The organism is Ochrobactrum sp. RH2CCR150, assembly GCA_014138095.1.
GTDB lineage: Bacteria > Pseudomonadota > Alphaproteobacteria > Rhizobiales > Rhizobiaceae > Brucella > Brucella gambitense.
The window spans coordinates 1-54,120 of record JACGXE010000022.1; the positions used below are offsets into that span (position 1 = coordinate 1).

Genomic DNA, 54,120 nt, shown 5'->3' on the forward strand with positions numbered 1-54,120 from the left:
GCGATCCAGCATCTGGCAGGCATGAAAGACTCACGCGTCATCGTCGCCATCAATAAGGACGAAGAAGCACCGATCTTCCAGGTTGCCGATTATGGCCTCGTCGGTGATCTCTTCACCGTGCTGCCGGAGCTGCAGAAGGCTCTCTGACACACTCAAAAAACATCCCTATTGCCTGAGTTATCCAGGCGATGGGGATGTTTCATTACGGCCAACCTCAGGAACAAAGCCACGACGGCGATTCCTGACTGGCAATCATAGACTGACCTGTCGTCGTCTTTCGTTTCTCGCGAAATCTGTCAATCACCTTTTCAGTAAGCCTTCCACAACATCGGAACCGAGTGCCCCTCTTAACGCTTCCACTCCGTTTTTGGGTAGTCTGGATAAGCCACTGACGATGCTCTCTTTCCACGCATCACCGCGCTCCCATGCTTCCTCCCAAGCATCGCTTAATTCATTGCCGTGGCGCGTTTTCACGAGAGCTTCGAAGAGCAAAGCGGCTTGCGTTAGATCTTTGTCAGCCTTCAAACGCCCCAACGTATCAGTGAGTCTTCGCGACGATACAATCAGCTTGTGTACGGCATACCTCTCGGGAGCAGGAACGAGAACGTTTATGCCTTCGCGGAAAAGAAGCACTGTGCGGATAGGCTCGTAGATCAGGTAATCAAGGAACCGCAGATTCTCCGCCGACGCGCCGCCGAGGGCGGGCATGGGCGACGGCTTGCCAGTGTATTCTTCTGATCCCCGATTTCCGGTCAAGAACTCCACCCGATAGCCTTTGGCGTTCACGAAGGCGACCACCTTAGCCTTATCGGCCTGGTGCGGAATCGCTCGGAATTCAGGGTCGACTGACTGGAGGATTTCGAGGATTGGCGGGAGACTATCTTGGACACTAGCCGAGATTGCGAAGTCCTGAGCGAAGTCTGCGTCGCCTGTCTGCAGTGCGGCAGAGGGCAGCCGGACACCGAGCATTCCAGCATAGGTGCTGAATGCCACCGACCCAATCAAGATGGCGCGCAGCCGGAACAACCCAGCATCGGCTAAGGCTTTCGTGACGTCCCCAGCGAAGGGATCAGGACCGGGAAGGCCGGCGCGTCGCAGCGTGCTAACCATGCGTCTACGCTCTCGGATGTTGTCCTTGATCTCCTTGTGGGCTCTTACCCGCTTAGTGATGGCTTCGTCACTCGCGGGGCCGACGTAGCTTCGTTTGTCTTTGCCCTCGGGGGTGGGGAGATCGAAATACCAATAATCGCGATCTTTGACGGTTACGGTCACAAACCATCCTTCTAAAGGGAAGTCTGCTACGAATTGTGCATCCATTGTCCGCTGCGCCAACTCCGCGAACATCGTTCTATAGCTGATGTCGATCTCTTTCATCCTTGGCCTTTTCGAATGAGTTGGTCGTACCGGCGGCGAGTTGAACTATGTCGTTATAAGTTCCTGCCAAAAACCTTATAGCCAATCTTACCGTTAGCAGTGTTATAAGTTTCTGCCAAAACCTTATAACAAGTTGACCGCGAATAAAAGCCTAGGAATGGGCGCAAGATATGGTGCTTGCCTGTACCAGGGCGGTCATAGGCAAAACAGGCTAGAGGGCGCGAGCCGACCATTACCCCTCCAGTCGCAAATCACGGGCCCGCCTGAAAACCCAGGCGAGATTTTATGCATTCGGGGAAGGCGGCGTTATATCCTGACGGCAGTTGTTCCAATTCACAGCAAAAAAGCCGAATGGCCGCCTCGGACCTTATTCCGGACGTCAGAATTGAAAGAGTGTGGGTTCTTGACTGGCAATCTGCACATCTCCCAATTGCAGGGGTCAGCGGATCATATCCGTTCAAGGCGACCGATTGAGCAAGTTCTCTATACTTAGTTTACGGTTATAGACCATAAAGGGTATTATAATAATAATAATTCGACAATATCCAGGATTGTGATGTCCAATTCTGATGAATTGTTCATATATAAATTATCAATTGACGACATATATATTAAAATAGATTTCGATTAAATCTATCGAATTCTTATGAATCTGTATATGATTTGAGATACTTAACCAAATTACTTTACAGTATTCCCTTCGGCTTGGAGTAGGATTTCAATAGGGCGTCTTTTAACGCCTCTCGCGTTGCTGAAACAGTTATTTCTATATGTTTGTGCAGAATATTGATGCCCTTATCAATATCGCGCGCCATTGCGGCTGCAACAATATTCGAGTGAGCCGAGATCAACTTCATGTCATGTGTGGTGTGTTCGATTTGAATTCGTCGAATGAAACGGATTCTAGCATTGATTGATTCTAACGTATTCACGATTTCGTGGTTGCCTGACAATTCAGCGATGAGTAGATGAAAACCTTCGTCAATTGATAAAATTGCATCTGGCGGTAAGTCTTGATATCCGTCGACCTGTGAATCCCAGTAGGTTTTTAATCGCAAAAGCTGTGTATCGTCGGCGCGTTGACACATAAGCTTGAAGGCTGCGCACTCAACAATGGAACGCAATTCGTAGAGGCCTAGCAAACCTTCAATATTCAAACTGCGGACAAAAAAACCACGATTTGGGACTGTGGATACGAAGCCTTCGGATGCGAGGCGATTTAGGGCCTCACGAATGGGAGTTCGCGAAACGCCAAGATGTCGCGACAATTGCACCTCGTTCAGGCGTTCTTCCGGTTTGAGGATGAACTCTACGAGCATCTGGCGAATGGCTTGATAGGCCTTCTCACTGCTATCGGCCGACCTGCGAGTTTCGGTACTTGCTGAAAGTTCCAGTGTATCGGCCATATTCGGTATTTCTTTCATAAAATTTCAAGCCTATAGCTCTTATATCAGTGTCGACAGTTCATAATACACTGTGGACGTTTACTGCAAGACACGGCAAAAGTCACGGTGTTCATTAAGGCGATCAAATGATTTTCGGTATATTAGGTGTCGGACATCTCGCAACCGGTATTGTGGCCGGGCTGTTGCGAAGTGGGTTCAAAGCAGAAAATATACTTCTATCTCCGCGTGGAAAAGCGCAAGAGCTATCGGCGTTGTACAGTATAGAACTTGCCTGCGACAATAAGGATGTCGTTGATCGGGCAGATGTCGTACTCGTTGCTGTTCGTCCAGCCGATGCGCCGGAATCGGTAAATGGCCTTCCGTGGCGCGAAGGCCAGGTGATCATCAGTGTATGCGCCGGGGTTACGATAGATCGCTTGCAGGTGGCGCCTGCGCGTGTCGTCCGCGCGATGCCATTGACCGCAGCAGAAATCAACGCAAGTCCGACGGTGTGTTTTCCTGCTCTGCCGGAAGCGACTGCAATTCTGAAGCATCTGGGACCGGTAATCCCGCTGGAAAGCGAAGCGGATTTCGAGATCGCGACAGTCAACGCGGCGGTTTATGGCTGGGTTCAGGACCTCGTTCGTCAGACCGCGGAATGGTGTTCGGAAAAAGGCCTGGATGATCGCAGTGCACGGCAACTGATTGCCAATACATTTGTTGCTGCCGGTCGTTTAATTGCGGAAAAACCTGAGCCGATGTCACAGTTGCTTTCCGATCTTGTAACTCCGGGCGGTATCACGGAGCTGGGTATGAAAATCCTGTCCGAAGGCGGGCATCAGGCGATCTGGCGTGAGGCATCAGAGGCTGTCCTGACGAGACTGGTCGGCAAATGAACCTGTACTGAATTGCATTGGTACGGTTAGAACATTTCCAGCAAAATCGCTTCGCACTTTTGCTGGAAATGCTTGAGGTACCCATGCACTCGCTATCAGGAGTGAGGGGCAGGGGGGTAAATGGAGCCGCCTGCCGCCTGTTCGGTTGGCGTGACCAGCATCTTTCCGATATCGACATGTGCCGGAAGCCGAAGTGCATCGACAAGCACGGTGGCAATGTCTTCGGGGCGGAGTGGTCTTTGACAGGTGTACATCTGATCGCGCACTCTTTCCTTGTCACCGCCGAAAGCCTGGACGTAAAACTCCGTTTCAACCCGGCCCGGCGCAATTTCCGTCAACCTGACACCTGTGCCCGCAAGGTCGTAGCGCAGAATATCGCCGGCCTGTGAGAGCCCCGCTTTTGCTGCGCCGTAGGCGGTGGTGCCGGTGAACACAGCACTGGCGGCTGTACTCGTGAGATTGAAGATATGGCCGCATTTGCGCTGGATCATCTGCGGCAACAAGTGACGAATTAGCAGCAATGGCGCAATCAGGTTCAGCTCGATTGTTTCGACGGTTTCTTCAGCGCTTTGCTCATACAGTGGTCGTACGGTTGCCAGTCCGCCTGCGTTGTTTACCAGTATATCGATCTGCGTTTCCCCGAGCGCTGCGGCAATGGTTGCGTGGTCGCGCACATCAGCGACGACGGGCTTGAAACATTCGCCAAATTCGCTGGCCTGCTTGTCGAGGGCTGATAGATTGCGCGCCAATCCGTAGACAGTCAGCCCCTCCCCAATCAGCTTAGCAGTGATTGCAGCGCCAATACCTTTTGAGGCGCCAGTAACGAGAGCAGTTCTATAATGCATGGTGAACCTCCGGCTGGATTATAGGGCACCGCTATTGGCGACTGTCTTCAGTATATCGATCAGACCGGCATCACGCTGTTCCTTGAGTTGGGCCGGTGTGCGTGCCTTCACCGCGTCATCGGTGGATGAAGCAACGATCCTGATCGTCTCGTCATCCAGTCTGGCGTCAAGCAACGTATCCCATATGGCTTGATAGGTTGGGCCGTATTTGACCAGAAAATCCTCGATATTGTTGGCGTTGAGGCCGTTCGAAATGAACGATCCCTGCAAGGTCCATTTTGGTCCGGGACCATAAATAAAGGCGCGGTCGACATCTTCCACGGAAGCCACTCCCTCACGCACCAGTGCGATCGCTTCGCGCCACATAGCGCCCATCAGGCGCAATGCAAGATGACCCGTCACTTCCTGATTGAGAATGACGACTTTTTTGCCTATGTCCTCATAGATCGTCTTGGCCTTGTTCAGACTTTCCGCGACGGTCTCCTTGCCGCCGACGACCTCCACCAAAGGCATCAGGTGCACGGGGTTGAACGGGTGTCCCAAGACCACTCGATCCGGCCTGCGGCAATCGCGCTGCATTTCGGTGACCAGCAACGCCGACGAAGAAGATGCAATAATGATATCGTCTGCGACATGACGTTCAATTTCGGCGAGAAGCTCCCGTTTGAGATCGATCTTTTCCGGACCGTTCTCCTGAACGAAATGCACACCTGACAGTGCATCTGCCAAGGTCGGGAAGAGTTTGATCGTGCCGGGTTCGGGTTGTTGTCCCTTGAGCCTGTCCAGATCGTCCAACAGAGGTGGCAGGATATCGTTGTGGTAAAGATTGCCGCTATCGATAGGATCGTAAACGCGCACGTCGTGCCCTGCATGGGCGAAAGCCGCAGCCCAGCGCTGGCCGATAACGCCGAAGCCGATAACGCCGATAGTCAGTTTAGACATGATTGATTGACCTTTCGGGGCTTGCCGAGCGGAATGCTTCGTTGACGTTGTTCCAGGGAATGAGTAGATCCAGCCACGCGCCAACGCGACCGGCAATCAGGATTGCTTCATCAATCAACGCATTGAAGGGCAGATCTTCCGCCATTGCCTGTTCCACCCGGAACAGTGTCGCCGAGGTTTCATTCAGGTGGCAGAAATCCCGCAAACGCGTGGCTGTTTTGTTGATGACCAGTGCTGCGGTTTTGCGCAGGGTCGTTTGGTCCGTCCGCCCGATCTCGGAACGAACCCACCATAGAAGCTCGTGTAGGACACGGGCTTCGGATTCAGCGGCAAAAACGGGGCCAGCCGGATGCATGATTGCGCGTGACTCTGCCAATTGGGTTATTTCGGCAGGACAGGACAACCACAATGCTTTGCGCGCACTGACAAGATCGTCGGGCAGTGAGGGCCGGGCCTCCGGAGAGGCGACTTCCTCGCCGGCGTGCCGGAGCGAGCCGTCAAAGATTTTCTTGCCCTGTTCCAGTTTGAGGGACTGTGCCAGAGCGGCAATGCCTTCAATCGAGGCATCGAGATGGCCGAGAACGGTAATGTGGGCTGTTTCTGCCTGTAGTGGTGCAAAGGTAATCTCGAGGAACTGCCGCACCGGCCAATAGATAAAGGCGCCCGGTTTGGCATCGAGCACATGCATCGCGCCTTCAACATCTTCGACAAAGGGCGCATGCCAGTAAATATGGCTCCCGGCGATCTTTGGCGTATGCAATTGCAGAGGCATGGGAAGCGCCTCCAGAAGAGCTTTTTGTGTGCGCTCGGCTTTATTATTCAGTCGCACAGGCCAGCTCTGGCCCTGTGCGGAAAAAATGAGGTTCATTTTATTTCTCTGTATTGAAGAATGAAACCGGCTTGAGAATTTGGTTCCGCATATCCATGAGGTAATCGGTTTCAATCACCTTGCGGCGATATACCTGCCATTCGGGGTCTGCTTCCATCTGGTCGCGACGTGCCTCGCGATCAGCCAGGCTATCATATTTCCAGAGATGAACTGTTCTCGAAAGGTCACCAATATGGGTCTGAAAGAAGCCGAACGGCTCCCCGAGATAATGGCGCTGCATTGGCAAGCCGATATCTTCGTAAAGCTTGAGAAATTTAGGCAGCATATTGGGACGCGCGGTATAGTTGCGATGATCGAAAATCATATGTCTTGCTCCAAGATGACGGATGTACTGGTTGAAATGATGGTTGGAAGCAGGCTAACGCGCGCTGTTCACTGTTTGCACTATTAAGCGCGCCGTCAGCTCCGACGCTTCAAGCTGCGGTACATGGCCGATGTTCTCCAGAAGATGCGTCGCTATATGTCCAGGCACACGGTGGACATGGGATGGAGGAATTACCCGGTCGGCGCGTCCCCAGATGATACGCGCCGGAACCTGCAGGTCCCGCAAGTTCTGCAGCTGATCAAAAGCCTGCGTCTCGTTCGGGAATAGATGTTGTGCCAGCCTGTCAAGCCCGGCCTGCATGCCGGAGGCCTGGATCTGCCGCAATGCAGCACGCGCATATCCTTTTGGCAGGCTTGCAGCATCGCCCACCATAACGTTCAGCCAACGTTCGAGCGCCTGTTCGGTCGTGGAGCGGGCCAGACCGTTGATGAAACCAATATTGATCTCCGGTCCCAGCCCGCCCGGTGCAAGCAAGGTCGCGGAGCGAACTGAAACTTTGCCAAGCGAGACCAGCCCCAGTGCAACCGCACCCCCAAGGGAATGACCAACGATGTGGGCGCGATCGATTCCCATTGTTTCAAGCCGGTCAGAAACGTCGAAGACCATATCGTCCAGGCAGGACACAATCCGGTTTGTTTCTGCGCCGTGTGCAGGCAGATCCAGCGCAACGACATCAAATTCAGAAGGCAGCAGCGCCGTGACCTGCCGCCAGGATGTCCGGTCGGCACCGAAACCGTGCAGGAAGACAATGGGGTCGGAATTGCCTTTGGGAACGGCTGCTGCCACTGCGGACTGTCGCACCTGTGCTGGAACGGCAGGAGCCGGTATTGTCGCATTGGACCGGGCATTTAAAGCAGCCAGAACATCGCGTTGCTTGACCCGCCCGCGGGGCCCCGATCCTTCGATGCCGGAGAGATCAAGTCCAGCGTTGCGCGCCACACGTCGAGCAAGTGGGCTGGCGATAATACGGCGACCGGCCTGTGCCGGAGCTGGTGCCAGCTCTCCGGATGATTGAGCCTGTTTTGTCTCCGTCGCAGCAGGTGCGACGGCCTGTTCCACTGCGGCTTTCACAGACGGCTCTGTGTCCGCGATGGTGCCAAGGACGACACCGAGGGGAGCTTCTTGTCCTTCAGCGAAGAAAATCTCGGCAAGCCAACCATCGCGGTCGGCTTCGATCTCGGTCGCTGCCTTGGCTGTTTCGACGGTGACAATGAGCTGGCCGGACTTGACCGCGTCACCGGGCTGGACAGACCAGCTCAGGATCACGACGGTTTCCATATATTCGCCGCCGGCGCTTTCAATACTGATTGGGTGGTTCGCCATCAAAGCCCCCGATTATTTCAGCGTTGCGAGAGCAGCGGAGCGGATTTTTTCCGCATTGGGCAACATCGCAATTTCCAGCGGTTCTGAATAAGGAATGGGCATATCCGGCAGGGTGACGCGAGCGACGGGCGCATCGAGATCGTCAAATGCGTGATCCATGATCGTCGCGGACAACTCTGCCGCATAGCCACAGAAACGCCAGCCCTCGTTCACCACCACGGCATGATGCGTCTTGGCAATGGATCCCTTGATCGTGTCGAGATCGAGCGGACGCAGGGAACGCAAATCGATGACTTCCGCCGATACGCCGTCTTTGGCAAGCAGTTCTGCGGCCTTGTTCGCTTCTATGACCATTTTGGACGTGGCAAAGATCGAAATATCGGTGCCGTCACGGGTAATGGCAGCCTTGCCCAGCGGTACGACGATATCGCCGTCGGGAACATCGCCACGAATGTTGTAGAGAAGCTTGTGTTCGAGGAAGACGACCGGCTGGTCATCACGAATTGCTGCCTTCAACATGCCTTTCGCGTCTGCCGGGGTGGATGGGGCCACGACCTTGATACCGGGAATATGTGCGAGCATGGAATCGAGCGCCTTGGAATGCTGCGCGCCGGCTCCAGCCCCGCCGCCACCCTGCGTACGCAACACGAACGGCATTTTGACCTGATCATTCCAGATGTAATTATAGATGGAGGCCTGGTTAACGAGCGCATCCAATGTCAGCGGTATGAAATCCGCATACATGATTTCCAGGATAGGGCGGGTTCCGGTCATTGCGGCGGTCACGGCCATGGCGGTCAGTGCCTGCTCGGAAATGGGCGTGTCGCGAACCCGGCTTTCGCCAAACTCGTCCATCAAGCCTTTGCTCACTTTAAAGACACCGCCATAGCGGCCGATATCTTCACCAAACAAAAAGACTGAAGGGTCTGCGAGCATTTCTTCCCGAAGAGCAGCATTCAGGGCTTCGGCATAACGCATAAGGGCCATGTTCAGTGCGCCTCACTATAAGGATTGCATTTGTCATCGATGCTAAATTCAGGCAGCGGGTCTGCCAGCGCAGCTGCAAATGCGGTGTCGATTTCAGTGCGTGCAGCCGTTTCGATTTCCACCAGCCTTGCTTCATCGACTTCAGACAGCAAGGCTTTTCGGGAGACGATCAGCGGATCGCGTTCTTTCCAATGCGCGATGTCCTCGGGCTTTTGATAGCCGCCCATATCCGAGGTCGAGAAACCTTCAATGCGATAGGTTTTGCATTCGACCATGCCTGGACCTTCACCCCGGCGGGCGCGCTCGACCATGGTCGAAACGGCGCGGTAAACCGCGACAGCATCGTTGCCGTCAACGATCTCTGCCGGAATGTCGTAACCGGCGGCGCGGATGGAGAGATCCTGCACCGGCGATTGAACTTCCGTTGGGACCGTCAGGCCGAACTGATTATGTTCGAGCACGAAGACCACCGGGAGTTTCCAGAGACCAGCCATGTTCATCGCTTCATGGCAGATACCGGTTTGGGCCGCGCCATCGCCGAAGACGCACATGGCGACGCCCTTTTGACCGAGTACCTGCATTGAAAGCGCCATGCCGGTTGCTGCCGGAATACCGGCACCGACAATCGCATTGCCACCGATGACGCCCTTGTCTGCATCGGCAATGAGCATGTGACCCGCGCGACCGGCACATGCACCTGTTGCACGTCCGAGAATCTCGGCGATGACAGGGTGAGGCTCCATTCCCTTGCCGAGATAGACCGAATGCCCGCGATGGGTTGTGGCGACCTTGTCGCTGATTTCGAGTGTTGCCGTTGCTGCAACGCCAACGGCTTCCTGACCATCGCAGCGATGAATCGGGCCGCGCGTGCGACCTTCCTTATGCAAGGCGCCCAAGCCTTCTTCGAGATGCCGGACAAGCAGCATCTTCCGATAAATTTCGAGGTGTTCCTCGGTCGAGGGAGTGTTTTTCACGAATGCCTCCAATTGAGTTGCCATATTAAATACAAAAGTGTCGACACTTTGCAAGAGGGTGTGCAAGATTAGGAACACATTCAACAAAGGAGAAGCCGATGCGTTTGCGAGACAAGGTTGCAGTGATCACCGGGGGTGGTGCCGGCATTGGGGCGGCAGCGGTCGAGCTTTTTGTGGAGGAAGGCGCGCAGCAGGTGCTGGTCGTCGATCGCAATGCCGATCAGGCACGCGAGACGGCGCAACGTGTGGGCGCAGAAAGTTTTGGCGCCGACATATCGGATGAGACGCAGGTTGCAGCCATGACGGAAGCCGCGCAGCGGCTTTTCGGCCGCGTGGATATTCTGGTCAACAATGCCGGCTACGGGATTCGCGGTTCGGTGGTGACAACGCAAGCGAATGATTGGGATGCCTTGATGGCGGTCAATCTCAAGGGCGTATTTCTCTGCGCGAAACACATCATCCCGCTGATGGCAGCATCGGGTGGTGGTGCCATTGTGAACACGGCTTCAAACATTGCGCAGGTCGGCATTGCAGACCGCGCGGCCTATGTTGCGTCTAAGGGCGGTGTTGCCGCCCTGACGCGCGCGATGGCGCTGGATCACGTGGCCCAGAATATTCGGGTCAATGCGGTTGCGCCGGGCACGACCTGGTCCAGTTACTTTGACGAGATCGTTGCCAGGCACGATGACCCGGACGGCTTTGTCGCCGCCCTCAATGCTCGCGCTCCGATGAACCGCATGGCCCAGCCAAGAGAAATAGCACATGCCATTCTATGGCTTGCCTCGGACGACTCATCTTATGCGACCGGGTCCATTCTCACCGTCGACGGTGGGATGACGGCCTGGTAACATCCACAACCCTCAGGCTGACGCGGCCATCCGTCTGAGGGTTGCAAGCATATCGTCAAGATCGCCGCAAGGATAATAGCCGAGTTTTGAAATCTCCTGCGACACTTCAACGGGCAGACCGGAGTTTGAATCTTTCGGGACTTCGTTCAGCCGACCGCCCATCAAAACTGGGAGCTCAAGATTGCGTTCGTCCAGTACGGCCTTGACGGCCTTCGCATAGGTCAATGCAACACCGTTATAGGTGCTGATCGCGATGACATTTGCACCACTTGCAATGGCAGCGGTCACAAGCACTTCAGGATCGACAGCAACGCCGGCATCGACGATATTGATTTCCATTCCTTCCAGTGCCTGCTCGACGAGATATTTACCGTGCTCGTGGACGTCGGTGGTTCCGATACACAAGGTAACCGACCGCGCCTCAACAAATGGGCTCTGCGCCGCCACCCAATGATCAGCTTTCTCGTTGAGTTCACGGGCCCATTCGGCATGGATGAGTGGTTTACGACCGCGTGCCGTTTCGATACCGGGACCGAAAAGAGCTTCCATACGCTTTGGCCCCATGCGGCGTATCGCCAACAAAAGCGCGGCCGGATCCTTCACGTCGACGCCCCGCGCCTCCATACCCTTGAGCACGGAATCGGCGAACTGTCTGCCTCCATCGACGAGCGTGTCGGCCATGGCCTCGGGTTTGGACCAATCATAGACCGGATTGTAATAGGGAGCATGCAAGGTCAGACGATGCGCAAAGGTTTGCGCATCGATGATTTCGTCGACATCCGGTATGCGTTGGTTTTCGGTCACGGGAACCGGGTTGACCGCGTGTCCGCTCGGCCAGCGGCCAAGGGCCAGTATGTCTGCGAGAAGATAGCTGGACAGGCTCGCATAGTTCCCGGCGGGGGTCGACTGATAGGCAACCGTATTGCCGAAGATCATGGTGCCCGGCGTATCGCTGATCCGCGTCAAGGCGGCATGGAACGCTGTCCGCGACAAGGGATCGCTGAAATGATGACCGTAGCAATGCGCAAGTTTTGCGCCGATCAGATCCTCAATGATGTATTTTTCAATCAGTACCATACCGAGTGCGCAGGCCATGTCGATGAAAAGCCCGGCGAAACCATCATCCAGATTGGAGTGGACCAGAACCTCGGCATCCTGCGCTGCGATCAGTCCCAACGCAGTGACAGTTGCTTCGGTTGTCGCGACATCGTCGTCCCAGTAAGGAAGACGAAAGGTGAAATACTGACCGAGATTTCCAACGGCGGTCGCACCGGCGGCCAGGGCCGCGCGGGTATTCTCAACAGCGCCGGGCAGGCCGAGCATGAAGTCGCCGAAATGTGCTGCCGCTGGCGCCGCATTTGTGATCCGGGCGAAATCTTCCGGTCCCGACAGGACAATGCCAGTGCCGCGCGATGCTTTCGCGCGCATGGCTTCCGGGTACCCCATCGACCAGTCGAGCGTTATGCCGAAACGGTCGACGGTTATGCCGCTCTTCAGACATGTGCCGTGAACTTCGGCGATGGCTTCAATCGTCCGGTTGACGTCACGAAAGCCGATATGCGCGTGTTGCATCACACGATTTTCGGCAATTGATTTTCGCTTCCATGCCAGTTCCGAGGAAACGTTCTTTTCGGAAAGGAAAAGACACGGGCCGACGCGCCAGTCACGCGCCATGGCACGGCCATTCGCGAGCAGATCGGCGCCTGGCGTCAAACGCGTATCCGTCAGATTGATGATCGGTTCGGGATTGTTCATTTTATCTAACCGTTCGGGATATGAACTGTCGAATGACAGACGCAAATTTATCTGGATTAGCGAGCGGATGAAAATGCGCTCCTGGCACGCAAATCAAGGTCGCATCCGGTATGGCAGTTGCAATCTTTTCCGAAAGGGCCGGAGGCGTCAGAATATCGTCCGTCGAGGATATGACCTGCACGGGCCGCCGGATATTGGGTAGGTCCGCCAGCCGATCATGGTCGAGCAGCATGCGAATACGCGCTGCTGTTACCGGAAAAGGTGCAAGACTTTGTCGGGCCTCGGCGATTCCCGTGCTGCATATATCTCGGTTTTGGGCAATCCACTCGGTGGTGTGCCCAAATATATAGGTCAAGCGCTGGTATGTCTCTGCCAGACCCGCATCCAATAATTCCGCACGGGCATTAAAGAGCATTTGAAATCGTTCGTCTGATTGAGCCCAAGAGCTGCTGATCGTATAGCTTAGGCCCACCTCAGGGTGATCAAGCGCAATGACCTGCGTAACTGCGCCACCTGTCGAGTGACCGACGATGTGAACGGGCCGGTCGAGTTCACGTAGGATACCGGCGATGTCACTTGCAATAAGCGGTATTGAGTATGGTTTATCTGGCCGGTCGCTTTGCCCGGCGCCCCGGTGGTCCGGTACGATCAACTGAAAATTGTCTTCCAGTCGCTTAACGACGCCATTCCAGAACCGGCCATCGCCGCCCAGACCCGGGATAAGGACAATGGAAGGGCCATTTTGACCGAACAACCGGTAGTGAATGCGACATCCGTCTTGGGCAATGTAATATGGCATCAGCTCATTCCATCCAGGTGCAGGAACTTACGCAATGTAGATGCGAGGCTTAGCGCGGTTATCGCCGATGTTTTTGGATTGAACGGCGATGGTACGTTTTCAAAACGCATGAACGCGGTGCCTGCGGCGCTCTCCGCTTCGATTTCATGCGTATTGCCCTTTGCCTTCGGATCGGCCAGAACGCGAACGGCCAGTGCACGTGGTCGTATCGCCAGAGAAAGGGCGAGGGCTGCATTGAGGTTTTGCGGATAAAGACGCGCCGCTTCCGCCGGAGAGCCCTCGAAGAGTACCACCGGATCGGTCTCGCAAACAAGTTCTCTTTCCTGCAGCTCGGCCTTCCATGCCGCTGGCGGCTTTCTGGACGTATAGCGGATGCGGGCGTCCTCAAGCGGTGCAATTGCCGACAGGTAATCCAGTCCGCCGACAGCGCCTGACGGAAATATCAGCGACGCTGCGGTGTTGCGGTGGGCTTGCGTGAGCGTGAGGAGAAATTTTTCATCGGCAAGGGCGCCGACCGAGGCCGCAATGACGGGAATGCCCGCTTCGAAAATTACGGGCACATAATCGGTCAGAGCGGTTTGGCCAGCAGCTTCAATCACGACACAGGGTTTGGAATTGATGAGTTCATGGAGGTGGTGAACAAATGTGATGTTCTGGGCGGCATCGTGAACGCGGCTCGATGCGCGGGTATAGACGACCCATGCCACCCCTTCATGTGCAAAATTATTTAGAAGTTCGCGTGCAATCGCTCCGAATCCGATAAGGCCGATTGTAAACGATTGCGAGAATTCCGATGAAATCGGCCCTGACTGAAACTGCTGTGCCATGTCTTTATGACTTGCTTTGGTTTACCGGATCGAACTTGTCGTCAAGATCTGCGCCGAACACGGTCTGGCGCTCGATTTCCAGCACGTTTTCAGGACGTGGGAAATTGGACGGGACGCGATCACCGGGCTTGCGCGGTTTACCGATCATGCGGAAGAAATGTTCCAGACCGTTTGGAACAATCAGCCAGACCCAACGCATGGGCGCTTCGCCATCGTTGATAAACATATGTCGTGTTGATTTTGGAATGAAGACGGCGCTGTCCGGCCCCAGTTCGTATTCCTTGCCGGCGATGACCGTGCGTCCTTTGCCCTCGATAACGAAAACGGCTTCCTCATGCTCTTCGTGCGTGTGTTCCCGAACATACCCACCCGGTGCAAGGGATTGAGTGCCCATTCCAAAAGGGTTTTCCATGTCTACAAGGTGGGGAGCCAGCGCGACGCTGACATACCCGTTCGCCGGTACCGGTTGCCAATAGCTTTCGCGATCCTGCGGATTTGAAACATAGACCCCGATGGGTGCCGATGCAGATTGGATACTGTCTTCCATCACTCAATTCCCGATTGGTTTGCCTGGGTATTATAGGAACAAATGGTAATCTGCAAAAAGTGTAGACACAATAGTAGACAGATAAAATTTTCTTGGTTTATAACTGACATACGAAAGCAGGGGATTGCTATGAAGAACTACGATGTCATTGTCATTGGCACGGGATCGGCGGCCTGTTCCGCCGCTTTGCGAGCCGCCAAGGGTGGTCTTAAAGTTCTGGCGATAGAAAAGACCCCCAAACTTGGCGGTACGTCAGCCATGTCCGGTTCTGGCGTGTGGATTCCGGCGAACCACATAGCGGCGGCTGAAGGTGTGGCGGACAGTCAGGAGGAAGCGCTGGCCTACCTGCGTGCCGTCCAGCCCGCCGACTGGGGCGACAAGGAAGATGCGCGCCACGCGGCCTTTGTCAGGAATGCTCCGGCAATGCTGAAATTCATCACGGAGAATACGCTTATCGATTTTCGGCTTATTGATGAGCCAGATCCCTATGTCGAAGCGCCGGGCGGGAAAAAATATGGACGCATGATGTCTCCGCGTCCATTGAGTCGCCGGCTTCTCGGCAAATATGCCAAGCACATTCGCCGGTCTACCCTGCCTCACAGCTTCACATATCAGGAAAACGTCACTCTCGATCTGTACCATACCCCCTTTCGCGCGGGCCTCAAGATGTGGCCGAAGCTTCTCTGGCGGTGGCTTAACAATGCAGGTGCTCAGGGTACGGCATTGATGACGGGTTTGTTAAAGGGCTGTCTGGATAATGGCGTTGAGTTCCGGCTTGCAACGCGCGCAGTTGGCCTCGTACAGGATGATACCGGGCGTATCACCGGCGTAGAAGTCGACAGTCATGGCAAACGTGAAACCGTTTCTGCTCGTCGTGGTGTTATCATCGCTTCAGGCGGTTTCGAATGGGACAAGGAGATGCGGGAAAAATACTTTTCCGGCCCATTTGATCGTATTGGTACGCCATCCGGTAACGAGGGGGACGGCCAGAAAATGGCCGCGACGGTCGGTGCGCATATGGATCACATGGAGCAAGCCAATGTCTATGCCTGTCTGCCGACCCGATACGAAGGCAAACACTATGGGCTTCCGATCAATTTTCTGTACGAACCACACTCGATTGTTGTGAACCGCTATGGAAAGCGTTTTGTGAGTGAAGCGCATTTCAACAGCGGTGAAGCCATCGATTTACGCAATGACGATGGTTCTCCGGTTCATCTGCCATGTTACATGATCGGCGATCATCGTTTCCTGCGCACGTCGTTTCCTTTCCGCTGGTATGCTTCTTACGAACCGGACTGGATCAAGAAAGCCGATACTATCGAAGAGCTTGCCGCAAAGCTGGGGCTGCCTGCGGCAGAACTCCGCCGGACGATTGAACGCTGGAATGATTTCTGCGCGAAGGGACGCGACGATGATTTCCATCGCGGTGAAAACTATTGGGAACACAAGAAGGACGGTGGCGACAAGGATGGTTCTATCCGGCTGAAACCGATCGACAAGGCGCCTTATATCGGTGTGTCGATGAACCGCTCGATCATTGGCACCAAAGGCGGCCCTCGAACGAACGAATTCGGGCAAGTCGTGCGGAAAGACGGTTCCATCATTCCTGGCCTCTACGCAGCAGGATTGGCAATGGCGAATCCGATCGGTACCCGCGCGGTGGGGGCCGGCACGACATTGGGGCCTAATCTGACGTGGGGCTTCATTTCAGCCGAGACGATATTGAAGCAGAACGGTTGAACGGTCGGGACGGGTGAAAATCTCTACGCGTATGCCATAATATATTGAAATTATGGGTCTTTACAGAGAGGAACGCCGAGAGCGAACGACGCTTCCGACGAATGATACGTTGCATCTGAACGGAGAGGCCGGCAAACAAAAAAATGAACGCAATAGTGTAGACACTTTCTTGACGTGCAACAAAATCTCTGCTTCCTTAAGCCTTCCAGTCTTTCGAAAAAAAACATCTAGGGGAATAATATGAAATCTGTTCTGGCAATTTGTCTCGGTGCCTCCCTGATAGGCGCTCCAGCTTTCGCTGGTGAAGTCACGATCGGTATTGCAGCTCCGTTGTCGGGTCCACAGGCCTATTTTGGAGCGACCTGGCATAACGGCTTCAAGCTCTATGTCGAGAAGCTTAATGCTGCGGGCGGTGTCAACGGGTCAACGATCAGTATTGATCAGCAGGACGACAAAGCGGACCCGCGTGAAGCCACACTGGTCGCTCAGAAGTTTTGCGATAATGATAAGGTCAATATCGCACTCGTGAACTTTAATTCCGGCGTAGCCCAGTCGACGCTTCCCATTTACGAAGATTGCGAACTGCCAAACATGACATTCGCGTCGAATCCGGCGCTGACCCATATGGACTACAAGTTCATGGTGCGTCCGGTCGGCAACGATCTGACAAATGCGCGTCTTCCCGCTGAATATGCCTTAAACAAACTGGGCGCAAAAACTGCACTTGTCGTAAGCGACAAGCAGGTTTTCGGTCAGGGTGTGTCGGAAATTTTCGCAGATAATTTTAAAAAGGGTGGCGGCAAGATTGTCGATTCACTCACCGTAGCACCGGCGGACGTTGATTTCACCGCAGTTCTTGCGAAAATCAAGGCGAGCAATCCCGACGTCATCTTCATTGGTGCGGTGATGCCGCAGCTCTCGCTTTTCGCCAAGCAAATGCATGAACAGGGCGTCAAGTCGCAGCTCATCGTCCCGGATGGCGGTTATACGCCGGATTTCATCAATCAGGCCGGAGAAGCCAATGTTCAGGGCGTGGTCATGGCGATCCAGGTCCCGCCGATGGATGCTTCACCTGAGATCGCGGAATTCGCCAAGGCCTATAAGGAAAAGTTTGGCGAAGAAGCAGGCCCTTACTCGATCTACGGTTACGTTCAGGGGCAAATTCTGGAAGAAGTCATTAAGACGACGAAGGGCTTCAGCCGTGAAGAAATGAATTCGGCACTCCATGGCGTCAAGGTGAAAACTGTTGTCGGCGAACTGGAGTTCGATGACATTGGCGAGCTTAAAGTTGCTCCATCCTATGTCTACCAGGTTGAAGGCAAGGGCTTTACCCTCAAGGGATCGAACTGAGAAACGCAAGCTCACTTGTCGACATTATGTCGGCAAGTGAGGCCATCGTGCGCCTGTGCTCTCAAGTCCGGGCAGGCACTCTTCTCCCCGTTCAGCCGCATTGACGCTGAACCCTTCGAGCAGGACCCCCCATGCTTGGAACATTCATCCAACAAACAGTCAACGCTTTGACTATCGGTTCGCTTTATGCCTTGATCGCACTCGGTTACACCATGGTGTACGGTGTTTTGCGAATGATCAATTTCTCCCACGCTGAAATGTTCATGCTGGGAGCCTATGCCGCGTTCTTCGGGCTGACGCTCATTGTGGGCCAGGTTGCAGGCGCAGGTACGATTGCGCTGACGATTGTCTTCTTTCTGGCTATCATCACAGTTGGCCTCATCGGTGTGGGAATTGAAAAAGTGGCGTACAAGCCGCTGCGCAACTCGTCCCGCCTGGCGCCGATGCTCTCCTCGCTTGGCGTGTCGCTCTCGCTCGTCACGGCTATTCAGATTCTGGCCGGCCCCCAGCCGATCGGCTTCCCGAGCTTTTTCCCATCAATCCGCTTTGAAGTGCTTGGAGCCACAATTACCGCGATGCAGGTCGGCATTCTCATTGCATCGTTCATTCTCATGTACGGATTGCATCTGATTGTGAACCGCAGCCGTATTGGCGTCATCGTTCGCGCGGTTGCTGAAAACCGGGGCACGGCGCGCTTGCTCGGCATCAATGTCAATCTCGCCATTTCCATGGTCTTTTTCTTTGGGCCTTTGCTCGGTGCTGCCGGTGGGATTCTTTACGCGAGCTATTATGGCATCATGTCGCCGACAATGGGGGCGGTGATTGGCCTCAAGGCATTCACGGCCGCAATTCTGGGAGGGATCGGTTCCATACCGGGTGCCATGCTCGGTGCTTATATTCTCGCTTTCATCGAAGTGGCGGGTGTGTCCCTGCTACCAATCGTGACAGGTGGCACGCTTGGCACCGAATATCGTGACGTTCTGTCTTTCGCGATCCTCATTCTCGTCTTGCTCGTGAAGCCAGCGGGTATTCTTGGTGAAACGGTGTCCGAAGAAAGCATGGTCTATAAGAGGGAATTCTGATGTCGATCGCTGCTGCTTCAGTAACAAAAGAAAAGGCCAAAGGTCGCCTGACGGCATTCCTTGTGCTCGCTGCCGTTGTCGCTCTTATAATAGCGACACCATTTTTGCCCAATTACTATATCCGTGTCGTCAATGGATTGTTGATCTACATCCTGTTGGGAATTGGTCTGAACATTGTGATCGGATATGCGGGTTTGCTCGACCTGGGCTTTGTCGCCTTCTATGCGGTCGGTGCGTATACATACGGGCTCCTTGCCAGCCCCCAGTTTGACCTGCATTTCTCCTTCTTTACAATTCTGTTGATAGCCGTCTTCCTCGGCGCGATGACCGGCATTCTGCTGGGTATACCGGTTCTCAAGTTACGGGGTGACTATCTGGCAATCGTCACGCTCGGCTTCGGCGAGATTATTCGTATCGTTATCAACAATGTCGATTGGCTCACGGGTGGCCCTCAGGGGATTGCACGTCTGGATAAGCTCCAAATCTTCGGATTTGATTTCAGCAAACCGGCCCAGATATACTGGCTGTTGTTGGTGACGGTTCTGGTCGTGGCGATTGTTGTCTGGCGGCTGGAGCAATCCATTCTGGGCAAGGCCTGGTCGGCAGTGCGTGAAGATCAGGATGCCGCTCGTGGTATCGGTATCAACACCACAAATGCCAAACTGGCAGCCTTTGCAACCTCAGCGTCAATTGGGTCCATTGCAGGGGTCATCTTTGCAGCGTCACAACGCTTTGTCAGTCCCGAAAGCTTCACGCTCCAGGAATCGGTGCTTATTGTCCTGATGATCGTTATTGGCGGTATCGGAAATATCCTCGGAATTATTGCTGGCGCGACGATCTTGATCATTCTGCCCGAGGTTTTGCGCGAATTTGCGGAATGGAGAATTCTGTTTCTCGGTCTGCTCATGATCACGCTCATCATCATTCGTCCAGCAGGTATCGTGCCGCGTACTTTTGGTCCGGATAAACTATTCAGGAGGCTACTCGGAAAATGACGCTCGCCTTCAATAATCTGCGGAAGCAGTATGGTGAAGTCGTTGCAACGGACGATGTCACCACGCAGTTCGTGCCCGGCCTGATCCACGGTATCATCGGTCCCAACGGTGCCGGAAAATCGACGCTGATCAACATGACCGCCGGTTCCTACGAGGTATCGTCCGGCTCGATCACACTGGATGGAAGACACCTCGAGAACCTTAAGAAATATCAGATTGCCAATGCGGGCGTGGCACGCACGTACCAAAACATTCGACTGTTCGATCAAATGACAGCAGTGGAAAATCTGGAAGTATGTTTCTATCCGCAGGATGTAAAAAACACCTGGAAGGAGGTCGTCTGGCCACCTTTCAGCCGTGCTGAAAAAGCGCGTCGTCGTGCCATCTGCATGGAAATCCTCGAGTTCTTCAACCTGCAGGGCTATGCTAATTCGGAAGCCGGAAGTTTATCTTACGGCAGGCAGCGAATGCTGGAAATTGCGCGTGCGCTGGTCATGAACCCGCGTGTGCTCTTGCTGGACGAACCGGCGGCGGGCTTAAACCATCACGAGACTGCTGAGTTGACCAGGCAGCTGGCTGCACTTCGTTCTCCGGATCGGATCATGATTGTCGTCGAACATGACATGGATCTCGTCATGACGGTTTGCGACAACATCGTGGTCATGCATCACGGCAAACTACTTTTCCAGGGAACGCCTGCACAGGTTCAGGCAAATCCTGACGTTCAACTCGCCTATCTGGGGACAGACAATGACATCGACGAAATCCGCACCGCTGCTGAAGATCGCCGGGCTAAGCTCGGGATACGGGCGCGTCGGCGTTCTTGAGGGCGTCGATCTGGAGGTTGATCCTCAGGAAATCGTAGTTATCCTCGGACCGAATGGCGCTGGCAAGACCACGTTGCTGAATTCGATTTCAGGCGTGGCACAGGCGACCGCCGGCAAGATTTTCTTCGACGGCAAGGATATCACCGGTGCCAGGCCGGAGCAGGTTGTCCGCATGGGATTGACTCATTGTCCGGAAGGCCGCCAGATTTTCCAGCGTCTCACCGTGGAAGAAAACCTGGTTGCGGCGCATATCGGCCGGATGGGGAAGAGCTTCGATACCCTCCGTCAGGAAGTCTTCGATCTGTTCCCGGTCCTCAAGGAGCGTCGCAACGGCATGGCAAGCCGTATGTCCGGCGGTCAGCAGCAAATGCTGGCTATCGGACGCGCGCTGATGTCCGAGCCCAAACTACTTATGTTGGATGAACCATCTCTGGGGCTGGCGCCGAAGATCATTCATCAGATTTTTCGCATCATTCTCGACCTCTCTCAGACAGGTATTTCAATCCTGTTAGTGGAGCAGAACGTTCAACTGGCGCTCGAATGTGGGGATTATGCATATCTTTTGAACACAGGTCGCGTCAGATTGCACGGCCCGGCAAAGGAAATGGTCGATCACTCCGACTTGAGCGAGCACTATCTCGGTGGCGCATCAGAGGAAAACCTCCATGTTTGAAGTCGATTGGAAAACGCCGCATCTTTGGCGCAAAACGACGGCAAAACGCATTGCTGCGCCGGAATTGTATGGAGAGCACCATACGGATGTTCTGGTGGTTGGCGGTGGCTTTACCGGCATGGCCGCCGCGCTGGGGGCTCGCGATTGCGGCGCGGACGTCATTCTACTGGAAGGCAATGAAATCGGCTCGTCAGCGTCGGGCCGCAACCACGGTCTGGTGATTTCCCACCATTCCAAAGCCTCGCCGAGCGAATTTGAAGCAATATATGGCAAAAAGATCGGCGGGAAGTTTAACCATATGGTTGCCCAATCCGCCGATGTCGCATTCGGATTGATGCAACGATTTGGCATTGATGCGCACCAGGTGCGGAACGGCTGGATTCAGCCGGCGCATAATGATGCGACCTTGCGACGTGCACGCCAGTTCCATGACGAATGGAAGGCGCTGGGTGCCGATGTCCAATGGATGGATCGTGCAGAGGTATCGGCCCGGATTGGCAGCCCTTATCTGGGGGGCTGGATCGTTCGCAATTCCGGCCATATCAACCCGTTTGCCATGACGATCGGATTGGCGCAGGCGCTTGAAAAAGAAGGGGTTAGGGTCTTCGAAAACTCGAAGGCTCTTTCTCTGGAAAAAAGCGGTAGTGGATGGCGGGTCAAAACGAGTAAGGGGTCGATCTTTGCTTCACGGGTTGTCCTTGCAACGAATGCGTTGACGGATAAATTATGGCCCGGCCTGCAACAGACGCTCATTCCGTTCAAGGTTTTCCAGGCGGCTACCGAACCCCTGCCTGAAGAACTCCGCGCACATATAATGGTCGGCAATCCTGCCGTGTCCGATATGCGCAACGACCTGCGTTATTTCCATTATGACTGCGATAATCGTCTCGTCAGCGGTGGGACTCATAGTTTTTGGCATAATGAAGCGGAACGGGGCCGCGATAAGGTTGCCCAAACACTGAAGAACGCATTTTCAGCGTTCAAAGATTCCCCAAAAATGACCGAGTATTGGCACGGAACTTTTGCTGTGGTTCCCGATCGCAGGCCACGATTGTACCGGCTTGCACCGGGATTGGTATTCGGTGGCGTTTATTCCGGGCGAGGCGTCGCATTGTCCATGTCCTTAGGGCAGGAGATTGGACGATGGGCGATGGACCGCACTAACGACGAAAACATGCCCCTGCCTATAACCAACATGCAGCCCGTTCCATTTCACCCGGTTGCCACGCAATTGGCCAATCGCATTCATACCTGGCACCGTTTGAAGGACAAGCTTAGTCGTTGATACATATATATTCATGCGGAGTTTCGCGATGCGTTGACCGCTTTTCCCACCAACGAACAGTCTTTAGTAAGTCTTTGACAAGATTAGAATTGGTTGTGCAATAGGTTTCATCAAGTTGGAATAGCGTCGATTTCCTCAGTATTTTGAGCCTATCGACGATTTGACTCCATGCCTGAGCTAAACGAAAAGCCTTCAATAATGTCGATCTTGACTGGCAATCAGATCATCTCTCGATAGAGGAGGCCAGCGGTTCATATCTTCTTAATGTGTTCCCGGTGGAACAGGGGTTGCAGACTTATGCTTAACTGTGAAAGGTTACATCCCGCTGTACCAATCGTGCCCGGAACGATTAAAAGTTCGCCCAGACAGGAGCTTCAAAGTAATGTTGAACTTCGAGCTATTCAGATGGGCTCTGCGATATTACGGCTGGCCATTGGTGTTCTTTTCCGGGCTGGTTGGTGCCAAGTTCGCCTTCGACAGCGATCACCCTATGGTATTGTTCACCGTAGTGTATGCTGCCGCCGTCGCTGTGTTGTTTATTATGGAACGCATTATTCCGTATGAAGGACGCTGGCTTGAGGCGGATGGTGAGATCTGGAATGATATCGCTCATACGTTGTTGACCAAGGGACTTGTTCAAGTCGCTGCACTTGCTGCGACGCTGTTTCCTATGATAGCTGCCAGCTTTCTGCAGCCGCTCGCTACGCTTCAGTTTAGCTTCTGGCCGACCACATTGCCTTGCGTGCTACAGGTTGCATTGGCCGTAATCATTGCAGAGTTCGGCCTGTATTGGTCGCATCGTATCGCGCACGAGCGGCTGTTCTTCTGGCGCTTCCACGCATTGCATCACTCCGTGACCCGGCTCTGGGTAGTCAACACCGGCCGGTTTCATGTCATCGACTCTCTATTCAAGGTCGCACTGAGCCAAGCTCCGCTCTATTTGCTGGGTGCCCCACTTCAGATATTTTGGTGGTTAGGTGCAGTCACTGCCTTTGCAGGCATTCTCACCCATTGCAATGCCGACATGAGGACAGGGATATTTGACGAACTAACCGGACGGCGCTTCGCCACAAGGCGATAAACCAGAATAGCCCTGCATTGGCTGCGCCATGCGCAGCCAATGCGGTGAAGCCAAGGATAAGCGGATAGCTGAACATGATGACCGGAAAGGCACGAAACCCGCCAATAAGAATAATTTGCAGCACACCCGATTCAAGAGGTGACAGGCCAAATCCTCGACTACCATCAGTCTGAAGTTATAACCGAGGGAAAAGATCTTGCTGCCTTTGTGAGCCTTCGGTGTAACCGATCATCGGCCGATGTCTCGTTCAACGTCGCATCTATGGCTTCTTGCCCGGACTTTCGCATCATCACGAGACCAAAGATTGCGGCCTCGCTTACCTTTTCATCATCGGTTCTCTTCAGGATGGCTATATAGGCGGAGGACAACCGTGGATCATTGTGAAAGCTACTGTTCGTAAGCCTCATTATATCAGTTATCTCTTCCGGATTGTTGGAAGCCTGCAAAGCGGCAAATAACTGTTTCTCACCGGGCTCGCCGGTGGCCCGCAGTGCAGATACAAGTTCGGCTCTCTCCTCAATCCTATGCGCCCGGTTGAATGCATCCGCAAGCGCACTGGCGACGCGATCGCTGCCGTCGGTCTGTTTCCTGACTTTACCGGCAGCGAGACTCAATTCGACTTCTGTTCGGGCGGAGGCGAGATCTTTCAAGGCAGATTCCAGCAGAGCGTCATTTTTTAAGCCCGCCTTCCCGAGCGTTCGCGCAGCCGACTGACGTGCGCCAGCATTGTCGGATTTAAGCAAGTCCCGCATTTTGGCAATAGACCGTTCACTGAGGTCCGTATCGGCGAGCAAATGTGCCAGATCTCCACTGAACCTGTCATTGGTACTGGCGTAGAATGCGTTGCGTACAAGAGGTAAAACCTCTTCCCCCTGATAGACGATTGCTGCCGAAGTGGTGGCTCGCAAGGCTTCGTTTTCCGTTCGCTCCAGCAGGGCGAGTAATCCCGGACCGAATTCAACAGGATGAGGAGCTACAACGGTGAAATTGGCAAGATTGGCTTCAAGTTGCAGATTTCTCGTTTCAAAGAGAAGTCTTCCGATAAGAGTGACTAGTTCGGGCGGCAACTCGATCGGCTCTCGCTTGAATTTCATCGGACCAACAATTCCGGCAAGGAGATAGGTGACCTCAATACGCTCATCGTCGTCCTTGGCTGCAGCTAGACGTTTTGTCAGACTCGGCAGCGCGTTAGGGCCAAGTGCAATAATGCTACGCGTTGCAGCAAAATATGCTTCTTCGCTTTGGGCAGACGTCATTGCATCAAAAGCGTTCTGAACAGACGTTTCAACAGTGTCAGCCCAGGACGGAGCGCTCGCCGTTACTAATATCGCAATCAGACAAGCAGTTGAGGAGGGGTGCTTCATAGTTTTTGGGCATTCCTAAATTTGAGTTTCCGAGAGCGGCGATGTGTAGCAAAAATTTCTGCAATCAATTCTGTGGTGCTGAAGGTGGAGCTTTATGCTCGTTGCGCGACCTCAAGGCGATGAACCAGAACAGCCCTGCGACAACGGCGCTGTGAGCCGCCATCGCTGCAAAGCCAAGAATGATCGGCGAAGGGCGCCCGTGATATCCGCCATCAAGCGCGACCATCACACAGCACACGAATAGCCCAAGTCCGGCACCGCCAAGGAGCACAGCCCTTAAGCTCAGCCACCCAAGATATCGGGCAACGAAGAATGCAGGTATTCCGAACATCAATGCGAGTGGATAGCTGAACATAATGATCGGGAAGCCGTGAAAGCCTCCCATGAGGATCATGTTCAGTACGCCCGATGCAAGAGGTGACAAAGCAAATCCCAGTATGATCCTTGCGGTACCTGTCACGCGCCCACCCCGGAGCATTCGTCCAGCAGCGATCTGAAAGCCAGCAGGACCGTGACGCAAACGATCAGCATCCCGCCACTGGGAATGAACGAAAAAGATGTAGCCTGTCTCAGAATGCCCATTCCTATACATACCAGGATTTGAACGCCGGCGACCGCAACTAGGATCGATCTGGATTCGCCACACGCCATCTCAGGCTGGGTAATTGAAATGAGCCGATAAAAGCCGTGGACGAAAAGCGGGATGAGGATGGCGGACAGTGCCAGAGCCGCCAGGTTCAGCAGCCAGGGCGTATCAGAGAACAATTTTGGGGCGAAGATCAGCGGGACGATGAACAGATAGCCGGCAACGGTACTGGCGAGAAATGGTGGCCAGAGCAGAAACGCCAGCGAAAGTTTTGGCGCTGCTTCACCACCCTTTCCTGATAACAGTGCGTTGGCGACAACGATCATCCAAACGGCCAGAAGGATGACAGGGGTGGCGATCAGCCAGTCCATGGCGGAAACCGCGCCAAAGCGCGTCAGTTCGATTGATGTGATGAGATCAAGCGGTAACGCGCCGAGAAGCGGGATCGCCAGAAGCAACCAGACGCCATTGCCCAAATTGGGGAAGCGCGCCATGTCGTTTAGCCAGATCAACACTGCGGTAGTGCCGACGAATGACACGATTCCGATACTCGTCGCTCCAGGAGATCGATCCACGAGGTCCATGGCCGCCAGCGCGCTCATCATGCCGTATCCCTGGATGGCAGTAAAAAGGAGGACAAGGGACTTGATGACTACGCTAATCCGAAAAGCATTTCCCGAAGAGGCAATCTGACAACGCGCCAAAGAAGGGAAGATCAGTTTCGCAATTTCCACATGGGCAAGCACAGTGAAGAGCGGCATGACCCCAAGCGCGAAGATTGAGAAACGCGCCAGCGTTCCGTTAGGAGAGTAAATCGCCTGCTCGGCCAGTACAGACGTATCGATACCAGGCAGGGGGATTTGCGAGGCGACAAGAACGACGATGACTGCTGCTGTGATCGGTACAACTGATTGCCATAACAAGGTCGCCGATCTATCTGGCGAAAGAGAATCAATACTCATACAGATTAGCTTACTCAATACTCGCCACATCTCAAAATTGGCCAGAATGTGCGAAGAGCCAGACGATCATTCTAGGTCGATATCTGCTTTGCCGAGCCATATGTGCTGAATTATTGTTGAATGCCATTAACATCGTTCGGCAGAAATTGGCGTTTGTTTTTTCCAGTTCCCCATCTTACTTTGGAGACCAGTCAATTTCGTCATGGATCGCGATTCAAGATGTTGGAAGATCAAGCAATATTGGCCGTTTCAAAATGAAGGATGGGACAATTGATGGAAGGAAATGAATGTCGAAACTATTGAGACTCTTCGTTTCTCTGGCAGTTTTTGGCGTTCTCGCTGTCACTCCAGTTTTGGCCCAGGAACAGCAGGAAAGCATCGTCTTATCCGTTTCACCGAAAATGGTGCGGTGGGCCGACGTCTATAAAGTACGACCGGAGCGAGCAGATGATCCTTATTATCATGTACGGGTCATTGAGCGGCAAAAGGACTGGAAAGTCTGGCAGTTCAATGAGCTGGTCTTTCATATGGCTGTAACTCCGAGTGCATTAGAAGCGAGCCGCATCGACAAGAAGGTGAAAATCTATAGCTACAAGGACGTGGAGATTCGTAGCGCGTATCATCGGTGGCTGGATGAGCCAGCAACACGGTCCGAAGTTCCCGTTTGCGATACTGATATTCTAAGCTGCATTAGAAAATTACCACCGCAATAAACGAGGAGCCGTCCATGCAAGGTTTGATCTATGGCACAGTTCTTTCCGCATTGCTCTGCAATGCGGTCACCGCCGCAGATACTGGCGGCGTCGCCTTTCAAAATGAACTGGCGGCATGCGTGACGGTCAAAGCCTCAGAAACTGAGACAAAAACGAACCTCGTTTCAGTCAAAACCAGTTTTCAATTATCCAAGCCAATTGGTGACTGCGGATGTTTCTCGGCGCGGGCAGCCTATATGAGCAGCGTCAATATAGGAGGTGCGCGAGAAGTATTGCAGCAAGGCGTCATCGTGATCAATAAGAATGCAACAAAGTCTCTTGTTCTCGCGAGCGAACCTGGACTGGCCGCCAATCGGGAAATCGAGGTCCAGTTGACTTGCGCAGGTCCAACATAGGTCAAAGCTTTTGCCACTTACTTTCAGTACTGCGCCGAAAAGGATCTGACGATGCTCAGAAAATTTGTTCTCCTGGCGATTTTTATAGCGACGACGTTCGGCGTGAGCGGGTTGATCAATGGCTGGCCGAAAACTGCGATAACTTGTGGCGTTATCGTGTGTTTTCTGATTGTAATCTTCTTTGCTTTCGAGAGCCTGGCGAGAAGACACTATATTGATAGTCAGAAATGAAAAAGACATTTCGTTTTGTTTTAACATATCACCGGCTATATTGGTAATATCTTCACATTCTCATAAGCTGATTTCATCAATGAACCTGATTGAACGCAGGATACGATCCATATTTGGCTTCAAATTCGAACGTGGTGCCGGCGGTCACGCTTGCCGGTATCGAGGAGGTATTTCTAGATTTTTTCAGAAGGCGGAGCAGGTGCGATGAGCAAGCTTACCCTCGAATCCTATGCCGACACATTCGGTGTGAGTGTGGAAGAATTCGCCCGGCGCTTCGACGCCAGCGATGAAGCCCGTTTTCATCGACATCGTGGACCGCTGCGGCCTCGACGGAGGTGGGCATAGATGCGGCGTAAGATGAAACTGCCGCCATTCCAGGTCTTTTTTCGGGATTCGGTAACCAGTGTGTTCCTCGTCATGACAACGCTTGCCGCCGTCGTGTTCAGTGGGATTTGGTACTTGTCACCGCTGTCGTTGGGTTTCGCAGAATGGCCTTCTGATCCGGCAAGACGTGATGTGGCCCTTACCCTTTTTGGGGTCTCTTACAAATTCGGCATACCGACGGTACTGATCGCACAAGTGTTTGCCATCGTTCTGGGAGCCAAAGGTTATTGGCGCATAGCGCTGGTCGTTCCTGCAGTGTCCCTTGGAGCATTTTCCCTCTGTGTGGGAACGGTGATTGCGTTACTGAATTGAAAACTATTCGATGCAGAGCGCAGATAACCAAAATACACAGGCGCTTTCCGGTGCCATATGACTGATAATCAATGCCAAATAACGAACAAAACCACAGCGATAAGCGATCGCACATTCACACCACTTCAGCTTCTGAAGAGGTGATCCATCCTAGCCTAATAAATATCTGGTAAAGAATCTCAACAACGAAGCAGTATCCGTATCCGAAAAGAACGCCAAATATGGCAACAAGAATAAACAAACCACCACTCTTGAGATCTGGATTCGTCATTTTCTCGATTAGAAACTGGATATATGCACTTGGAACAGCAATCGCGACGAAAATGAACGGAGATAGCCAGTAGAGGCGCTTTAACTGTTTTTCAGATGAAATGCGTCCGATGAGATAAAAGGCTATCGCGGCAAAAAACAAATATTCAAAGCCTGAGAACATAAGAGACAGCGCCAACCACGACGTGATCATGTTTGGTCCCGTTATCATGATCGAAAATGGTGCGATAATGGGTAGGGCTAATGAAAGTCTGTAAAACGTTTTGAAATGCATTCGACGCCTCCGGCGAGATGATTTGAATGATGCTTCTCATGAAGAAGCCGACAAGTTGCCCCGAGTAGCGCAAGTACAGGCATCTTTGTGGTTCTGTTGCAAACGTTTCGTCGATTAACTTTGATATAGGTTTATCGCTTTTCAAAAAACTGTATTATACTATATTCAAAGGTCGCCATTTCGGCAAATCCGTTATTATTCTACGCGTACGCTGTTACCTTGCTTACAAAGTGATAATTGCTAACTTGTAACCGTTTAGAACAGGTGGGGAATGTTCTTTAATTATCCTCAAATACTGCGTTATCGTCGGAAAGAAAGTCACTGGGGACGCTAGAGCATAATCCGACCGGAGTGAACGAGGATCGATAAGATTATGCTTGAAATATAAAAGCTTAGAGCGCCGATCTGATTCATTCAGATCGAAACGCGCTCTAAATCTGATGTTTCTGTATTCATAATTGAACCTCTAGCTTACATAGATGAAAGCGATTAATCGAATTCTTCGGATCCAATTTTATGTGCATTTTCGACCTATTTTGCGGCTTTCGTTGAATACATTTTCATAAAATGGGAGGATAGCTTAATCAGTAATCTACAATCGATTATTGACTTTTATCAATATTTATTATGAAATAATATTATTCTATTGATGCATATTTATTAGTATCAAGATAAACGTATGTAATTTACAAATAGTTTTAAAATTATTATATGTTTTGATAAAGTAATGATCTATTACAGAATTTCTGTAACTGAATAGTAACGTTTATTAAAGTAATAATTAAGAATGACATATGTTATATTGAATTTGTTATTTATAGACTGTCTGATTCGGTTGACCATGTGGGGATGAGTCGTTATCAACTTTGGAGATATTTTCAGTCAGGGAGATTTTGTACAGATGGCAGTAACCGGAAAATGTTTGGTAATGGGAGCATTTTTAGCGGCAGCAGCGGTGTTTTCAGGACCAGCACTGGCAGACACGGCATGCGACACAGATCGCACCATCGACATAGCAGAAATGACCTGGCCATCGGCAGCAGCCTTGGCGCATATCCATGCCGTTATCCTTGAGAAGGGGTTCGGTTGCAAAGTGGAGGTCGTTACCGGCGATACCGTGCCAACAGCTTCATCTATGCTATCGCGCGGCAAGCCAGCAATAGCACCGGAATTATGGACCAGTGTTATCAAGACCAATTGGGACAAGGGCCTGCAAGACGGCAAGGTCGTTGATCTGGGCAATGCCATTACAGACGGGACCGTGGAGGGTTGGTTCATTCCCCGTTATGTTCAGGAGGCTAATCCGGAATTGAAAAGTGCGAAGGATGTTATTGCTCGCCCTGACCTGTTCCCGGATCCAGAAGATTCCAGCAAGGGTCGCCTTTATTCTTGCCCACCGGGCTGGGCATGTGAACTTACAACCACTGCGCTCTTTAAGGCCTTCGATATGGAGAAGACATGGAACCTGTTTTCGGCGGGATCTGGCGGTGCCCTTGATGCATCGATCGCTCGCGCTTTCCTGCGTAAAGAGCCGATACTTTTCTATTACTGGGGACCAACCGCTGTGCTCGGTAAATTTGATACGGTACAGCTTGACCTTGGAGAAGCTAAACCGGATGTCTATGCTTGCAATACTGATCCCGATTGCACGAGCCCACCGGCTGTGACGGCCTACCCTTCGTCCCCGGCGGTCGTCGGTGCCGCTGCCTGGATAAAGGATGAGGCTCCGGTTCTTGCTGACTATTTCTCCAAGGTTGGGTTGACGAATGCTCAGATCAGCGAGCTTTTGGTTTTCGGCGACGAAAACAAGGCAGACGCGGCAGCCACGGCACTCAATTTTCTGAAGAGCAAGCCTGATGTTTGGAAAAAATGGGTGCCCGCCGACGTGGCAGAAAAAGTAGAGGCAAGTCTCAACTAAACCCTGCGTGCCGTACGTGAGGCCAACCAGTGCTGGGATCTCCATTGCGGGACGACCCCAGCCTTTGATAGAATAATTATTCAGATTGAAGTAGATGTTTCCTGATCTAATCGATACGAACCCTTGGCGGCGTGCTGTAGATAACGGCCTGAACTGGGTGGTCGCTAATTGGGGGGAGAGCTTTGAAGCCGGCGCCCGCCCACTATTGCTCTTGCTCAATGCGATCGAGAATCTTCTTCTTCTTACCCCGTGGTGGGTAATTATGATCATTCTGGTAGGTGTCGCCTGGCTCGCTACCCGACGTTGGCAGCTACCACTTGTGGTGTTAGTTTCCTTGTTTTTTCTAGGCATTATGGATCTTTGGCGGGACGCAATGGCCACAACCGCATTGATGCTTGCCGCGACGATCAGCGCAATAGTCATTTCGATACCGGTCGGTATCTGGATGTCGCGTTCTGCTTTGGTCCGTCAGATTATCATGCCAGTTCTCGATCTGATGCAGACATTGCCGAGTTTTGTCTACCTCATTCCTACTGTGATGATATTTGGGCCAGGCAAGATACCAGCTCTAATTGCCACAATTGTTTATGCGTCGCCACCTCTTGCTCGTCTGACGGATCTCGGGCTGCGTTCGGTCGACCCATCAGTTATGGAGGCAAGCAGGGCATTTGGAACAACGCCCATGCAACGACTTTTTGGTGTCCAGATACCGTTGTCTCTTCCGACGATTCTGGCGGGTGTCAACCAGACAACGATGATGGCGTTGGCGATGGTTGTAATTGCCTCAATGATTGGCGCAGGTGGCCTGGGTTACCAGGTATTGCAGGGAATCGGGCGGCTTGAAATTAGTCGAGGTTTGTTTGCGGGATTAGGTATCGTCGCCCTCGCGGTCATATTCGATCGCATCACCCAGGCTTTCGGGAGACGGCTGCAGACCAGTATCGGAGTGAGGGAGGTGCAGCCATGAACCAGGAAGCTGAAACAGATATGGCGATCCGGATCAGGGGTGTAACAAAGATTTTTGGTGATGATCCACAAAATGCCCTAAAACTGCTGAAGGAAGGAAAATCAAAGATCGAGGTGCATGCGGAGACGGGGCATGTGATAGGTCTCGATGATGTATCCCTTGATATTGCAAAGGGACAGATTTTTGTCGTGATGGGTCTTTCTGGTTCTGGGAAATCGACGCTTATACGTCACGTTAACCGCCTGATAGATCCCACTGCGGGGCAAATATTCGTCAATGGCGATGATGTCCTTTCGATGGACCAGAACGAACTCAGGCGGTTTCGGCGCAAAACGGTCACCATGGTGTTTCAGAAGTTTGGTCTTTTGCCCCATAGGTCAGTGATCGATAACGTCGCTTATGGGCTGCAAGTGCGTGGCATCGGTAAACAGGAGAGGCTTGAAGAGGCAAACAAGTGGATTGAAACGGTTGGGTTGGGTGGCTACCAAAATGCAAGACCGCGTCAGCTATCGGGCGGACAGCAACAACGGGTAGGACTTGCTCGCGCGCTTGCAATGAATACCGACATTATCCTGATGGATGAAGCATTCTCCGCCCTTGACCCACTGATCCGATCAGGGATGCAGGATGAGCTGATCAGTCTCCAAAAATCGCTGAACAAGACCATCTTGTTTATAACTCATGATTTTGATGAGGCTCTAAAGATCGGTGATCGCATTGCGGTCTTGAAAGATGGTTCTGTCCAGCAAGTCGGGAAGCCTGAAGAGATTGTACTTAAACCAGCCAATGAGCATATTGAGGAATTCGTCCGCGATGTGAACAAGGCGCGTGCAATCCATGTCCGGGCAATCATGACGCCATCTATCGATGAATCTTGCGACCATTTTGTTTCTGCGGATACCCGGTGCGAAGATGTCTTGCCGTTGTTTGCACAGCATGACCGGATCGGAATTACCAATGAAAAGGGAAAGCAGATTGGGCAGATCACCGTAAAACAGGTAATTACGGCTTTGGCGCGATTTAGCTAACCCCATCATATTTTGGGCTTTAAGTGGATTTTTCGCGCTCGGCTTAATTCTCATGTCCGGTTTAGCGTTGATTTGCTTGTCGCACTGGCTTTCCCTTTTCCGACGTTCGAACCGTCAGGCGCGGGGCTTTCATCAGGATAAGCGGTATCGCGAATGGCCAGCAAAAGAAGAAGGCCGTCTCAGGTTCATTGAATTGGCTTTCCAGCAAAGCGTGCTTTAAAAATCGCTGATTAATGGAAATCGGACTATGAGTGAAGGGCGCCCGCTCGAAAGCCATCGCCGCCAGATTGCAGCGATGGACATGGCGAATAGTCTGCGTGATGCCGATTCAGATCGGTCGAACGTTTTCTGCCTTGGCTTTGCCGGTCTTACGGTCCTGACCAATCTCATAGCTGACTTTCTGGCCATCTCGGAGTGATCCGCCTGCTTGTAACAAGCTGGAGACATGCACAAAAACATCACTGCCGCCATCGTCCGGCGTAATGAAGCCAAAACCCTTGTTCTGATTGAAAAATTTTACTGTACCAATTGCCATATGGATCCTCTGAGATGGAGCGACTTCGATTTGCCGATGGAGACTATTGAATGCGCAGTGGACGCGCAACTGCCCCGTATCGCGGCCGTCGGATCGATTGATCATTGAGCCAAACAGCCGCTGGCCATATAACCTGTATCAGTTCTTATGAGGAGGAGCATCCTTGAGTGTCAGTTTCCTGAATGGATCGGGCAGTTTGATATGTGACGGCGTTGTCGCCGGCCAGATTGAATTTAGTATTGCGGAGCCTGCCGACAGTCCGGATACGACCATGCGTGGAAAACTCTGGGGGAATAAGCTGGCTATTGCTGCGGCGATGGATGCGCAGAAAGTGGAACTGAAACCTTCCGATGCCCATGATCTCTTATCCCTGGATGTCGAGGATACTGATCGGCAGGGCGGCATGTCGTTCAGTGTCCTATAACAGGCTAGAGTTTGACGCGCCCATATTGTTATCCGTGCCGCCAGCATAATTGTCCAAATCCAATATATGTCGCAGCCTGTCGCGTCCAATTCTGTAGGAATGATCAGCTTTCGCCAGTCATTAAAGTCATTTTTCGCATAAGCAGGTGTCGATGACACACATATCATAACGACTTGCCAGTCAAAGAGCTTTGATTAAAATAGCAATTGCTGCCAATTATGATGTTTTGCGTTGAACGATGAGGAACTGTGCCTTTCAGTGAGCAAACTGAAGATAGAGAGTCGAAATTAAGAAGGGTTGGAATGCTTAATTTGCTTGGGTTCGAATTTTCCAGTTCCATTATTACCACGCTTGTTTCAGTTATTATTGCCATTCTGGCGATATATCTGGGACTGCGTTGGCTTAAGACCTTCTTTGTCATGACGCCCCAGCAGCACGTGAGAATTCTTGAAACGTTTGGCCGTTACACTGGCTATCGTAAAGCGGGTCTGTCGATCAAATTTCCTTGGCCATTTCAGCGCGCTCGCTCGCCGTTTTCCTTGCAGACGAAACAGATCTCTCTTCAGCTTGGCGTCAAATCCAAAGACAATGCCTTTGTTACCATGCCGATCAGCCTGCAATATCGGGTTATTCCTTCCGCGGTAGAGGCGGCCTTTTACGAGTTGCATAATCCCGAAGAGCAGATCGAATCCTACGTCGCAACAGATGCGCGCGCGGTCGCTGCGGCGAGAACATTCGACCAACTTTATACTGATCGCGACGAATTCACGCGCACTGTCCGTGAATCTCTGGACGAAGCTATCAATGCATATGGTTATGAGATCCGTGCCGTGTTGATTGATGACCCGCGGCCAACACCGGAGATGATTACAGCCTTCAACGAAGTGTTAGCGTCTCAACGCAGATTAGAAGCGGCACACAATGATGGAGAGGCTGAGAAAATAAAGCGGACCAAGAGTGCGGAAGCTTCTGCTGCTGCGATGTCAATTACGGCGCGGGGGATCGCAGCCAGTCGCAGCATTATCGCAGAAGGCAATGCGAGAGCCCTTGCCGCCTTTCGAGCAGATACGACACTGACTGATGCCGACGCCATGGAATTTATGATGGAAATCAACCGGCTTGAGGCGCTAAGAGACGCTGCGTCCCATGGAGGCAAAACAGTGTTGGTTACAGGAGATGCACATGGTGGAAATTATGAGACCAGAGCACTCTTAAGTGCGTTGGCAGATGGCGACGGACCGAAATCAGAAAAAGATGCGGGGCGGGAAACCGGTTTGATCGGCACCGTGAAACAGCAGGTTGCTCCGGTGACGACAAATGAGGCCAAAGACGAACGGATCAACAAGAAAAATGATTAGTAGTTCGGGTCAAAAGCTTCCTGAAACAGACGAAGTCATCAGGATTTTTGCACTGAGAAGAAGGCCCCTATTCAGATCATTGGTGGCTGTGTTCCTTTGCGCCATCTCCGCGGGACAAGCAGCTTCCGGCGATGCCGTCGAAATTGATTTGCAAAACGGACTATCGGCCTGCGTCGATCTGAAGCCCGGGCAGGTGAAGAGGCAGGCGAACATTGTTTCCTTCGACGCGAGGTTTAATTTGCACCGGTCTATCGGAGTGTGTGGATGCATGTCTGCATTGGTAAATTACACCGCCAGCGTGGACGTCAATGGCATACGCCAGAAACTGCAGCAAGGCATCATTTCGCTTGCACGAGAAGGCGATAGAACACTGATCCTCGCATCGGATCAGAATTTGATTGCCGGTAAAGATGTCCGTGTCGAACTGTCCTGCGCCGGGCCACTGTGACTGAATTGATTTTGCTGCACGAACGCTATCATGACGCAAGTTTTGACTAATTTTCCATCTCAGCGATCCAGATTCAACCTGGTCGCGCTTAAGTTGATGTAATGGTGCCCTGAATGAAAAATAGAACGTTTATAGCGGTCGTCATCGCGATTGCACTTGTCGGAATTAATGTCCCTGTGCGGGCCGACGGTTTCAAAATCCACGAGCTCACGCCCATCAAGCAAGAGTTCTGGTCAATTTTCGATGCCTTCGCGCATCATGCAGAAGAACCGACCAACTTTCGGATGTCCTGCTGCGGAACAGATGATGACCAGCATTTGATGATCGCTATCGATCGTCATGTCGACGAGCAGGGACAGGAAAACAGAACCGACGAAGGTTATCTCAAAGAGTTGGACGTCAGTTCCGAAAAAATCGGTTTCAAGATTGAGAAGATCGATGTGTCCCCTGCAATTGGACGACTTATCCGCCTTCCGAATGTAGGTGGCCTCAAGGGGGTGAATATTTTTGTCGTAGAAGCCGGAGACAGGCTCACAATCCAGTCGGCTGCGCCGACCGAAGAGACCGCTGAGAACAATGCACGGAAGGCCTTGGAAATAGCAAAGAAGTCCATCATTGGGCGATGAACCGGTATGGGTTAAGCGCGTTATTCAATTGTCTTCTGTTAAGTTTCAGCCCAGCTGTCCGGACGAAGATTTCGTAGATAGAAAACTGAAATCAAAAACAATGTCATTCTTCGCTTTAGCAATCACAGCGCTTGCAAACGATAGGCAGCTGCGAAAGCGGACAGGTCGTTGTGTACTTCAGTTACATTGCCGGCAGATCGCAGTTCGATGCGATCATCAGTGTGGGTGCAAACATCAATGATTGCCTCACCGAGAGCAAATGCGTCAAAGGAAGCGTTAAGTAGCTTGCCGCCACCTTCATTCAGGGCTTGTATCGCTTTGGAGAGCCCTAGCCTAGAGATAGGCCAGATCCGAGCGGTGCACGCAGGGTGTTTCCCCATACCTGCGTTGATCAGATAACGCAGGTTCGGCGTCCTGATGTCAGTCGCGGGTCACGGACAGGACTCGCTGAACAGCTCGCGGGTTGTTCTTCCGGTATCTGAAACACCAAATTATTCACTAGGTCATGACTATACGCATACGTGTCCATATAGCGGTAAGAGCAATCAGACGACTTTGTCGATGAGTTTTTGAAGAAAATGGTTTGCCGCCTCTATTTCTCGCGCGTCAAATTCGTCAAACAAAGATTGATGGATGCTGTCAAGGATTGTCCGCATGCGCACAACCATACGTTCTCCCTCAGCCGTCAGCCAAATTCTGTTAGCGCGCCGGTTCGTTTCGTCGACCGCTCTATGGACGAGTTGAAGCTCCTCCAGCAAGTCGATTATCCGTACAAGTGAAGGTGCCGTCATTCCTATCTGCGTAGCGATATCAATCTGTCGTGCGCCATCCCCCACTTGTGCAATCCAGAAAAGGCAGGATGCGACAGTAGGGTCCAGCCCGATTTCGCTGAATGCCTGTTTTTCGAGGGAGCGAAGTACGGTTCCAGAAAAAAGTATATTTGCTGCGAGATTTCTCAGGGAAATGTTTTTTGCATCAAAAGAATCCATGTTCATACTTCTTGTCAATTGACAGCTTTGAAAGAATTTTGGGAAAACTACGCTCGAAGTGGATATTCTTACATCATGACAGGAGCGTATTTATTCACAATATTTTGAATTCTGAATGAAATCTTAGCGTGATAATTATATGATAGTTTAATATGTTATATATAATAAATTTATCTAATAAAATACCACTTTATGAATATTCCATAATAAATATTTGGTATCATTGTTGACACAATATCCAAGGATAGCGGTTTTAATAATATTATTTATATTGAGTTTAATTATGTACTGAGAGATAGGTGGGTTGTTAAAAGTCCACGCTGAATCGAGGCAACTCTTATGAAAATCAAGACTGTTCTGATCTCTTCAGCAGCTACGATGATTTCCTTCTCATCTTATGCTGCCGACGCAATCGTCGCGCCGGAGCCTGAAGCCGTTGAATATGTGCGCGTTTGCGACGCTTACGGCGCTGGCTATTTCTACATCCCGGGCACAGAGACCTGTCTGCGTATCCACGGTTATCTGCGTTACGACGTCAAGGGTGGTAATAATCCATATTCCGGTACGGATCGTGACGGCTGGGACAAAAGCTTCCGCTTTGCGCTTCGTACCTCTACAGCTTCCGAGACCGAACTGGGCACTTTGAAGACGTTCACTGAAACGCGCTTCAATTACTCCGCAAACAACTCGGGAACCGACGGCGTCTATGGTGATACCAATTCGGATGTCGTCATGCAGTTCGCCTACATCGAACTGGGCGGTCTGAAGGTGGGTATCGATGAATCCGAATTCCACACGTTTACGGGATATCTCGGCGATGTCATCAACGATGACGTTGTCTCCCCGGGTGCGTACCGTACGGGCAAGATCTCGTACACCTTCACCGGTGGTAACGGTTTCTCGGCTGTCCTTGCACTTGAAGAAGGTGGCGATAACGATGGCGGTTATGCCAATCCGTTCGGCCACGATTACGTAATAGATGGCTACATGCCGCATGTTGTTGGCGGCCTGAAATATGCAGGTGGCTGGGGGTCGATTGCCGGTGTCGTCGCTTATGACTCAGTTATCGAGGAATGGTCCACAAAGGTGCGCGGCGACGTTAATGTCACCGATCGGCTCTCTCTTTGGCTTCAGGGTGCCTACTCATCCGAAGAGAACCCGGACCAGATGTACGGTCAATGGGGTGGCGAATGGGCCGTCTGGGGTGGTTTGAAGTTTAAGGCAACTGACAAGGCTACCTTTAACCTGCAGGGTGCGCATGACGACTGGGGCAAAACAGCGGTAGCCGCAAATGTGGCATATGAAATCGTTCCCGGTTTCACGATTACACCTGAAGTCACCTACACAAAGTTTGACGACAAGTGGAAAGACTACGAAGCCGTCTACAACGGCAACAATGTTGACGATGCCTGGGGCGGCACGATCCGATTCCAACGCTCGTTCTAAGTTACAAACACGTGATCGCTAATTGATCGCGTGTTTCAAGCAATAACTTGACATAGAGAGTTGATGCTTAAATAATTATCAAGTGATAATCTGATCTCCAGTCAAGATTACATCACTAAAGACAGCGGCAGATTAATTCTGCCGCTGTTTTGATTTATTATAGTTTTCATGTGAAATCATTTATTATTGAATTATTTCAAATATTCTCGGAAATCGGCGTTATATTCGCAATCAATATTGCCCGTTCTGCTCCCTGCCAGCGGAGAATCAAAACCACAAGGGTTCAATTGGGATAGCGCGTTGAGCGTTGGGCAGTTAGCAAGGCAATCACTGGCCACAGGTTCCAGTGATTAAGAAAAACGGGCGACCCGCATCAGCAAGATCACCCGTTCAAGTGATTTGTTGTGCAGCTGGCAATGAGCTTCCGGTTTTAAGACTTACCGAGCCGCTTGCGCAGTTCGGCGTTTTCTGCTCGTAGCTTACTGGCCAGTTCCTTGCGCAGTTTTAGATTTTCAGCTTCGAGCGTCACCAGAGTCTTCAGATCATCACCTGAAGGCGCCCTTGCCGCTGTGGGCGCTGCCTTTTCTGCAGCGTTCTTCCAATTATAATAGGTCTGTTCACTGACTTCCGCTTGCTGCAATGCAGCTTTCAGAGTGACCTTTCCCCCTTTTGTTGCTTTTTCGATAGAAGCGAGGAGGGCGGCACGCAGCTCGGGACTATATCTCTTGACCGTGCGTTTTGCTGGCTGTGTTACAATGGTTTCAGCCTTCGCGGCAGCTTTAGGCGCTTTGGCAGGTTTGGTGCCGACCTTTGTCGCCGTTGAAGGAGAAACAACGCTAGTCTTTGCTGGTTTTGGCACGGCTTTTTTCCGGGGAGCGCGTGTTTTTGGCATGTCACCGACAGGTTCAGCAGCATTGATTGCAGTTGCAGCTGGTTTTGCATCGGTAATTGTTTCATCAGCCATGTTGAGTTTCTCCTGTGCTGGCGTAAGGGCAGTTACTTATTTCTGGAATATACAGATCAACGCTTAATGTGGAAATAAAGTCGTGTAGTTCATGGGGACTTTACGAAAGAGCTTTTTCTGAGAGGCTGTTGTCACAATTGAATGCAGTGCTGAACATTGAAAAACAGGCTGGAAATCGATAGGTAGCGTCAAGCGCTCTTCTCACCCCCTTCGGTCATATTTCATTGGAAAGCCATTCACGGATGAAGAATCCAGTTCGCAATGTTATCGTCGAATATAAGAACAAGCGTGCCCGGAGGGGGAACGCATCCTTGTGGGGAGATCTGGATTTGAAGTCGATCGCCCGGGAAGTTGAAGCGGATTCGCCGCAATCTCCGATAGATGTTCAGGCAGAAGCTCAGTTCCCCGAACCCATGAACGACAAAGCTGAGACAGACGACCTGGAAGTCGTGCCGCTGATCGCGGCTACCACTGAAACCGTTGCGGACGAGCGAGAGATTTCTGTCATTGATGCGGTCGAGCCAGAAAAAGAGCTGATCGCGCCCATTGCGGTCCAAAAGCCAGAAATTACCGAAGAAATTGTTGTCAGAAAGAAAAAACGCTCTGTTCGGCACAGCGTGAAGAAGGTTGCTCGAAAGAAAGAGAAAATTGCGATACCTCCGGTCGCAGAGCCAGACAGCCGCTCCGAACTACTGTCCCTCGAGAACGAGAATGCGTCTCTCAAGCGCGAACTGCTTGCGAAACTGCGCGCAGAAAATGATGCCTTGTTCGCGCTGCTCAGACGAGCCGATCTGCGGGCCACCCACAGTAGATAGGTCCGTTTTATTCAGGCCTGCATGTTCATTGGCCCGACGGCGACCTGGCTGAAACTGGCATGAAGCAATACCAACCGCGTGTTCTGGTCATTTGGGTGTGTCCGGTTTATCGTCGCCAAGGCTGTCGCATGTTGGGAAGCAGGCAACACCAAGTCCTTTTTGGCGCGAACGGGGAGGTTGATTGACAATGAAATCATGGAGTGAGCGCCTCGTTGCGGGACTGAAGAACTGGCGATCGCGCAACAACGACACCGGGGCGGATGCAACACTTGGTGTACAAAGCCCAGCTGATATGACTCCAGAGCGATCTGATGACGGTTCAAAGGCAAAAATGTCGATTAAGGTCACGGTGGAAGACTTTGAAGGAACAGGCGTTGATGCAAATCCGCAGACAAAACCGACACCCCCACTTGAAACTTCCCCAGTGCCTGCGAACGAAGTGCAGCCGCCTGAGGCATCGTCAAGTCAGCCGGAGCCGACGCACGAGGCGGCGAATGAGCCTTCCGCTTCATCATCTGATTCAAAACCGACGCAAAATCTGTCCCGGGGAAGATCATCAAAGTCCAAGGATGGATTGATGGCAGGCAGGGACCTGGCGGTGTCGGACGGGGACACAGCTAACGAAGCGGCTGAGAACAAAAGCGTCATCAGCGAGAGGAAGTTGCAGCCCGATCATGAATTGCAGAAGTTCACCATCAACACGACCCCGGCAAAAGAGCTTGAAGAAGCAGATGGCAACGCATCCATCGGGGCCGAGCCAGGAAACCCATCGGAAGCGTTAGCGCCGTTCAAGGGAGAGAATGCACTTCACGAACCGTCCAGTGGTGCGGAGCCACCGAGAATAGAGCAGGCGACAGACAAAGATGCGGCGATACCTGGGGCGCCCATGTTGCCGCAAATGCGCTCCCGTGATCGAAAGCCCAAAGCTACTGATGAACTGGTGACCGACGAAATGCTCGCAGAACTTGAAGCGGAAAACGCCCACCTTAAGCGCCTTCTCCGTGAAAAGCTGAGTGCGGCACAGGATAATTCTGAGAATTGAACTAAGGGTCGCGTGCGACATCGCCAGACTACCGTCGAACGATTTTGAACATAAGGAATTGTGATGGCTGTTACATTGTTGCATGGAACCGGTAATCTTGTCTGCGACGACGTGGATGCGGGCCGGGTCGAATTCAGCATCGCCAGTCCGGCTGATGGGCCGGACATGACAAGACGTGGAAAGGTCTGGGGCAACAGGCAGGCGATAGCTGCCTCGATGGATTGGGGTGGTTTGCGGGAGGGGGCGGAATCCTACGCTAAGGTTTCGGCCAACGATATTCACCGGTGAGATTGATGTGTTCCCAACCGAGCGGCGAGACATGGGCCAGTAGATCGGGTGATAATGGCTTTCCGGCTCGTTTCTGGTTGGCGACGACTTCGCCGAGCTTCATGGTGTTCCAGAAGATGATGATGGCGGCGAGCAGGTTCATGCTGGCAATACGGTAGTGCTGCCCTTCCGCTGAACGGTCGCGGGTTTCGCCTCGCCGATGGAAGCTGATAGCCCGTTTCAGCGCGTGACGCGCTTCGCCTTTGTTGAGACCGATCTGGGCGCGGCGTTGCAGATCGGCATCCAGAATCCAGTCGATCATGAACAAGGTCCGCTCGACGCGGCCAACCTCCCGCAAGGCTGTGGCCAGTTCGTTTTGCCGCGGATGGGAGGCAAGTTTGCGCAGGATCTGGCTTGGCGCAACGCTTCCGGCTGCAATGGTGACGGCGATACGCAGGATGTCAGGCCAATTGCGTTCGATCATGGCCTGGTTGATCTTGCCTCCGATTAAAGGGCGCAGATGCGCTGGTGCTGTCGATGGATTGAACGCATAGAGCCGTTTGGATGGCAGATCCCGGATACGAGGAGCGAACCGGTAGCCGAGAATGGCGCATGCAGCAAAGACGTGATCGGTGAAGCCTCCCGTGTCAGCGAACTGCTCGCGGATATGACGGCCAGCATCATTCATGAGCAGGCCGTCAAGGATATAGGGGGCTTCACTAGCTGTCGCGGGGATCATCTGGGTTGCGAACGGTGCGTATTGATCCGAGACGTGGGTGTAAGCCTTCAGACCCGGCGTATTGCCGTATTTCGCGTTGACCAGGTTCATGGCCTCGCCTTGCTCTGTCGCCGCGAAGAATTGCCCGTCGCTTGAGGCCGATATACCCGCGCCCCAGAATTGCGCCATAGGTAACGCCGCCTGCGCCTCGACCACCATGGCCAGCGCCCGGTCGTAGGCCTCGCCCTCGACATGCCACCGCCCAATGCGGATCAATTCCCAGAAAGTGTGGGTATTGGTGGCATCTGCCATCTTCCGAAGGCCGAGATTGATCCCCTCCGCGAGAATGACGTTCATCAGTCCAATCCGATCGGCGCAGGGCGCTCCCGTGCGTAGATGGGTGAACGCGTCGCAGAAACCGGTTGCAGCTTCCACCTCAAGCAGGATGTCGGTAATCCGCGTAGACGGGACCTGCTTGTAGAGATCGAGAACCATATCCTCGGCACCAGACGGCGCGGTGGCTTCGAGCTTCTCGATATGCAGGACGCCGTTCTCGATGGACCCACCGGGAATTGTGCCCGCGCGTGCGGCGCGACCAAGCTCGCTTAACCGTATTTCGAGCCGGGCTTGCCGGTCCGTCAGCCATTCCTCCGGCCGCAATGGCACAGCCAGGCGACCGCTTTCGGCCAGCGCCTGCGCCGGTACGAGTGCGTGTTTCAAATCACCATAGCGCCGGGACCTGGCCAACCAGATATCCCCGGAGCGGAAGGCATCGCGCAGATGGAACAGGACTGCGATTTCCCAGAAGCGAGTATCGCCGACCACCTGTGTACGAAGATGACGATGCCATTTCGAGCTCGGCCGCAAAAAGGCCGTATGCGCGGCATTGTTCAAGCCAGTGCGTAGGGCCGTAACCGCTTCCAGAAGCGGCTGTGCAACCGGCGCAGCCCGGAGATCAAGCAGGCGCAACATGCGAGAAGCATAGCGGCGGAAACGGTGATAGCCGTCCAGCACATGGTTGAGGGGATCGTCCGCCATAGTGGCGGTCAGCCTGGCTGCCATCGTGACAAGGGTTTTGAAGCCGTCCCAGCCTGATCCGCTTGCGATAACGTCGTCCAACGGCTGTCCGTCATCCTGTGCATCGACCAGGGCTCCGCCGATTTCGGCGAAAGATTTCAGAGTGTCGCGCACGGCGTTTGCTTCGTCGGCGATCTTCGCCTGGCAAATCCGTTCCGACGCCCGGTAGAGCCTGCCGACGATCCGGTCATGGGTTTCGACCACGGCGTCGGCAAGCATTGCCTGCCATTCCGACGCGCAGACGGCCAGAATTGCAAGCCGCCTGTCCTCCGGAAGATCGCGCATGCCGTCAGCATAATATCGTTCGCCTTGTCGACGCAGACGTGTCACGCGATGAGCAGGAACACCAGCCAGCAAATCTTCGGGGAAAACGATGCGTCGAAGGTATTCTATCCGGTCGAGCAGCCGGTTGGCAGACGATGAGTTCGAGCCTGGCTCGAACTGCCGCAACCAGACGAACCGAGTTACCCGGCCGTCAACGGTATCTTCGAGCAGCGCTAACAACGGCTTCCTGATTTCTTGCGACAAGCGACCGGCAATTCTTGTCTCAATCTGTCGTTCAGCATCAACCAGAGCCATTGCGCAAAGCCGCTCGATCGTCGATGTCGCGGGCAGAACTGTGTGCGTGCGACGGCATTCGGTCACGAAGCGAATGGCAATATCCTCGTTCGACACAGCGATCTCGGCTTCGCGGAACAACCATTCCTTCAGATCACGCGCACCACGTCCAGAGAAGGTGCGGAATCCATAGAGGGCCCGCAGCTCGGAAAGATGCTCGTGCCGCGTCTCCTCACGGGTAGCATATTCGACAAGATCGTCGGCATGGAGGCCGAGCTGCGCTCCGATAAATTCGATAACCTCTGCCGGTATCAGTTCACCCGGAGCCAACACCCGGCCGGGATAGCGGAGGGCGCACAGTTGCAGGGCGAAGCCGAATCTGTTGTGAGCGCGCCGTCGTTGCCTGATGTGGCCGAGATCCTCATCGCTAAGAGTATAGTGCTTCAGCAAATCCGCTTGCGAGGTCGGCAGGCGCAACAGTGCATCCCTTTGCCGATCCGTGAGAGTGACGCGACGCGGCATTTAAGTTCCTTTTTCAAAATTTGGTCATGTTTAAGAAGCTTTGTTTATGAAGCTGGTTGAGATACAATTCTAGTCAACAAAACATTCGCGTCCGATACACCGCCTCAAACCACCGTTTGTGAAACAGGGAAATTCAGGCAATGAAGCAACGTGACCCGGATGAGAACGGCTGGCTTAGTTCTTCTCAATCGTGGATCGACAGAATGCCCGATGCGGGCGATTTCGCGCGCGAGTTCATCCTCGACAAGCCGATGCTGGAGCGATCCAAATTGTCGGGCGCAGCAAAAATGTTGGATATCGGCTGCGGCGAAGGGCGATTTTGCCGTATGGCAAAGAAGATCGGTATCGATGCTGTCGGAATTGACCCAATTGAACCGTTTATTGAAAGAGCACGAAACCGTGATCCAGCTGGTAAATATCTCAACGCTTTTGCCGAGAAATTGCCTTTCGATGATGAAGAGTTCGACCTCGCAGTATTCTACCTGAGCCTTATCGACATTGACGACTTGCACACGGCGGTTCGAGAAGCCACGCGCATTCTCAAGCCCGGCGGAAGAATTCTGATCGCAAACCTGACTAGTTTCTTCACTTCCAATGGCACACTTGGTTGGATCAAAGGCGAAGACGGTCGTGCGTACCATCCTCTTGGAAACTATTTTAGTGAACAGGCAGAGTGGTTTGAATGGGATGGCTTGCGGGTGCGAAACTGGCACCGCCCCTTGAGCACTTACATGTCTGTATTGCTTGGCGAAGGCCTGAAACTGACATTCTTCGATGAACCGAGACCATCCAGCGGTCCACCCGACAGGGTGCAAAGGTATCTCACGACGCCATTCACCATGATTATGGAATGGCGAAAATGTTAATCGGCTATGGGCGCATTTCCAAAGCTGATGGGTCTCAGTCGCTCGACCTGCAACACGATGCCTTGAGCGCTGCCGGGGTTGACCACCAGAATATCTATGAAGATCGTGCTTCCGGCAGCCGAGAAGATCGTCCCGGCCTAACGGCATGTCTTAAATCGCTACGTGCCGGCGATGTGCTGATAGTCGGGAAACTCGACCGCCTCGGGCGCTCGCTTGCCCATCTGGTCAACATTGTGAAGGATTTGTCTGATCGCAATATCGGTTTGCGGGTGCTGACCGGAAAGGGTGCTCAGATCGACACCACAACCGCATCAGGCCGCATGGTCTTCGGCATTTTCGCAACTTTGGCCGAGTTTGAGCGTGACCTGATCCGCGAGCGAACCATGGCCGGTCTTACTGCTGCAAGGGCGCGCGGTCGCAAAGGGGGGCGAAAATTTGCCCTCACCAAAGCACAGGTCCGTCTCGCCCAGGCCGCCATGGCGCAGCGCGATACTTCCGTTTCCGATCTCTGCAAGGAACTTGGGATCGAGCGTGTTACTCTCTATCGCTATGTCGGCCCAAATGGCGAGCTAAGGGAATACGGTAAGCGCGTTCTCGGCTTAACGTAGGATTTCGCCCCCTCCCGCAAACGACCCCATGATCCTGAAGCCGCCAAACTTGCCATGCAGCAAGATGTGCGATGGAGCTACGAGCTCGTTGCTGAGCAGGAGAGAGCTGAAAGCCGAAATTGAATATGGCTACTGCATTTCTGTTACTCGATAAAAATGTGCTGACCATTTATCGATTGCGGTGATATTCAACCGACTAGTGCTCGTTCCCAAATAAGGAACAGGGACTCTCATCCTGGCAGAAGTTTTGAACGCGCCCCATCTTATCGCTGTCTGACACGCGCAAACGCATCGCGTTGCTGGTCATCGCTGGGCGCGGGCACTTCTATATAAATTCTGCGTTTGGAGAAGTGGGAAGGGCTCGTTCGAGTAGTCTCATCAATCCATGGGTCTGAACAAGAGCTGGGATCTGGAGGACAGCGCGCGAAACCTGACCGGTAATCAGCACGTCGTCCAATGACCAGGGTCAATGGTTAATATCCTTTCAAGGCGTAATAAATTACCCCTCATCGAGGTGTCGGCCGCTTTTGGCGCAGCGTTGGCATAAGAAGAGTAGATCGCTGAACTGCGGCCACCGTGCTCTGCGCCGTCCTATTGGAGGTGTTGACCACATCCACAAATAGGTCGGTCAAATCAGTTCTGGCGAGGTTGCTTTTTTAAAATGTCATTTTACCAGCACATTAAGAGGTGGCGAGTAATTAATCGTTAAATGGGCAAAACGTGATGATCGAGTATATTCATCTTTTAACGGATGCCACTATTGCCGCGGTTAATGGCTTGACTTTTAAATTTTTATCGATCAAATCATCGGATATCGATTAAATGATCGAGTAAAGAGCCGGGAGGGCTCTAGGGAGGTTTCCATGTTTCGAAGCACGATCTGCGCAATAGCTGTGTCTGCGTCCGTCCTGTATGCGCCGTTCACGGCGCACGCTCAGGCGCTCAATGGCAAGAAAATTGGCATTGCGGCACGCGAGATTACCAACGATTACAACCGCGACATCATCGCGGGTGCAAAATCACTGTTGGAAAAAGACGGCGCTCAAGTTGTCGTGACTGACGGCGGAGCTGACCCGCGCAAGCACAATGAAAACATTGAAAGCCTCATCAATTCAGGCGTTTCGGGGATTATCGTCCAACTGGGCGACGCACAGCAGTTGGCGCCAATCGTCAAGAAGGCGAGCGCAGCGGGTATTCCAGTCGTAACAACGTCAATCGGCTCGAAGGTCGAAGGCTCAGTCGCCGATGTCGGCGGTGACGATCCTCTCATGTCTGCAATTATGAGCCGGGCGCTGCTCTCAAGTATCCACTATAAAGGCGATATCTATGTTTTCTGGGTACCAGGCGCCCCCTTGCTCGAAACACGCAAGCGTATCCTCCAGGCGATTGTCGCCGACTATCCGCAGGTTAAGCTGCATGAAGTGCCGACCGAGCATAGCGTCGCGCGAGTTCAGGCGCAGATGGAAGATATTCTGACCGCCAATCCCGAGCCGGGCAGTATCGCCGCCGTGTGGGGCGCTTATGATTTGCTGGTTTCTGGCGCGGTGGAGTCCATCCGACGCAATGGCCGCAATGAAATCAAGGTCGCTTCAATTGACGGAGATCGCGTCGGTTTCCAGATGTTGCTGGACGTCGACAGCCCGTTTATTGCGACGGTCGTACAGGACGTTCCGCGTATTGGCGCTCTTGCCGCCGAGATTCTGACCCAAAAGCTGGGGGGGAAGGAAGAGTTTCCCGATACGCTATTTACCGATGCATGGTTGGCCACTCGCGCAAATGGGGTAGCAGCGGCTGAAAAGCGCTGGGGCTCCAATGTTTGGGACGATCTTGCCATCGCGCGTTCTGATGTCGAAAGCCGCTGGAAGCAGGACGGTGAGCTTCAGGTTGTCCATCCCGTTTTGCCCTGACGGAACTATGGTCAGGGCGCAGGTACGCTCGCGCCCTGACATGTGAAATAAAGCAAGAGGATCTGTCATGGTTCCGCACCAAACGGGCAAGCCTGCGGGGAGCGCGTCCGCGCCTGCGCTGGAATGCCGTTCAATCCGCAAGATCTTTCCTGGTGTGACGGCGCTCAGTGGTGTGTCGCTTTCGATCCGTAAGGGTGAAATACATGCTCTTCTGGGCCAGAATGGCGCGGGCAAGTCAACGCTCGTAAAAGTTTTAACTGGTGTTTACCAGACCGATGGCGGTGAGATATTCGTTGACGGTAACCCCGTCCGCATGCGCAGTGCGGTGGACGCTGAAGCCAACGGCATCGCTATTGTTCATCAAGACCAACAGCTAGTTGCGCAATTCGATGTCACACAGAATATCTTTCTGGGACATGAAAAATTGTCCGGGGGCTTTCTGGATAAGAGGGCCATGGCCGCCGTCGCCGAGACGGCTCTTGAGCGTGTAGGCGCGGCATTTACTTCCGACACTCTAGTGCGAGATTTGAGCGTCGCGCAACGTGAACAGGTGTCTATTGCCGCGGCCTTGTTGCGCGATCCCAAGATTCTCATCCTGGATGAACCAACAGCATCGTTAAGCGAGAAAGAAGCCGAGCTTCTTTTCACCATGATCCGCTCGTTGCGAGATCAAGGTGTAACAATCATCTATATCTCGCATTATCTCGATGAAGTGCTGGATCTGGTCGACCGCATCACCATCTTACGTGACGGACGTCTTGTCGAAACACGTGATGCGCTGGGCACGAGCCGCTCGGACATTGTGCAACTGATGGTCGGACGAGAGATTTCCCAACTTTATCCGAAAGAAGCCCTCCCACTGGGAGAGGTACTGATTGAAGTAAGGGGGCTCCAACAGGGGCAAGCTGTTCGTGGAGTGGATTTTTCCGTCAGACGGGGTGAAATTTTTGGCATTGCGGGTTTAATGGGGGCAGGTCGTTCGGAATTGGCGATGGCTCTGATTGGAGCCTTGCCGCGGAGTGCAGGTGAAGTCATCTTGCGGGGACAGGCGTCCGCTCCTGCCAATCCAGGCGCTGCACGACGTGAAGGCTTCGCAATCATTCCCGAGGACCGGCGGCATGAAGGCCTCCTCACTGGCATGACGATGCGCGAAAATCTAACCTTGCCTAATATCGGCCTCTGGTCCTGCGGCGGGCTGATCGATCTGCGGCGAGAAAAGGCGGATGCAGCCTCTATAGTGCGGAACTTGAACATTCAGCCCCCTGTTCTCAACCAGCTTGCGCGCAATCTTTCAGGTGGCAACCAGCAGAAGGTCGTTATCGGCAGGTGGCTTCCGGGCGATTCCGAGGTTTTCCTATTCGATGAGCCGACGACCGGCGTCGATGTCGGATCAAAGGTAGAAATCTACCGACAGATGATCGAGTTGGCGAGGCGCGGTGCAGCGATCATTTTCATTTCTTCCGATTTCGAAGAAGTCGCCGGCATGTGCGATCGCGTCGCGGTTATGCACAAGGGACGGATAAACGCTGTTCTTGAAGGTCAGAACAGCAATCCCGAGACCATGCTGTACTGGGCTTCCGGCAGCAACGAAAAAGAACAGCATACGCCCGCTACCCCTGCCGCACAGCACGGGCATATGCGACCGGAAACGCAGAAACCAACGAAAACGACGGTGACCCGCTGGTCAACCCTTGGCGGAATGGTGCTGGTGCTGGCGGTCATTACAATTCTCGCCCCCAATTTTCTTTCGATAGGAAATGTTTTCGATGTGCTGAAACAGGGCAGCGTTCTGGCGTTCATCGCTCTTGGCTTGACCATTGTGCTCGTTGCTGGTGGTTTTGACATGTCGGCTGGCGCTGCAAGTCAGTTGACCGCCAATATCGCGTCCGGCCTTCTTATCGGCGGTACAGGCATGATCGGCGCGATCGGCATGGGTTTGGCGACGGGCGCCGCAATTGGCGTGGTCAATGCGATGCTCGTACTTTTCTTCGGCATGCCGGCTTTTGTCGCCTCACTTGGCACCATGTTCGTTACCATGGGTGCGACATTGCTCTATAATGGCGGCCAGGCGTTAACGCTCTCAAATGAGCCCGCCTTCTTCTTCATCGGTCAGGGATATGTTGGCCCCGTGCCGTTTGTATTCATCCTGCTGCTTGTCGTGGCGGTGCTTCTGCACTTGTTATTGCGCCATACCAGACTGGGCTTGCGGATGTATGCGGTCGGGCAAAATCTTGAAGCCGCAGAATTGCGCGGCGTGGCTCGCTCGCCCTATGCTTTTGCATCTTTTGTGATTGGCGGATTGGTTCTGGGTCTGGCGGGCGTCGTTCTTGCTTCCTACAGTTACGGCGCATCTGCTTTGGCGACCGGCATAGATTTTCTGATCAGCGCGCTGGCGGCGGCCTTTCTGGGCAGCGCGCTGTCGCGGGCCGGTGATCTTAGTGTCACAGGAACGGTGATTACGGCGCTCTTCCTTGCTTCCTTGTCGAATGGCCTTGTCCTGATCGGCGTTTCAAGTCAGTTGCTTCCGGCCATCCAGGGGCTCGTTCTCATTCTCTCTATCGCGCTGGGTGTGTTTCGGCGACGGGAGATTGGGCAGGTACTGATTTTTTGAGGGCTTCGCGATGAACACCATGGTCACTTCCTCTGTATTCATCCGCAGTGCAGTGGATTTTCTGCGCAATTATGGCGCGATAATCGGCATGCTGCTCGTATTTGTGCTGTTCTATCTGCTCAAGCCGACTTTTCTCAGTCCTGCGAACATCGCAAATGTCCTGCGCCAGAGCACCGTCCTTATCATTCTTGCGATCGGATTGACTGTTGTTATGTCGATGCGCGGGGTGGATCTTTCCGTGGCGCAGGTGGCTGATGCCGCCGGACTGATCGCTGCGTTACTGATTATTCACCACTATCCCGTGTGGATGGCCTATCTTTTGCCGCTTTGTTTTGGACTGTGCATCGGTCTGATCAATGCCGTGCTCATGGGCTATATCGGAGTGCCAGCAATTATCGGAACACTAGGGATGATGTTTATTATCCGTTCCGGCGAATTGATGATGACAAACGGTGCGGAGCCCCAGATGCTCTTCACGCTGCCGCGCGGCATGACGAAGCCCTTCCTGTTTCTCGGTCAGGGGATGATTGGTCCATTCTCAGCATTGATCGTTATGACAATCATCGTCTTAATAGTTACATTCGTGCTGATGCGCTATACTCCGTTTGCTCGTCAAGCCAAGGCGGTGGGGCTGAACGTTCGGGCCGCGTTCCTCGCTGGAATTGATATCCGGCGCATCTTTGGAGCTGGCTTTGTGGTCGCGAGTCTGCTTGCTGCAATCGCAGGCGTTGCTCTCGTCTCTAGGACCGGTATCGCGGTGCCACGTGGAGCAGAACCGTATCTACTTGATGCTTTCGCGGCAGCGTATTTGGGGACGCTCGCTTCCAGACGTGGCGAAATGAACATACTAGGCACAATACTTGGCGCTTTGTTCATTGCTTTCCTCGGCAACGGACTGACGCTGCTCGGTCTTGGAGCGCCTTACCGTCTCGCGCTGAACGGAGCCTTCATTCTGCTCGCCATGGCTGTCGGCGGACTGAAACGTCAACATTGAAACAATCGAGGAGAGAACAGATGATTATCGATGCGCACAACCATCTTGGCGTCCGCGCTGGTGCAGTTCAGACAGGGGCGGACCTGATCGCAAGGATCGACGCGGTAGGTGTGGATAAGGCTGTGATGTTTCCCTTTGTGGAAGGGAATTTCACCAATGAACCCATTAAGGAAGCATTCGATCAGTTTCCCGACCGCCTTATCCCTTTTTGTGCTGTCAATGCATGGGAGGCAGGTGCCGCCGATGAGGTGCGCCGATGTGTGGTGGATTGGGGTTTCAAAGGGTTGAAGCTGCATCCCACCATAAATGGCTATCATCTTTCCGATCCACACCTAGTCGATCCACTATTCAAGGTCGCGGATGAGCTCGGCATTCCAGTGATCGTTCATGGCGCTAGCGATCTTTATAACAATCCCCCTGAGTTCGCACTCATGGCTGCGCGCTTTCCCAATGTGCCGCTCCTGATGGCGCATATGGGCTTTTTTTGGTCCGTGGATCAGGCGATCAGCTTCGCACGAGAATTCCCGAACCTCTATCTGGAAACATCACGGGCACCGATATTCGAGATTCAGACCGCCGTTCGTGCGCTCGGTCCGGATAAGGTAATCTGGGGAACAGATTCGCCGTTCGTTGATTACGAATGGGAGTTCAGAAAGATGGAAAGAGCGACGGACGATTCCGAAGGCTACTCAAAAATCGTAGGTGGTAACATCGCCCGCCTGTTGAAGCTGTAAAAAGGGTAGCTTATGCCGATGAGCAAGCGATCCACAAACAGAGGGGCGGGGCAATGAGCAGTCATGGGGATAAGGGTGAAGTCAACGGCGACAGGCGTCTTGACCTTGCTGCCCGTGCGGCATGGCTCTATTACGAAAAGAGCAAAACACAAGATCAGATCGCAGCAGAACTCGGAGTTTCACGACAAGTCGTGCAGCGTTTGATTGCGCTTGCGCAAAGTGAACGTCTTATTCGTTTTCAGCTCGTTCATCCCATGAGCGAATGCATCGAACTAGCGGAGCGGCTCATGGATCGCTTTTCGTTGCAGTATTGTGACGTTGCTATGAACGAATTCGGTAATATCGAGGATATACCCGCAGTCGGTCTGCATGCGGCATTGTATCTCGAGACGGTCTTACAGCAGAAAGCGCCACTGACTATTGCTATCGGGAATGGCAAGGCGATGCGCGAAGTGTCTCGGCGTTTGCAGCCCATCAATCGTCCGCAGCACAAATGTGTATCGTTAATGGGCAATTTGACCCGGGATGGGCGAGCAAGCCATTACGACGTGGTCACCTGGCTTTCCGAACGGATCGGCGCCCAATGTTTTCCCCTGCCAATGCCCGTCGTTACACATTCCATCGAAGAGCGGGAGGTATTACAGGCCCAACCTGGATATCGCAACCTTAAGGCTCTGGTCGGGGAGGCAAGCCTTCTTATGATGGGAATTGGCTATTGGGGGCCGGAGGCATCGCTTTACATGGACGGGTTCATCACGGCAGCCGAAACCGGGCAAGCGATGGAATGTGGAGCAATCGGAGAGCTGCTAGGAACCGCTATTGATGCGAATGGGCGTGTTGTCGATGCTGATTATCATCCGCGACTGACGTCCTTTGCGCTGACTTCTCCAGCCGAGCGACCGACGGTGATCGTTGGTTCCGGGACAAATCGTGCAGCCGCTATCACGGCGGCACTCGCGGCTAAACTTGCTAATGGTCTTATCACCGATGAGAACACAGCACGCCGGATACTAGACGGGGTGTAGTTCGCGCGCTTTCATATATTGGCACTCCCCGACAGCCAACCCTTGAACCAGACGACACTCCATGCATGCGATGGTTCCTCGGGCTCAGAAATCCCGCGACCAAGAAAGTCCAGTTTGTACCCGCTTGAATAAAGGATACCCTCATGACCAAGCTATCGCGCGCAACGCTTCAAAGCTTCGATAAAGTGCACAAGCCCGCTTACGACCCAGCCACATTGAAGCCGGGTATCGTGCATTTTGGCATAGGCAATTTTCACCGCGCGCATCAGGCTGTCTATCTGGACGATCTGTTTGCGACCGACGAGGGGCATGACTGGGCGCTGGTGGGCGCCGGCGTGCGGCCAAGCGACGATGCCATGCGCGATACGCTCAAGGCGCAGGACTGGCTGACCACCGTTGTTGAGCAGGAGGCCGATCATGCGGGTGCGCG

At 53.0% G+C, this 54,120-nt stretch carries 52 protein-coding genes and 3 pseudogenes; 33 read left to right on the forward strand and 22 right to left on the reverse strand.

The annotated features are described in order from the left end of the window. Positions 1-147, forward strand: a pseudogene (locus FHW03_RS24250) (electron transfer flavoprotein subunit alpha/FixB family protein); the annotation flags it as partial. A 153-nt stretch (positions 148-300) separates the two neighbouring features. Here the strand turns inward: FHW03_RS24250 and FHW03_RS24255 are convergent. Both FHW03_RS24255 and FHW03_RS24260 read right to left on the reverse strand, forming a co-directional pair. Further along, the gene (locus tag FHW03_RS24255; protein ID WP_182522996.1) at positions 301-1,374 is read right to left on the reverse strand and encodes a GSU2403 family nucleotidyltransferase fold protein; all 1,074 of its coding nucleotides are present in this window, start codon (positions 1,372-1,374) and stop codon (positions 301-303) included. A 686-nt stretch (positions 1,375-2,060) separates the two neighbouring features. Beyond that, positions 2,061-2,780: a GntR family transcriptional regulator gene (locus FHW03_RS24260; protein ID WP_182522997.1), complete on the reverse strand. Its 720-nt coding sequence runs from the start codon at positions 2,778-2,780 to the stop codon at positions 2,061-2,063. A gap of 125 nt (positions 2,781-2,905) precedes the next feature. Here FHW03_RS24260 and FHW03_RS24265 point away from each other — a divergent pair, with 125 nt between their 5' ends. Beyond that, positions 2,906-3,655, forward strand: coding sequence for an NAD(P)-binding domain-containing protein (locus FHW03_RS24265; protein ID WP_182522998.1), 750 nt, complete (start codon positions 2,906-2,908; stop codon positions 3,653-3,655). A 95-nt stretch (positions 3,656-3,750) separates the two neighbouring features. On the opposite strand, the gene FHW03_RS24270 is transcribed toward FHW03_RS24265, so the two are convergent. Genes FHW03_RS24270 through FHW03_RS24300 form a run of 7 tightly spaced genes read right to left on the reverse strand, consistent with a single transcriptional unit; the run spans position 3,751 to position 9,940 of the window. Further along, positions 3,751-4,500 carry an SDR family oxidoreductase gene (locus tag FHW03_RS24270; RefSeq protein ID WP_182522999.1) on the reverse strand — a complete coding sequence of 250 codons (750 nt, stop codon included), beginning with the start codon at positions 4,498-4,500 and terminating at the stop codon, positions 3,751-3,753. An 18-nt stretch (positions 4,501-4,518) separates the two neighbouring features. Further along, complete coding sequence (locus FHW03_RS24275) at positions 4,519-5,442, reverse strand: 3-hydroxyacyl-CoA dehydrogenase NAD-binding domain-containing protein (protein ID WP_182523000.1); 924 nt, start codon at positions 5,440-5,442, stop codon at positions 4,519-4,521. Beyond that, positions 5,435-6,310 carry a hypothetical protein gene (locus FHW03_RS24280; protein WP_182523001.1) on the reverse strand — a complete coding sequence of 292 codons (876 nt, stop codon included), beginning with the start codon at positions 6,308-6,310 and terminating at the stop codon, positions 5,435-5,437. The genes FHW03_RS24275 and FHW03_RS24280 overlap by 8 nt, the downstream gene beginning before the upstream one ends. A gap of 1 nt (position 6,311) precedes the next feature. Then, positions 6,312-6,635, reverse strand: a complete 324-nt coding sequence (locus tag FHW03_RS24285; RefSeq protein ID WP_182523002.1) for an NIPSNAP family protein — start codon at positions 6,633-6,635, stop codon at positions 6,312-6,314. A 54-nt stretch (positions 6,636-6,689) separates the two neighbouring features. Next, on the reverse strand, positions 6,690-7,979 hold the full coding sequence (locus tag FHW03_RS24290) for an acetoin dehydrogenase dihydrolipoyllysine-residue acetyltransferase subunit (RefSeq protein WP_182523003.1): 1,290 nt from the start codon (positions 7,977-7,979) through the stop codon (positions 6,690-6,692). Positions 7,980-7,991: 12 nt separating this feature from the next. Continuing rightward, positions 7,992-8,966, reverse strand: a complete 975-nt coding sequence (locus FHW03_RS24295) for an alpha-ketoacid dehydrogenase subunit beta (protein WP_182523004.1) — start codon at positions 8,964-8,966, stop codon at positions 7,992-7,994. Between the two features lie 2 nt (positions 8,967-8,968). Beyond that, positions 8,969-9,940, reverse strand: coding sequence for a thiamine pyrophosphate-dependent dehydrogenase E1 component subunit alpha (locus FHW03_RS24300; RefSeq protein ID WP_182523005.1), 972 nt, complete (start codon positions 9,938-9,940; stop codon positions 8,969-8,971). 98 nt (positions 9,941-10,038) lie between these two features. Between FHW03_RS24300 and FHW03_RS24305 the strand changes: the two genes are divergently transcribed. Further along, positions 10,039-10,788, forward strand: coding sequence for an SDR family oxidoreductase (locus FHW03_RS24305; protein WP_182523006.1), 750 nt, complete (start codon positions 10,039-10,041; stop codon positions 10,786-10,788). Between the two features lie 12 nt (positions 10,789-10,800). Here FHW03_RS24305 and FHW03_RS24310 read toward each other — a convergent pair whose 3' ends face one another. The 4 genes from FHW03_RS24310 to FHW03_RS24325 are packed head-to-tail and all read right to left on the reverse strand — an operon-like array spanning position 10,801 to position 14,716. After that, positions 10,801-12,543 (reverse strand): cobalamin-dependent protein, encoded by a 1,743-nt coding sequence (locus FHW03_RS24310; RefSeq protein ID WP_182523007.1) that lies wholly within the window; start codon positions 12,541-12,543, stop codon positions 10,801-10,803. Between the two features lies 1 nt (position 12,544). Next, the gene (locus tag FHW03_RS24315; RefSeq protein ID WP_182523008.1) at positions 12,545-13,342 is read right to left on the reverse strand and encodes an alpha/beta fold hydrolase; all 798 of its coding nucleotides are present in this window, start codon (positions 13,340-13,342) and stop codon (positions 12,545-12,547) included. Beyond that, on the reverse strand, positions 13,342-14,169 hold the full coding sequence (locus FHW03_RS24320) for an aspartate dehydrogenase (RefSeq protein WP_182523009.1): 828 nt from the start codon (positions 14,167-14,169) through the stop codon (positions 13,342-13,344). Before FHW03_RS24320 ends, FHW03_RS24315 begins: the two co-directional genes overlap by 1 nt. 4 nt (positions 14,170-14,173) lie before the next feature. After that, on the reverse strand, positions 14,174-14,716 hold the full coding sequence (locus FHW03_RS24325; protein WP_182523010.1) for a cupin domain-containing protein: 543 nt from the start codon (positions 14,714-14,716) through the stop codon (positions 14,174-14,176). A gap of 129 nt (positions 14,717-14,845) precedes the next feature. Between FHW03_RS24325 and FHW03_RS24330 the strand changes: the two genes are divergently transcribed. The 8 genes and pseudogenes from FHW03_RS24330 to FHW03_RS24365 form a co-directional block, all read left to right on the forward strand. Next, positions 14,846-16,459 (forward strand): FAD-dependent oxidoreductase, encoded by a 1,614-nt coding sequence (locus FHW03_RS24330; protein WP_210277414.1) that lies wholly within the window; start codon positions 14,846-14,848, stop codon positions 16,457-16,459. Positions 16,460-16,699: 240 nt separating this feature from the next. Then, entirely contained in the window at positions 16,700-17,809 is a 1,110-nt protein-coding gene (locus FHW03_RS24335) for a branched-chain amino acid ABC transporter substrate-binding protein (protein ID WP_182523011.1), read from the forward strand. Between the two features lie 131 nt (positions 17,810-17,940). After that, positions 17,941-18,891, forward strand: a complete 951-nt coding sequence (locus FHW03_RS24340) for a branched-chain amino acid ABC transporter permease (protein WP_182523012.1) — start codon at positions 17,941-17,943, stop codon at positions 18,889-18,891. Beyond that, on the forward strand, positions 18,891-19,886 hold the full coding sequence (locus tag FHW03_RS24345; RefSeq protein ID WP_182523013.1) for a branched-chain amino acid ABC transporter permease: 996 nt from the start codon (positions 18,891-18,893) through the stop codon (positions 19,884-19,886). Before FHW03_RS24340 ends, FHW03_RS24345 begins: the two co-directional genes overlap by 1 nt. Next, a complete protein-coding gene (locus FHW03_RS24350) occupies positions 19,883-20,713 on the forward strand; it encodes an ABC transporter ATP-binding protein (RefSeq protein WP_182523014.1) in 831 nt (276 codons plus the stop codon). The genes FHW03_RS24345 and FHW03_RS24350 overlap by 4 nt, the downstream gene beginning before the upstream one ends. Further along, positions 20,637-21,386 (forward strand): ABC transporter ATP-binding protein, encoded by a 750-nt coding sequence (locus FHW03_RS24355; RefSeq protein ID WP_182523015.1) that lies wholly within the window; start codon positions 20,637-20,639, stop codon positions 21,384-21,386. The genes FHW03_RS24350 and FHW03_RS24355 overlap by 77 nt, the downstream gene beginning before the upstream one ends. Before the next feature lie 94 nt (positions 21,387-21,480). Next, positions 21,481-22,671, forward strand: coding sequence for an FAD-dependent oxidoreductase (locus FHW03_RS24360; protein WP_182523016.1), 1,191 nt, complete (start codon positions 21,481-21,483; stop codon positions 22,669-22,671). A 382-nt stretch (positions 22,672-23,053) separates the two neighbouring features. Continuing rightward, a pseudogene (locus FHW03_RS24365) lies at positions 23,054-23,716 on the forward strand (sterol desaturase family protein); the annotation flags it as partial. 200 nt (positions 23,717-23,916) lie between these two features. Here FHW03_RS24365 and FHW03_RS24370 read toward each other — a convergent pair. From FHW03_RS24370 to FHW03_RS24380, 3 genes are all read right to left on the reverse strand, one after another. Next, positions 23,917-25,116: a hypothetical protein gene (locus tag FHW03_RS24370; RefSeq protein WP_182523018.1), complete on the reverse strand. Its 1,200-nt coding sequence runs from the start codon at positions 25,114-25,116 to the stop codon at positions 23,917-23,919. Between the two features lie 64 nt (positions 25,117-25,180). Continuing rightward, positions 25,181-25,576 carry a hypothetical protein gene (locus FHW03_RS24375; RefSeq protein WP_377515666.1) on the reverse strand — a complete coding sequence of 132 codons (396 nt, stop codon included), beginning with the start codon at positions 25,574-25,576 and terminating at the stop codon, positions 25,181-25,183. Continuing rightward, a complete protein-coding gene (locus tag FHW03_RS24380) occupies positions 25,573-26,664 on the reverse strand; it encodes a preprotein translocase subunit SecY (RefSeq protein ID WP_377515668.1) in 1,092 nt (363 codons plus the stop codon). The genes FHW03_RS24375 and FHW03_RS24380 overlap by 4 nt, the downstream gene beginning before the upstream one ends. A gap of 287 nt (positions 26,665-26,951) precedes the next feature. Between FHW03_RS24380 and FHW03_RS24385 the strand changes: the two genes are divergently transcribed. Both FHW03_RS24385 and FHW03_RS24390 read left to right on the forward strand, forming a co-directional pair. Further along, positions 26,952-27,377, forward strand: coding sequence for a DUF5086 domain-containing protein (locus FHW03_RS24385; RefSeq protein WP_182523021.1), 426 nt, complete (start codon positions 26,952-26,954; stop codon positions 27,375-27,377). 14 nt (positions 27,378-27,391) lie between these two features. After that, positions 27,392-27,772, forward strand: coding sequence for a DUF2195 family protein (locus FHW03_RS24390; RefSeq protein WP_182523022.1), 381 nt, complete (start codon positions 27,392-27,394; stop codon positions 27,770-27,772). Positions 27,773-28,186: 414 nt separating this feature from the next. Here FHW03_RS24390 and FHW03_RS26175 read toward each other — a convergent pair whose 3' ends face one another. Further along, positions 28,187-28,312: a hypothetical protein gene (locus FHW03_RS26175; RefSeq protein WP_377515670.1), complete on the reverse strand. Its 126-nt coding sequence runs from the start codon at positions 28,310-28,312 to the stop codon at positions 28,187-28,189. Between the two features lie 36 nt (positions 28,313-28,348). Here FHW03_RS26175 and FHW03_RS24395 point away from each other — a divergent pair, with 36 nt between their 5' ends. Then, complete coding sequence (locus FHW03_RS24395) at positions 28,349-28,699, forward strand: hypothetical protein (RefSeq protein WP_182523023.1); 351 nt, start codon at positions 28,349-28,351, stop codon at positions 28,697-28,699. Between the two features lie 115 nt (positions 28,700-28,814). Here FHW03_RS24395 and FHW03_RS24400 read toward each other — a convergent pair whose 3' ends face one another. Beyond that, positions 28,815-29,243 (reverse strand): hypothetical protein, encoded by a 429-nt coding sequence (locus FHW03_RS24400; protein WP_182523024.1) that lies wholly within the window; start codon positions 29,241-29,243, stop codon positions 28,815-28,817. Positions 29,244-30,144: 901 nt separating this feature from the next. On the opposite strand from FHW03_RS24400, the gene FHW03_RS24405 reads away from it, so the two are divergent. The 3 genes from FHW03_RS24405 to FHW03_RS24415 all read left to right on the forward strand — a co-directional run bounded on the left by FHW03_RS24405 (position 30,145) and on the right by FHW03_RS24415 (position 33,156). Continuing rightward, on the forward strand, positions 30,145-31,161 hold the full coding sequence (locus FHW03_RS24405; RefSeq protein ID WP_377515673.1) for a glycine betaine ABC transporter substrate-binding protein: 1,017 nt from the start codon (positions 30,145-30,147) through the stop codon (positions 31,159-31,161). 94 nt (positions 31,162-31,255) lie between these two features. After that, positions 31,256-32,128, forward strand: coding sequence for a proline/glycine betaine ABC transporter permease (locus FHW03_RS24410; protein WP_182523025.1), 873 nt, complete (start codon positions 31,256-31,258; stop codon positions 32,126-32,128). Then, positions 32,125-33,156, forward strand: a complete 1,032-nt coding sequence (locus tag FHW03_RS24415) for a glycine betaine/L-proline ABC transporter ATP-binding protein (protein ID WP_377515675.1) — start codon at positions 32,125-32,127, stop codon at positions 33,154-33,156. Before FHW03_RS24410 ends, FHW03_RS24415 begins: the two co-directional genes overlap by 4 nt. Before the next feature lie 328 nt (positions 33,157-33,484). Here FHW03_RS24415 and FHW03_RS24420 read toward each other — a convergent pair whose 3' ends face one another. After that, positions 33,485-33,691 carry a cold-shock protein gene (locus FHW03_RS24420; RefSeq protein ID WP_182523026.1) on the reverse strand — a complete coding sequence of 69 codons (207 nt, stop codon included), beginning with the start codon at positions 33,689-33,691 and terminating at the stop codon, positions 33,485-33,487. 163 nt (positions 33,692-33,854) lie between these two features. On the opposite strand from FHW03_RS24420, the gene FHW03_RS24425 reads away from it, so the two are divergent. The 4 genes from FHW03_RS24425 to FHW03_RS24440 all read left to right on the forward strand — a co-directional run bounded on the left by FHW03_RS24425 (position 33,855) and on the right by FHW03_RS24440 (position 36,547). Continuing rightward, positions 33,855-34,115, forward strand: coding sequence for a hypothetical protein (locus FHW03_RS24425; RefSeq protein ID WP_182523027.1), 261 nt, complete (start codon positions 33,855-33,857; stop codon positions 34,113-34,115). 302 nt (positions 34,116-34,417) lie between these two features. Continuing rightward, entirely contained in the window at positions 34,418-35,473 is a 1,056-nt protein-coding gene (locus FHW03_RS24430; protein WP_182523028.1) for an SPFH domain-containing protein, read from the forward strand. Further along, positions 35,466-35,921: a DUF2195 family protein gene (locus FHW03_RS24435; protein ID WP_182523029.1), complete on the forward strand. Its 456-nt coding sequence runs from the start codon at positions 35,466-35,468 to the stop codon at positions 35,919-35,921. The genes FHW03_RS24430 and FHW03_RS24435 overlap by 8 nt, the downstream gene beginning before the upstream one ends. A 113-nt stretch (positions 35,922-36,034) precedes the next feature. Then, complete coding sequence (locus FHW03_RS24440) at positions 36,035-36,547, forward strand: hypothetical protein (RefSeq protein WP_078340274.1); 513 nt, start codon at positions 36,035-36,037, stop codon at positions 36,545-36,547. Between the two features lie 545 nt (positions 36,548-37,092). Here FHW03_RS24440 and FHW03_RS24445 read toward each other — a convergent pair. Continuing rightward, positions 37,093-37,536 (reverse strand): MarR family winged helix-turn-helix transcriptional regulator, encoded by a 444-nt coding sequence (locus FHW03_RS24445; RefSeq protein ID WP_182523030.1) that lies wholly within the window; start codon positions 37,534-37,536, stop codon positions 37,093-37,095. Positions 37,537-37,875: 339 nt separating this feature from the next. Between FHW03_RS24445 and FHW03_RS24450 the strand changes: the two genes are divergently transcribed. Then, positions 37,876-38,982 carry a porin gene (locus tag FHW03_RS24450; protein WP_182523031.1) on the forward strand — a complete coding sequence of 369 codons (1,107 nt, stop codon included), beginning with the start codon at positions 37,876-37,878 and terminating at the stop codon, positions 38,980-38,982. A gap of 430 nt (positions 38,983-39,412) precedes the next feature. Here FHW03_RS24450 and FHW03_RS24455 read toward each other — a convergent pair whose 3' ends face one another. Beyond that, positions 39,413-39,946: a transposase gene (locus FHW03_RS24455; RefSeq protein ID WP_182523032.1), complete on the reverse strand. Its 534-nt coding sequence runs from the start codon at positions 39,944-39,946 to the stop codon at positions 39,413-39,415. A 242-nt stretch (positions 39,947-40,188) separates the two neighbouring features. Here FHW03_RS24455 and FHW03_RS24460 point away from each other — a divergent pair, with 242 nt between their 5' ends. The 3 genes from FHW03_RS24460 to FHW03_RS24470 all read left to right on the forward strand — a co-directional run bounded on the left by FHW03_RS24460 (position 40,189) and on the right by FHW03_RS24470 (position 42,091). Then, positions 40,189-40,761, forward strand: coding sequence for a hypothetical protein (locus tag FHW03_RS24460; protein ID WP_182523033.1), 573 nt, complete (start codon positions 40,189-40,191; stop codon positions 40,759-40,761). A gap of 181 nt (positions 40,762-40,942) precedes the next feature. Then, entirely contained in the window at positions 40,943-41,803 is an 861-nt protein-coding gene (locus FHW03_RS24465; protein ID WP_182523034.1) for a hypothetical protein, read from the forward strand. A gap of 63 nt (positions 41,804-41,866) precedes the next feature. Beyond that, entirely contained in the window at positions 41,867-42,091 is a 225-nt protein-coding gene (locus FHW03_RS24470; protein WP_182523035.1) for a hypothetical protein, read from the forward strand. On the opposite strand, the gene FHW03_RS24475 is transcribed toward FHW03_RS24470, so the two are convergent. After that, positions 42,060-44,945, reverse strand: coding sequence for a Tn3 family transposase (locus tag FHW03_RS24475; protein ID WP_182523036.1), 2,886 nt, complete (start codon positions 44,943-44,945; stop codon positions 42,060-42,062). The genes FHW03_RS24470 and FHW03_RS24475 overlap by 32 nt on opposite strands. 140 nt (positions 44,946-45,085) lie before the next feature. On the opposite strand from FHW03_RS24475, the gene FHW03_RS24480 reads away from it, so the two are divergent. From FHW03_RS24480 to FHW03_RS24515, 8 genes and pseudogenes are all read left to right on the forward strand, one after another. Next, the gene (locus FHW03_RS24480; RefSeq protein ID WP_210277415.1) at positions 45,086-45,811 is read left to right on the forward strand and encodes a methyltransferase domain-containing protein; all 726 of its coding nucleotides are present in this window, start codon (positions 45,086-45,088) and stop codon (positions 45,809-45,811) included. After that, on the forward strand, positions 45,805-46,419 hold the full coding sequence (locus tag FHW03_RS24485) for a recombinase family protein (RefSeq protein ID WP_182523045.1): 615 nt from the start codon (positions 45,805-45,807) through the stop codon (positions 46,417-46,419). Before FHW03_RS24480 ends, FHW03_RS24485 begins: the two co-directional genes overlap by 7 nt. An 863-nt stretch (positions 46,420-47,282) precedes the next feature. Beyond that, positions 47,283-48,326, forward strand: a complete 1,044-nt coding sequence (locus tag FHW03_RS24490; protein ID WP_182523037.1) for a substrate-binding domain-containing protein — start codon at positions 47,283-47,285, stop codon at positions 48,324-48,326. A 67-nt stretch (positions 48,327-48,393) separates the two neighbouring features. Continuing rightward, the gene (locus tag FHW03_RS24495) at positions 48,394-50,937 is read left to right on the forward strand and encodes an ATP-binding cassette domain-containing protein (RefSeq protein WP_182523038.1); all 2,544 of its coding nucleotides are present in this window, start codon (positions 48,394-48,396) and stop codon (positions 50,935-50,937) included. Between the two features lie 10 nt (positions 50,938-50,947). Further along, positions 50,948-51,931, forward strand: coding sequence for an ABC transporter permease (locus tag FHW03_RS24500; RefSeq protein ID WP_182523039.1), 984 nt, complete (start codon positions 50,948-50,950; stop codon positions 51,929-51,931). A gap of 20 nt (positions 51,932-51,951) precedes the next feature. Continuing rightward, a complete protein-coding gene (locus tag FHW03_RS24505; RefSeq protein ID WP_182523040.1) occupies positions 51,952-52,665 on the forward strand; it encodes an amidohydrolase family protein in 714 nt (237 codons plus the stop codon). 53 nt (positions 52,666-52,718) lie between these two features. Next, positions 52,719-53,690 (forward strand): sugar-binding transcriptional regulator, encoded by a 972-nt coding sequence (locus FHW03_RS24510; RefSeq protein ID WP_038595167.1) that lies wholly within the window; start codon positions 52,719-52,721, stop codon positions 53,688-53,690. Positions 53,691-53,833: 143 nt separating this feature from the next. Next, a pseudogene (locus FHW03_RS24515) lies at positions 53,834-54,120 on the forward strand (mannitol dehydrogenase family protein); the annotation flags it as partial.

Bases quoted from the DNA above. Each gene is read 5' to 3' on its own strand.
- FHW03_RS24255 (WP_182522996.1), bottom strand. From the start codon at position 1,374: ATGAAAGAGATCGACATCAGCTATAGAACGATGTTCGCGGAGTTGGCG.
- FHW03_RS24260 (WP_182522997.1), bottom strand. From the start codon at position 2,780: ATGGCCGATACACTGGAACTTTCAGCAAGTACCGAAACTCGCAGGTCG.
- FHW03_RS24265 (WP_182522998.1), top strand. From the start codon at position 2,906: ATGATTTTCGGTATATTAGGTGTCGGACATCTCGCAACCGGTATTGTG.
- FHW03_RS24270 (WP_182522999.1), bottom strand. From the start codon at position 4,500: ATGCATTATAGAACTGCTCTCGTTACTGGCGCCTCAAAAGGTATTGGC.
- FHW03_RS24275 (WP_182523000.1), bottom strand. From the start codon at position 5,442: ATGTCTAAACTGACTATCGGCGTTATCGGCTTCGGCGTTATCGGCCAG.
- FHW03_RS24280 (WP_182523001.1), bottom strand. From the start codon at position 6,310: ATGAACCTCATTTTTTCCGCACAGGGCCAGAGCTGGCCTGTGCGACTG.
- FHW03_RS24285 (WP_182523002.1), bottom strand. From the start codon at position 6,635: ATGATTTTCGATCATCGCAACTATACCGCGCGTCCCAATATGCTGCCT.
- FHW03_RS24290 (WP_182523003.1), bottom strand. From the start codon at position 7,979: ATGGCGAACCACCCAATCAGTATTGAAAGCGCCGGCGGCGAATATATG.
- FHW03_RS24295 (WP_182523004.1), bottom strand. From the start codon at position 8,966: ATGGCCCTTATGCGTTATGCCGAAGCCCTGAATGCTGCTCTTCGGGAA.
- FHW03_RS24305 (WP_182523006.1), top strand. From the start codon at position 10,039: ATGCGTTTGCGAGACAAGGTTGCAGTGATCACCGGGGGTGGTGCCGGC.
- FHW03_RS24310 (WP_182523007.1), bottom strand. From the start codon at position 12,543: ATGAACAATCCCGAACCGATCATCAATCTGACGGATACGCGTTTGACG.
- FHW03_RS24315 (WP_182523008.1), bottom strand. From the start codon at position 13,342: ATGCCATATTACATTGCCCAAGACGGATGTCGCATTCACTACCGGTTG.
- FHW03_RS24320 (WP_182523009.1), bottom strand. From the start codon at position 14,169: ATGGCACAGCAGTTTCAGTCAGGGCCGATTTCATCGGAATTCTCGCAA.
- FHW03_RS24325 (WP_182523010.1), bottom strand. From the start codon at position 14,716: ATGGAAGACAGTATCCAATCTGCATCGGCACCCATCGGGGTCTATGTT.
- FHW03_RS24330 (WP_210277414.1), top strand. From the start codon at position 14,846: ATGAAGAACTACGATGTCATTGTCATTGGCACGGGATCGGCGGCCTGT.
- FHW03_RS24335 (WP_182523011.1), top strand. From the start codon at position 16,700: ATGAAATCTGTTCTGGCAATTTGTCTCGGTGCCTCCCTGATAGGCGCT.
- FHW03_RS24340 (WP_182523012.1), top strand. From the start codon at position 17,941: ATGCTTGGAACATTCATCCAACAAACAGTCAACGCTTTGACTATCGGT.
- FHW03_RS24345 (WP_182523013.1), top strand. From the start codon at position 18,891: ATGTCGATCGCTGCTGCTTCAGTAACAAAAGAAAAGGCCAAAGGTCGC.
- FHW03_RS24350 (WP_182523014.1), top strand. From the start codon at position 19,883: ATGACGCTCGCCTTCAATAATCTGCGGAAGCAGTATGGTGAAGTCGTT.
- FHW03_RS24355 (WP_182523015.1), top strand. From the start codon at position 20,637: ATGACATCGACGAAATCCGCACCGCTGCTGAAGATCGCCGGGCTAAGC.
- FHW03_RS24370 (WP_182523018.1), bottom strand. From the start codon at position 25,116: ATGAAGCACCCCTCCTCAACTGCTTGTCTGATTGCGATATTAGTAACG.
- FHW03_RS24380 (WP_377515668.1), bottom strand. From the start codon at position 26,664: ATGAGTATTGATTCTCTTTCGCCAGATAGATCGGCGACCTTGTTATGG.
- FHW03_RS24385 (WP_182523021.1), top strand. From the start codon at position 26,952: ATGTCGAAACTATTGAGACTCTTCGTTTCTCTGGCAGTTTTTGGCGTT.
- FHW03_RS24390 (WP_182523022.1), top strand. From the start codon at position 27,392: ATGCAAGGTTTGATCTATGGCACAGTTCTTTCCGCATTGCTCTGCAAT.
- FHW03_RS26175 (WP_377515670.1), bottom strand. From the start codon at position 28,312: ATGTCGATGAAAACGGGCTTCATCGCTGGCGTCGAAGCGCCGGGCGAA.
- FHW03_RS24395 (WP_182523023.1), top strand. From the start codon at position 28,349: ATGCGGCGTAAGATGAAACTGCCGCCATTCCAGGTCTTTTTTCGGGAT.
- FHW03_RS24400 (WP_182523024.1), bottom strand. From the start codon at position 29,243: ATGCATTTCAAAACGTTTTACAGACTTTCATTAGCCCTACCCATTATC.
- FHW03_RS24405 (WP_377515673.1), top strand. From the start codon at position 30,145: ATGGCAGTAACCGGAAAATGTTTGGTAATGGGAGCATTTTTAGCGGCA.
- FHW03_RS24410 (WP_182523025.1), top strand. From the start codon at position 31,256: ATGTTTCCTGATCTAATCGATACGAACCCTTGGCGGCGTGCTGTAGAT.
- FHW03_RS24415 (WP_377515675.1), top strand. From the start codon at position 32,125: ATGAACCAGGAAGCTGAAACAGATATGGCGATCCGGATCAGGGGTGTA.
- FHW03_RS24420 (WP_182523026.1), bottom strand. From the start codon at position 33,691: ATGGCAATTGGTACAGTAAAATTTTTCAATCAGAACAAGGGTTTTGGC.
- FHW03_RS24430 (WP_182523028.1), top strand. From the start codon at position 34,418: ATGCTTAATTTGCTTGGGTTCGAATTTTCCAGTTCCATTATTACCACG.
- FHW03_RS24435 (WP_182523029.1), top strand. From the start codon at position 35,466: ATGATTAGTAGTTCGGGTCAAAAGCTTCCTGAAACAGACGAAGTCATC.
- FHW03_RS24440 (WP_078340274.1), top strand. From the start codon at position 36,035: ATGAAAAATAGAACGTTTATAGCGGTCGTCATCGCGATTGCACTTGTC.
- FHW03_RS24445 (WP_182523030.1), bottom strand. From the start codon at position 37,536: ATGGATTCTTTTGATGCAAAAAACATTTCCCTGAGAAATCTCGCAGCA.
- FHW03_RS24450 (WP_182523031.1), top strand. From the start codon at position 37,876: ATGAAAATCAAGACTGTTCTGATCTCTTCAGCAGCTACGATGATTTCC.
- FHW03_RS24455 (WP_182523032.1), bottom strand. From the start codon at position 39,946: ATGGCTGATGAAACAATTACCGATGCAAAACCAGCTGCAACTGCAATC.
- FHW03_RS24460 (WP_182523033.1), top strand. From the start codon at position 40,189: ATGAAGAATCCAGTTCGCAATGTTATCGTCGAATATAAGAACAAGCGT.
- FHW03_RS24470 (WP_182523035.1), top strand. From the start codon at position 41,867: ATGGCTGTTACATTGTTGCATGGAACCGGTAATCTTGTCTGCGACGAC.
- FHW03_RS24475 (WP_182523036.1), bottom strand. From the start codon at position 44,945: ATGCCGCGTCGCGTCACTCTCACGGATCGGCAAAGGGATGCACTGTTG.
- FHW03_RS24480 (WP_210277415.1), top strand. From the start codon at position 45,086: ATGAAGCAACGTGACCCGGATGAGAACGGCTGGCTTAGTTCTTCTCAA.
- FHW03_RS24485 (WP_182523045.1), top strand. From the start codon at position 45,805: ATGTTAATCGGCTATGGGCGCATTTCCAAAGCTGATGGGTCTCAGTCG.
- FHW03_RS24490 (WP_182523037.1), top strand. From the start codon at position 47,283: ATGTTTCGAAGCACGATCTGCGCAATAGCTGTGTCTGCGTCCGTCCTG.
- FHW03_RS24495 (WP_182523038.1), top strand. From the start codon at position 48,394: ATGGTTCCGCACCAAACGGGCAAGCCTGCGGGGAGCGCGTCCGCGCCT.
- FHW03_RS24500 (WP_182523039.1), top strand. From the start codon at position 50,948: ATGAACACCATGGTCACTTCCTCTGTATTCATCCGCAGTGCAGTGGAT.
- FHW03_RS24505 (WP_182523040.1), top strand. From the start codon at position 51,952: ATGATTATCGATGCGCACAACCATCTTGGCGTCCGCGCTGGTGCAGTT.
- FHW03_RS24510 (WP_038595167.1), top strand. From the start codon at position 52,719: ATGAGCAGTCATGGGGATAAGGGTGAAGTCAACGGCGACAGGCGTCTT.